Source organism: Rhodoferax sp., assembly GCF_018780565.1.
In the GTDB taxonomy this organism is placed as follows: domain Bacteria; phylum Pseudomonadota; class Gammaproteobacteria; order Burkholderiales; family Burkholderiaceae_C; genus Rhodoferax.
This window is the reverse complement of the sequence record NZ_JADMJN010000007.1, coordinates 113,807-171,477: the sequence shown is the minus strand read 5'-3', so window position 1 is coordinate 171,477 and position 57,671 is coordinate 113,807. Positions and strand designations below refer to the sequence as shown.

At 57.3% G+C, this 57,671-nt stretch carries 53 protein-coding genes and 1 pseudogene (2 of these 54 running past the window's edge); 26 read left to right on the top strand and 28 right to left on the bottom strand.

The genetic code is table 11. From position 1 onward, the window contains the following. The 12 genes from trbE to dndE all read left to right on the top strand — a co-directional run. Positions 1-2,169, top strand: the 3' portion of a protein-coding gene (gene trbE / locus IV109_RS11690; protein WP_296696521.1) for a conjugal transfer protein TrbE. Its footprint begins 294 nt before the window's first position; only the last 2,169 of its 2,463 coding nucleotides appear in the window; its start codon lies beyond the left edge, outside the window; the stop codon is at positions 2,167-2,169. Further along, on the top strand, positions 2,166-2,930 hold the full coding sequence (gene trbJ / locus IV109_RS11685; protein WP_296696518.1) for a P-type conjugative transfer protein TrbJ: 765 nt from the start codon (positions 2,166-2,168) through the stop codon (positions 2,928-2,930). The genes trbE and trbJ overlap by 4 nt, the downstream gene beginning before the upstream one ends. A 10-nt stretch (positions 2,931-2,940) precedes the next feature. Then, complete coding sequence (locus tag IV109_RS11680) at positions 2,941-3,228, top strand: EexN family lipoprotein (protein ID WP_296696515.1); 288 nt, start codon at positions 2,941-2,943, stop codon at positions 3,226-3,228. After that, a complete protein-coding gene (gene trbL, locus IV109_RS11675; protein ID WP_296696511.1) occupies positions 3,225-4,601 on the top strand; it encodes a P-type conjugative transfer protein TrbL in 1,377 nt (458 codons plus the stop codon). Before IV109_RS11680 ends, trbL begins: the two co-directional genes overlap by 4 nt. 10 nt (positions 4,602-4,611) lie before the next feature. After that, the gene (gene trbF / locus IV109_RS11670; RefSeq protein WP_296696508.1) at positions 4,612-5,316 is read left to right on the top strand and encodes a conjugal transfer protein TrbF; all 705 of its coding nucleotides are present in this window, start codon (positions 4,612-4,614) and stop codon (positions 5,314-5,316) included. Then, positions 5,313-6,326 (top strand): P-type conjugative transfer protein TrbG, encoded by a 1,014-nt coding sequence (gene trbG / locus IV109_RS11665; RefSeq protein WP_296696505.1) that lies wholly within the window; start codon positions 5,313-5,315, stop codon positions 6,324-6,326. Before trbF ends, trbG begins: the two co-directional genes overlap by 4 nt. Before the next feature lie 2 nt (positions 6,327-6,328). Then, positions 6,329-7,630 carry a TrbI/VirB10 family protein gene (locus IV109_RS11660; protein WP_296696501.1) on the top strand — a complete coding sequence of 434 codons (1,302 nt, stop codon included), beginning with the start codon at positions 6,329-6,331 and terminating at the stop codon, positions 7,628-7,630. After that, positions 7,627-7,881, top strand: coding sequence for a DUF2274 domain-containing protein (locus IV109_RS11655; RefSeq protein WP_296696495.1), 255 nt, complete (start codon positions 7,627-7,629; stop codon positions 7,879-7,881). Before IV109_RS11660 ends, IV109_RS11655 begins: the two co-directional genes overlap by 4 nt. Before the next feature lie 312 nt (positions 7,882-8,193). After that, positions 8,194-9,318, top strand: coding sequence for a DNA sulfur modification protein DndB (gene dndB / locus IV109_RS11650; protein ID WP_296696492.1), 1,125 nt, complete (start codon positions 8,194-8,196; stop codon positions 9,316-9,318). Continuing rightward, entirely contained in the window at positions 9,315-10,766 is a 1,452-nt protein-coding gene (dndC, locus tag IV109_RS11645; protein ID WP_296696488.1) for a DNA phosphorothioation system sulfurtransferase DndC, read from the top strand. The genes dndB and dndC overlap by 4 nt, the downstream gene beginning before the upstream one ends. Positions 10,767-10,769: 3 nt before the next feature. Further along, entirely contained in the window at positions 10,770-12,752 is a 1,983-nt protein-coding gene (gene dndD, locus IV109_RS11640; RefSeq protein WP_296696483.1) for a DNA sulfur modification protein DndD, read from the top strand. Beyond that, positions 12,752-13,132, top strand: coding sequence for a DNA sulfur modification protein DndE (dndE, locus tag IV109_RS11635; RefSeq protein WP_296696480.1), 381 nt, complete (start codon positions 12,752-12,754; stop codon positions 13,130-13,132). Before dndD ends, dndE begins: the two co-directional genes overlap by 1 nt. Before the next feature lie 62 nt (positions 13,133-13,194). Here dndE and IV109_RS11630 read toward each other — a convergent pair whose 3' ends face one another. The 5 genes from IV109_RS11630 to IV109_RS11610 all read right to left on the bottom strand — a co-directional run bounded on the left by IV109_RS11630 (position 13,195) and on the right by IV109_RS11610 (position 19,856). Next, on the bottom strand, positions 13,195-14,322 hold the full coding sequence (locus IV109_RS11630) for a DGQHR domain-containing protein (RefSeq protein ID WP_296696475.1): 1,128 nt from the start codon (positions 14,320-14,322) through the stop codon (positions 13,195-13,197). 5 nt (positions 14,323-14,327) lie between these two features. Further along, a complete protein-coding gene (locus IV109_RS11625) occupies positions 14,328-15,134 on the bottom strand; it encodes an HNH endonuclease (protein WP_296696472.1) in 807 nt (268 codons plus the stop codon). A gap of 19 nt (positions 15,135-15,153) precedes the next feature. Beyond that, positions 15,154-15,969, bottom strand: a complete 816-nt coding sequence (locus IV109_RS11620; protein ID WP_296696468.1) for a restriction endonuclease — start codon at positions 15,967-15,969, stop codon at positions 15,154-15,156. Between the two features lie 181 nt (positions 15,970-16,150). After that, a complete protein-coding gene (locus tag IV109_RS11615; protein WP_296696466.1) occupies positions 16,151-17,422 on the bottom strand; it encodes a hypothetical protein in 1,272 nt (423 codons plus the stop codon). Beyond that, positions 17,415-19,856: a DEAD/DEAH box helicase family protein gene (locus IV109_RS11610; RefSeq protein ID WP_296696463.1), complete on the bottom strand. Its 2,442-nt coding sequence runs from the start codon at positions 19,854-19,856 to the stop codon at positions 17,415-17,417. The genes IV109_RS11615 and IV109_RS11610 overlap by 8 nt, the downstream gene beginning before the upstream one ends. 168 nt (positions 19,857-20,024) lie before the next feature. Here IV109_RS11610 and IV109_RS11605 point away from each other — a divergent pair, with 168 nt between their 5' ends. The 3 genes from IV109_RS11605 to IV109_RS11595 all read left to right on the top strand — a co-directional run bounded on the left by IV109_RS11605 (position 20,025) and on the right by IV109_RS11595 (position 22,176). Continuing rightward, a complete protein-coding gene (locus IV109_RS11605) occupies positions 20,025-20,636 on the top strand; it encodes a hypothetical protein (RefSeq protein WP_296696460.1) in 612 nt (203 codons plus the stop codon). Then, positions 20,629-21,573, top strand: coding sequence for a nucleotidyl transferase AbiEii/AbiGii toxin family protein (locus IV109_RS11600; RefSeq protein WP_296696458.1), 945 nt, complete (start codon positions 20,629-20,631; stop codon positions 21,571-21,573). Before IV109_RS11605 ends, IV109_RS11600 begins: the two co-directional genes overlap by 8 nt. A 192-nt stretch (positions 21,574-21,765) precedes the next feature. Continuing rightward, on the top strand, positions 21,766-22,176 hold the full coding sequence (locus IV109_RS11595) for an AlpA family phage regulatory protein (RefSeq protein WP_296696456.1): 411 nt from the start codon (positions 21,766-21,768) through the stop codon (positions 22,174-22,176). On the opposite strand, the gene IV109_RS11590 is transcribed toward IV109_RS11595, so the two are convergent. The 4 genes from IV109_RS11590 to lysS form a co-directional block, all read right to left on the bottom strand. Next, on the bottom strand, positions 22,104-23,483 hold the full coding sequence (locus IV109_RS11590) for a site-specific integrase (protein WP_296696453.1): 1,380 nt from the start codon (positions 23,481-23,483) through the stop codon (positions 22,104-22,106). The genes IV109_RS11595 and IV109_RS11590 overlap by 73 nt on opposite strands. A 563-nt stretch (positions 23,484-24,046) precedes the next feature. Continuing rightward, positions 24,047-26,992 (bottom strand): PAS domain S-box protein, encoded by a 2,946-nt coding sequence (locus IV109_RS11585; RefSeq protein WP_296696452.1) that lies wholly within the window; start codon positions 26,990-26,992, stop codon positions 24,047-24,049. A 90-nt stretch (positions 26,993-27,082) separates the two neighbouring features. After that, positions 27,083-27,628 (bottom strand): YgjP-like metallopeptidase domain-containing protein, encoded by a 546-nt coding sequence (locus tag IV109_RS11580; protein ID WP_296696447.1) that lies wholly within the window; start codon positions 27,626-27,628, stop codon positions 27,083-27,085. A 43-nt stretch (positions 27,629-27,671) separates the two neighbouring features. Then, on the bottom strand, positions 27,672-29,225 hold the full coding sequence (gene lysS, locus IV109_RS11575) for a lysine--tRNA ligase (protein ID WP_296696444.1): 1,554 nt from the start codon (positions 29,223-29,225) through the stop codon (positions 27,672-27,674). Positions 29,226-29,350: 125 nt separating this feature from the next. Here lysS and IV109_RS11570 point away from each other — a divergent pair, with 125 nt between their 5' ends. Continuing rightward, positions 29,351-29,917 carry a YggT family protein gene (locus tag IV109_RS11570; protein WP_296696441.1) on the top strand — a complete coding sequence of 189 codons (567 nt, stop codon included), beginning with the start codon at positions 29,351-29,353 and terminating at the stop codon, positions 29,915-29,917. 12 nt (positions 29,918-29,929) lie between these two features. Here IV109_RS11570 and accD read toward each other — a convergent pair whose 3' ends face one another. From accD to IV109_RS11480, 18 genes are all read right to left on the bottom strand, one after another. Then, the gene (gene accD, locus IV109_RS11565; protein WP_296696438.1) at positions 29,930-30,802 is read right to left on the bottom strand and encodes an acetyl-CoA carboxylase, carboxyltransferase subunit beta; all 873 of its coding nucleotides are present in this window, start codon (positions 30,800-30,802) and stop codon (positions 29,930-29,932) included. A 34-nt stretch (positions 30,803-30,836) separates the two neighbouring features. After that, the gene (gene trpA / locus IV109_RS11560; protein ID WP_296696436.1) at positions 30,837-31,658 is read right to left on the bottom strand and encodes a tryptophan synthase subunit alpha; all 822 of its coding nucleotides are present in this window, start codon (positions 31,656-31,658) and stop codon (positions 30,837-30,839) included. Further along, positions 31,655-32,962, bottom strand: a complete 1,308-nt coding sequence (gene trpB, locus IV109_RS11555) for a tryptophan synthase subunit beta (protein WP_296696434.1) — start codon at positions 32,960-32,962, stop codon at positions 31,655-31,657. Before trpB ends, trpA begins: the two co-directional genes overlap by 4 nt. Beyond that, on the bottom strand, positions 32,940-33,674 hold the full coding sequence (locus IV109_RS11550; protein WP_296696430.1) for a phosphoribosylanthranilate isomerase: 735 nt from the start codon (positions 33,672-33,674) through the stop codon (positions 32,940-32,942). Before IV109_RS11550 ends, trpB begins: the two co-directional genes overlap by 23 nt. Continuing rightward, the gene (gene truA / locus IV109_RS11545; protein ID WP_296696427.1) at positions 33,671-34,453 is read right to left on the bottom strand and encodes a tRNA pseudouridine(38-40) synthase TruA; all 783 of its coding nucleotides are present in this window, start codon (positions 34,451-34,453) and stop codon (positions 33,671-33,673) included. Before truA ends, IV109_RS11550 begins: the two co-directional genes overlap by 4 nt. Before the next feature lie 46 nt (positions 34,454-34,499). After that, positions 34,500-37,091, bottom strand: a complete 2,592-nt coding sequence (locus tag IV109_RS11540) for a FimV/HubP family polar landmark protein (protein ID WP_366834237.1) — start codon at positions 37,089-37,091, stop codon at positions 34,500-34,502. Between the two features lie 247 nt (positions 37,092-37,338). Continuing rightward, positions 37,339-38,469 (bottom strand): aspartate-semialdehyde dehydrogenase, encoded by a 1,131-nt coding sequence (gene asd, locus IV109_RS11535; protein ID WP_296696553.1) that lies wholly within the window; start codon positions 38,467-38,469, stop codon positions 37,339-37,341. Positions 38,470-38,695: 226 nt separating this feature from the next. Continuing rightward, positions 38,696-39,766, bottom strand: a complete 1,071-nt coding sequence (gene leuB, locus IV109_RS11530; protein ID WP_296696424.1) for a 3-isopropylmalate dehydrogenase — start codon at positions 39,764-39,766, stop codon at positions 38,696-38,698. A 31-nt stretch (positions 39,767-39,797) separates the two neighbouring features. Further along, on the bottom strand, positions 39,798-40,448 hold the full coding sequence (leuD, locus tag IV109_RS11525) for a 3-isopropylmalate dehydratase small subunit (RefSeq protein ID WP_296696423.1): 651 nt from the start codon (positions 40,446-40,448) through the stop codon (positions 39,798-39,800). Between the two features lie 9 nt (positions 40,449-40,457). Next, positions 40,458-40,589, bottom strand: a complete 132-nt coding sequence (locus tag IV109_RS11520; protein WP_296696422.1) for an entericidin A/B family lipoprotein — start codon at positions 40,587-40,589, stop codon at positions 40,458-40,460. Between the two features lie 22 nt (positions 40,590-40,611). Beyond that, positions 40,612-42,060 (bottom strand): 3-isopropylmalate dehydratase large subunit, encoded by a 1,449-nt coding sequence (leuC, locus tag IV109_RS11515; RefSeq protein WP_296696419.1) that lies wholly within the window; start codon positions 42,058-42,060, stop codon positions 40,612-40,614. A 111-nt stretch (positions 42,061-42,171) separates the two neighbouring features. Next, positions 42,172-43,482, bottom strand: a complete 1,311-nt coding sequence (gene gltA, locus IV109_RS11510; RefSeq protein WP_296696415.1) for a citrate synthase — start codon at positions 43,480-43,482, stop codon at positions 42,172-42,174. A gap of 10 nt (positions 43,483-43,492) precedes the next feature. Then, on the bottom strand, positions 43,493-43,777 hold the full coding sequence (locus IV109_RS11505) for a succinate dehydrogenase assembly factor 2 (RefSeq protein WP_296696410.1): 285 nt from the start codon (positions 43,775-43,777) through the stop codon (positions 43,493-43,495). A 21-nt stretch (positions 43,778-43,798) separates the two neighbouring features. Beyond that, a complete protein-coding gene (locus IV109_RS11500; RefSeq protein ID WP_296696407.1) occupies positions 43,799-44,503 on the bottom strand; it encodes a succinate dehydrogenase iron-sulfur subunit in 705 nt (234 codons plus the stop codon). Positions 44,504-44,546: 43 nt separating this feature from the next. Further along, a complete protein-coding gene (sdhA, locus tag IV109_RS11495; RefSeq protein WP_296696405.1) occupies positions 44,547-46,343 on the bottom strand; it encodes a succinate dehydrogenase flavoprotein subunit in 1,797 nt (598 codons plus the stop codon). 69 nt (positions 46,344-46,412) lie between these two features. Next, positions 46,413-46,778: a succinate dehydrogenase, hydrophobic membrane anchor protein gene (gene sdhD / locus IV109_RS11490; RefSeq protein WP_296696402.1), complete on the bottom strand. Its 366-nt coding sequence runs from the start codon at positions 46,776-46,778 to the stop codon at positions 46,413-46,415. Between the two features lie 27 nt (positions 46,779-46,805). After that, on the bottom strand, positions 46,806-47,252 hold the full coding sequence (sdhC, locus tag IV109_RS11485; protein WP_296696401.1) for a succinate dehydrogenase, cytochrome b556 subunit: 447 nt from the start codon (positions 47,250-47,252) through the stop codon (positions 46,806-46,808). A gap of 140 nt (positions 47,253-47,392) precedes the next feature. After that, complete coding sequence (locus IV109_RS11480) at positions 47,393-48,196, bottom strand: GntR family transcriptional regulator (RefSeq protein WP_296696397.1); 804 nt, start codon at positions 48,194-48,196, stop codon at positions 47,393-47,395. Between the two features lie 178 nt (positions 48,197-48,374). On the opposite strand from IV109_RS11480, the gene IV109_RS11475 reads away from it, so the two are divergent. From IV109_RS11475 to IV109_RS11445, 7 genes and pseudogenes are all read left to right on the top strand, one after another. Beyond that, a complete protein-coding gene (locus IV109_RS11475; protein WP_296696395.1) occupies positions 48,375-49,361 on the top strand; it encodes a malate dehydrogenase in 987 nt (328 codons plus the stop codon). A 76-nt stretch (positions 49,362-49,437) separates the two neighbouring features. Beyond that, a complete protein-coding gene (locus IV109_RS11470) occupies positions 49,438-50,499 on the top strand; it encodes an aldolase/citrate lyase family protein (protein WP_296696392.1) in 1,062 nt (353 codons plus the stop codon). Between the two features lie 89 nt (positions 50,500-50,588). After that, a pseudogene (locus tag IV109_RS11465) lies at positions 50,589-50,957 on the top strand (hypothetical protein); the annotation flags it as partial. A 63-nt stretch (positions 50,958-51,020) separates the two neighbouring features. Then, positions 51,021-53,633, top strand: a complete 2,613-nt coding sequence (locus tag IV109_RS11460) for a bifunctional aconitate hydratase 2/2-methylisocitrate dehydratase (protein WP_296696390.1) — start codon at positions 51,021-51,023, stop codon at positions 53,631-53,633. 119 nt (positions 53,634-53,752) lie between these two features. Next, positions 53,753-54,121, top strand: coding sequence for a DMT family protein (locus tag IV109_RS11455; RefSeq protein WP_296696387.1), 369 nt, complete (start codon positions 53,753-53,755; stop codon positions 54,119-54,121). A gap of 92 nt (positions 54,122-54,213) precedes the next feature. Further along, positions 54,214-54,861 carry a DUF47 domain-containing protein gene (locus IV109_RS11450; protein ID WP_296696385.1) on the top strand — a complete coding sequence of 216 codons (648 nt, stop codon included), beginning with the start codon at positions 54,214-54,216 and terminating at the stop codon, positions 54,859-54,861. A 15-nt stretch (positions 54,862-54,876) separates the two neighbouring features. Then, positions 54,877-55,887 carry an inorganic phosphate transporter gene (locus IV109_RS11445; protein WP_296696382.1) on the top strand — a complete coding sequence of 337 codons (1,011 nt, stop codon included), beginning with the start codon at positions 54,877-54,879 and terminating at the stop codon, positions 55,885-55,887. Positions 55,888-55,906: 19 nt separating this feature from the next. Here the strand turns inward: IV109_RS11445 and IV109_RS11440 are convergent, their stop codons facing one another. After that, the gene (locus tag IV109_RS11440; RefSeq protein ID WP_296696380.1) at positions 55,907-56,353 is read right to left on the bottom strand and encodes an NINE protein; all 447 of its coding nucleotides are present in this window, start codon (positions 56,351-56,353) and stop codon (positions 55,907-55,909) included. Between the two features lie 207 nt (positions 56,354-56,560). On the opposite strand from IV109_RS11440, the gene rpsP reads away from it, so the two are divergent. The 3 genes in view from rpsP to trmD are tightly spaced (at most 10 nt apart) and all read left to right on the top strand, a layout consistent with a single transcriptional unit that may run on beyond the window. After that, a complete protein-coding gene (rpsP, locus tag IV109_RS11435; protein WP_296696378.1) occupies positions 56,561-56,812 on the top strand; it encodes a 30S ribosomal protein S16 in 252 nt (83 codons plus the stop codon). A gap of 10 nt (positions 56,813-56,822) precedes the next feature. Beyond that, on the top strand, positions 56,823-57,386 hold the full coding sequence (rimM, locus tag IV109_RS11430) for a ribosome maturation factor RimM (RefSeq protein WP_296696375.1): 564 nt from the start codon (positions 56,823-56,825) through the stop codon (positions 57,384-57,386). Positions 57,387-57,396: 10 nt separating this feature from the next. After that, positions 57,397-57,671 carry the start of a tRNA (guanosine(37)-N1)-methyltransferase TrmD gene (gene trmD, locus IV109_RS11425; protein WP_296696372.1) on the top strand. It continues 475 nt past the right edge of the window, so the window shows 275 of its 750 coding nt (coding positions 1-275); it begins with the start codon at positions 57,397-57,399; its stop codon lies beyond the right edge, outside the window.

Below are 57,671 nucleotides of genomic sequence, written 5' to 3'. Positions count from 1 at the left end.
CTGGTGGATGAAGAGCGCCGGGCGGCTTTTGAAGAGGTCGATAGCCACTTTGAGAGCGCTTACCACCTGACACTGCTGTACCTGCCACCTGAGGAGTCTCAGGCGCGTGCCGCCAAGCTGCTGTACGAGAACACCAAGGTCGAAGGCGTGGATTGGCGGGAGCGACTGGAAGGCTTCGTGTCGGAAACGGAACGCTTCTTTGGTCTGCTCGAAGGGATGATGCCAGAGATCACTTGGCTGGACGATGGCCAGACACTGACCTACCTGCATGGCTGTGTGTCCACGCGCCGGCATCCGGTGGCTGTGCCCCAGGTTCCGATGCATCTTGATGCGTTGTTGGCGGACGAGCCTTTGAGCGGCGGGCTTGCGCCCATCCTTGGGAATCAGCACCTGCGTGTGCTGTCGGTGCGCGGCTTTCCGACCTCGACCTGGCCCGGCCTTCTGGATGACTTGAACCGGCTGGGCTTTGCCTACCGTTGGAGCACGCGCTTCCTGTGTCTGGACAAGGCCGAAGCCGAACGCGAACTGGGCCGCTTGCGGCGTCAGTGGTTTGCCAAGCGCAAGAATATCGTGGCGTTGTTGCGCGAGACCGTCTTCCAACAGGAGAGCCCGCTGGTCGATTCCGACGCGTCGAACAAGGCGAGCGATGCCGATGCGGCCCTGCAGGAACTGGGGAGCGACCAGGTGTCGTTCGGCTACGTTACGGCGACGGTCACGGTACTGGACGCGCATGCTACCGCCGCCGACGAGAAGCTGCGTGCGTTGGAGCGCACCATCCAGAGCCGGGGTTTCGTGACGATCCCCGAGACTTTGAATGCAGTGGATGCCTGGCTGTCGTCGATTCCGGGACATGCCTATGCCAACGTGCGCCAGCCCATCGTCTCGACCTTGAACCTGGCACACATGATGCCGGTGTCCGCTGTGTGGGCTGGGCAGGAGCGCAATGCGCACCTGGACGGGCCGCCGCTGATCGTGACGCGCACCGACGGCGCGACACCGTTCCGGCTGGTCACGCACATCGGCGACGTGGGCAATACGCTGGTGGTGGGCCCCATTGGCATGGGCAAGTCGGTGCTGCTGGCGACTTTGGCCATGCAGTTCCGCCGCTATCCAGGTTCGCGCATTCTGGCCTTTGATATGGGGCGCTCGATTCGCGCGACTATCCTCGGACTGGGCGGGGAGCACTACGACCTGGGTAACGATGGTGGCGCAGAGGGTTCTATTGCCTTCCAGCCGCTGGCGCGTATCGACCAGGATGGCTACCGCGCCTGGGCGACGCAATGGATCGCAGGGCGTTTGATTCACGAAGGCGTCCCCGTCGGCCCGGCCGAGAAGGACGCAGTCTGGTCGGCTTTGAACAGTCTGGCCAGTGCGCCGGTCAACCAGCGCACCATGACTGGCCTGTCGGTACTGCTGCAGTCCAACGCCTTGCGCCAAGCCCTGCAGCCCTATGTGCTGGGTGGCGCCCACGGCAAGCTGCTGGATGCGGATTCAGACCGCCTGGGTTCCGCCGACGTCCAGGGCTTTGAGATGGAAGAGCTGATGCACAGCAAGGCAGCGATGCTGGCGGTTCTGGGTTACCTGTTTGCGCGTTTCGAAGAACGCTTCGACGGGGCGCCGACGCTGTTGATTCTGGATGAGGCCTGGTTGTTTCTGGACGACCCGGTGTTTGCATCCCGCATCCGCCAGTGGTTGAAGACCTTGCGCAAGAAGAATGTGTCGGTGATCTTTGCCACGCAATCGCTGGCGGACATCAAGGACTCGGCAATAGCCCCGGCCATCATCGAGAGTTGCGCGAGCCGCATCTTCCTGCCGAATTCGCAAGCAACCGAACCGCAGATCAGGGTCATCTACGAAGGCTTCGGACTCAACAGCCGGCAGATCGACATCGTCGCGCAGGCGCAGCCCAAACGGGATTACTACTACCAGTCACGGCTCGGAAACCGGGTCTTTGAATTGGGACTTGGACCGGTGTCCCTGGCGTTTGCCGCTGCTGCCAAGCCCGAGGACCAGCGCGCCATGGATGCTGTGTGCAATGCCGTAGCGGCCTCGGGGTCACCTGCGGACTTTGCCACCGCCTGGCTGCGCCATTGCGGCCTCGATTGGGCCGCGGACCTGATCCCGTCGTTTCCGTCCCCTTCCTCAACCACGCAGGAGAAATCGCCATGAACCGCACATCTTTCCTCAAACCCCGCATGGCTGCCCTGGCTGCCGCCGGCGCGCTCGCCCTCGGCATCGCACCGCCGGCACACGCGCTTTTTGGCGTTGGCGACATCGTGTTTGATCCGACGAACCTGGTGCAAAACATCATGACGGCCGCCCATACCCTGGAGCAGATCAACAACCAGATCCGGCAGTTGCAGAACGAGGCGCAGATGCTGATGAATCAGGCCAAGAACCTGACGGGCTTGAACTTCAGTGCGTTGGCCCAACTGCGTGCCGCCTTGGCCGCGACGAACCAGCTGATCGGGCAGGCTCAGGGCCTGGCTTTCAATGTGTCGCAGATGGAATCGGAATTTACCCGGCTCTACCCCAATGCATATTCCGCGTCCACCTCCGGCAGTCAGATGGCGCTGGACGCGCGCCAACGCTGGCGCAATTCGCTGGAAGCGCTGCGTACCGCCACCAAGGTGCAGTCACAGGCGGTGCAGAACTTTGCATCCGACGAGCAAACCCTGACGGACCTGGTGAACCGCAGCCAGTCCGCCGTCGGTGCTTTGCAGGCCATGCAGGCAACCAACCAGCTGCTGGCCCTGCAGTCGCGCCAAACCATCCAGGCGCAGCAGCTCCAGATCACGCAGGACCGTGCCACCGCCCTGGAGCAGGCGCGGCAGGTGGCGGTGCAGGAGCGCGCGCGAGAGGTGCGTCGGCGCTTCCAGGGGGAGGGCACGCCTTACACCCCGTACACGGTCAACTTTTACAGCAACTAAAAGGACCACCATGAAGCAGCTTCTGATCATTGCGCTTGCGTTGTCGGTATCGCTGATGGCGGCTTGTGGAAAATCGGCACCGACCGACACGGTTGAATCACTGGTTGCGAATCCTGAGCGCCTGAAAGCACTTCGAGCCCAATGCAAGGCCGACCATGCCAAGGTGGGGGATGCCGTCTGCGCTGCGGTGTCCGAGGCCACGCGGCGTCGCTTCATGGGCGGTGGCAAGTCGCCGTATGCAAGCGATCCCGTGCCGTCACCGACGCCACCGGCCAGAGCCAAGAGTGAACCGTCATGAACGATCTGTCGGTCATCGACCGTTTTCTGGACGTCTTCTCACGCTACATCGATTCCGGTTTTGGCCTGCTGCATGGCGAGGTGGCGTTTCTGACTGCCACGCTGGTCGGAATTGACATGACGCTCGCCGGTCTGTTCTGGGCTATGAGCCATGCCAGTGGGGGTGGCGACGACGTGATCGCCAAGCTGGTCAAGAAGGTGCTGTATGTCGGCGCCTTTGCTTTCATCATCGGCAACTTCAACAATCTGGCAGGCATCCTGTTCCGTTCCTTTGCAGGACTTGGACTGGTGGCGTCTGGTTCGTCGATGACCCAGGCGCAGTTGCTGCAGCCGGGACGGCTGGCGCAAGCCGGCGTGGATGCGGGACGGCCCATTATGGTGCAGATCAGCGACCTGACGGGTTTTCCAGAAGTGTTCGCCAACCTGGATGTCATCACCGTGCTGTTCCTGGCCTGGTTGGTGGTGATTGTGAGTTTCTTCGTGCTGGCGGTTCAGCTGTTTGTGACGCTGATCGAGTTCAAGCTGACGACGCTGGCGGGTTTTGTGCTAGTGCCTTTTGCCTTGTGGAACAAGACTGCGTTTCTGGCCGAGCGGGTGCTGGGCAACGTGGTGTCGTCGGGGATCAAGGTGCTGGTGCTGGCCGTGATCGTTGGCATCGGCTCGGGCTTGTTTGCGGAGTTCCAGACACCACCAGGAACGGAACCTTCGATTGACCATGCGTTGGTCATCATGCTGGCTTCACTCACGCTGCTGGGTTTGGGTATTTTTGGTCCTGGCATTGCGACCGGATTGGTATCGGGCGCGCCGCAGTTGGGCGCAGGTGCGGCGGCGGGAACCGCGCTCGGTGCCGCGGGTCTGGTCGTGGCAGGTGGTGCGGCGATTGCCTCAGGCGGTGCGGCCGTAGCCGCTGGTGCCCGCATGGTGCCGGGTGCGGCACGTGCTGCCATTGGCGGTGGCGCCAGTGCCACTCGCTCCGCAAGCACGATGGCCAGTGGTGCGAAGTCAGCCTACCAGGCAGGTGCCGCCGCATCAGGCGGCAGTGGTGTGCGCGCTGCGGGTGCGGGTCTGGCCAATGTGGCGAAGACGGGTGCGAGCGCCGTCGGCCAGCGCGTCGCGGCTGGGGCCAAGGCCGTCAAGGATCGCGTTGCATCGGCGGTAGCCGGGGAGGCTGAGCCAGTATCAGCCGCGGGTGCCAGCACTGCCGCGAATGCAACGACGCCAGACACGCCACCTCCCGCTCCGGCGTGGGCGAAACGCCTGCAACGCAACCAGCGGCTCTCACACGGGATATCTACCGCTGCCCACACCCTGCGCTCTGGTGACCACGGCGGGGGTGGTGCCAGTCCGAGCCTGCGCGACGACTCCAATCATTGAGGAGATCTAAATGCTATTCAAACGACCCCAGGTGCGCTACTCGGACACGCCCGAGCCCGTCACCCCGTATCAGGCTGCAGCGCAAGTCTGGGACAACCGCATCGGTAGCGCCCGCGTGCAGGCCAAGAATTGGCGGCTAATGGCTTTCGGTTGCTTGAGCCTGGCTTTGCTGATGGCCGGTGGACTGGTCTGGCGCTCCGCACAGTCCATCGTGACACCCTATGTTGTCGAGGTGGACAGCGCGGGGCAGGTGCGTGCAGTCGGCGAAGCGGCCACGCCGTACAAACCGAATGATGCGCAGATTGCCTATCACCTGGCGCGCTTTGTCACCGACGTGCGCTCGCTGTCGATCGATCCCATCGTGGTGCGACAGAACTGGCTCGAAGCCTATGAATACACCACGGACAAGGGTGCGGCGACGCTGAACGATTACGCGCGAGCCAATGATCCGTTTGCCCGCATCGGGCAGAACTCTGTCTCGGTGGAAGTGACCAGCGTGGTTCGGGCCAGTGATTCTTCGTTCCAGATGCGCTGGATCGAGCGCAGTTATGCGAATGGTGCGCCCTCGGGCACCGAGCGCTGGACAGCGGTGGTATCGGTGGTGCTGCAACCGCCCCGCACGGAAGAGCGCTTGCGCCGCAATCCACTAGGCATTTATGTCAACGGCCTGTCCTGGAGCCGTGAACTCGAAGCGACACAAGGAGTAAAACCATGAAGACACGAATTCGTATTTGCGCTTTGCCGTTGGTGATGGTCGTCACCTTGGCGACTATCACCGGCTGCGCCACGCACGGCAAGCCGCCGCCCGTCATCACGCTGGATGAGCCCGTTGCCGCGCAACTGCTGCCGGACGCACCCAAGCCTATCGAAGTGGTGACGCTGTCTGAACCGCTGGCGCTACCTGCACAGTTGAAGTCGCTCTCAATAGAAGCTGAGGCGAAGGTCGCACCGGAATCCATCGATGAAAAAGTCCGTGTCGCACGCGCCAATCTGGAAGCGCGCGTGGCACCCAGCCGGGAGGGCTACGTCAATGCCATCCAGGTGTGGCCCTACGCCGATGGCGCGCTGTACCAGGTCTACACAAGCCCGGGCCGGGTTACTGTCGTCGCGCTGCAGGAGGGCGAGGAACTCGTGACCGTTTCGGCTGGAGATACGGTGCGCTGGGTGGTTGGTGATACGGTCAGTGGCTCAGGGGCCAATTTGCGCGTGACCGTTCTCGTGAAACCCACGCGTACCGGTTTGAAGACCAATCTGGTCATCACTACGAACAGGCGCATGTACCTGCTGGAGCTGTCCTCAACGCCGCAGGCCTGGATGGCTTCAGTGTCCTGGGACTACCCGAAGGACCGGATGCTGGCCTTGCAGAAGCAGGCGCAGCAGGCTCAAGCGGCCACGTCGGTAGATTCCGGCCTGTCGCTGGAGCAGATCAAGTTTCGCTATGCCATCACGGGCGACAGTCCGCCGTGGAAGCCGCTGCGGGCCTTTGATGACGGGCAGCGGGTGTACATTCAGTTTCCCACTGGCATCGCGCAGGGCGAGTTGCCGCCACTGTTCGTGATTGGGTCGCAGGGTGATGGACAGTTGGTGAACTACCGTTTCCGTTCACCGTATTACGTGGTGGATCGGCTGTTTGGTGCTGCCGAACTGCGACTCGGCGCAGACAATGCTCAGATGGTGCGTATTGAGCGCACCGATGGGGTTGCCAGTGCGGCACGGAGGAACTGAGCATGAGTACGCCCGCCACACCGCAGGCTGACACGCCGGTGCCGCCGAAGGTTGATCCAGACACCATGACCTTGCGTGCGCCGCCGCGTCCAGTGGTCCGGTTGAACCGACGCATGCTGGCGCTTGGCGCGGGCATGCTGGCCGCCGCCGTGCTTGGAGGTACTTTGTGGTCGCTGCAGTCGCATAAGCGTGAACGCAACCCGGCAGCCGAGTTGTACAACGTGGACCGCGTCTCACGGGCCGAGAGTCTGGACCAGTTGCCCAAGGATTATTCGAAGATACCGGTGCCTGTCAAACCCGCCATACCTGTCTTGGGGGAACCGTTGCCGGGTGATCTGGGGCCGGCCATCCTCAGCGCAGAACGGCAGCGCCAGGCGAACGTATCGGCGGCGTACAACGATCCAGCACATGCGGATCGTTTGACGCAGCTGCGTGATGCGGAGGACGCGGCGCGCTCTACGGTGTTCTTCCGCAGCAGTGGGAATGGCGCGAAGGCGGCAACGGCTGTGACTTCAGCTGCGGCTGGCAGTCCGTCCGCATCGATGTCGGGCAATCAGCCGTTCAATCCGATGGGGTCGACGACTGCCACGACACAGCAGGCCGACCCGACTGCCGCGCAGAACCGGCAGGAGCAGAAGGCAGCCTTTGTTGCGAATGCGGGTGACACGGCTACGCGCAATCCGGCCAGCCTGCAGATGCCGGTCTCGCCTTACCAGGTGATGGCGGGCACGGTCATTCCAGCTGCGCTGGTGACGGGCATCAACTCTGACCTGCCGGGGCAGGTCATCGCCAATGTGACGGAGGCGGTCTACGACACGGCCACGGGGCGTTATCTGCTGATTCCGCAGGGGTCAAGATTGATTGGGCGTTATGACAGTCAGGTGTCATTCGGGCAGCGGCGGGTGTTGCTGGTGTGGACGCGGTTGATCCTGCCCGACACCTCGTCGATTGCGCTTGACCGCTTGCCGGGCATTGATCCGGCGGGTTATGCCGGGCTGGAGGATGGTGTTGATTGGCACTGGGACCGGATTCTTGCGGGCGCAGCGCTGTCGACGTTGCTTGGTGTCGGCGCTGAACTGGCGGCACCGGACCGCAGCGGAACTGATGGCAAGGTGGTCATTGCCGTGCGCCAGGGCGCGCAGGACACGGTGAATCAGGTTGGTCAGGAGATCACAAAACGGAATATGAGCATTCAGCCGACGCTGACGATTCGGCCTGGGTTTCCGATGCGGGTGATGGTGAGCAAGGATCTGATTTTGCGGCCTTATCAGCCGTTGTTCTTTGTGAGGGGGGCGTCGCAATGAACGCGCCTGTCGACAAATTGCGGCTGGGGCCACTGCCGAAGACCGAGACTGTAAAACTGACCATTGCGCTGACCACCACATTGAAGATTGATCTGGAGCGCTATGCTGCGCTGCATACACAGACCTACGGCGAACCGGTCGACGCCGTTGCGCTGATCCCGCATATGCTGGAGTTGTTCATCCTGCGGGATCGGGGCTTCAATGCGCTGAAAGCTAAGGCGTCGCGATTGCGCTCGGGGGCGGGCGGCTAAGCCTGAAGACAGCCGACTTGTCCAACCGTAACACTGGACTTACCAACCCTGGGAAGCAAGCTGTTGACGGTGCCAGTAATCAAAGTCGGATGGCCGCTACTCGGCGTGAGATGCGGGGCAACGCCCGCGAGCCGGGGGGGCGATGCATGGAAGTTATGGATATTGGTTGAGCTGGGGACCGAGATCGCTGAGAGTAATTTGCACGGTTTAAGAGGTGCTCTTGGTCACCTTCCGTGCGCAGTTGGATCATGTGCTGGTTGTGATAGCGTACGTTTGTGTATCACCATACAAACATGATAGACTTCCCTATCAATGTCTGAAACTTTTTCTTATGTATTTCCGGCGATTCGTGGGGTGCAAGCGGGGCGTGAATATTACGTCTCCATGTGCCCGCTTCGCCTGTTGCCGCGCCTGTTCTCCTTCGACGAAGAAGAACTGGTGCCGGAGTTGCGCGCCCAACGGACGTTGAACAAAGCGCGCGTCCCGGACATCGCTCGCTACATCATCGAAAACAAGGCCAGCTACACTTTCTCGGCCATTACCGTTTCCATAGATGGCACAATCAGCTTCGACCCTGTGGGTGCCGATGGTCCGGCTAATTTTCGCATGGGTGCGTTGACGGTGTCCATGGACGCGAAGTTCATTGTTAACGACGGACAGCACCGTCGGGCAGCGATCGTTCATGCGTTGGAGACAGCGCCTGAACTGGGTGAGGAAACGATAGCTGTCGTATTTTTCTTAGACCGTGGGTTGGAGCGCTGCCAGCAGATGTTTGCTGACCTCAATCGTTACGCTGTCAAGCCATCCGCCTCATTGGGCGTTCTCTATGACCATCGAAGTGCCGCCGCGAGTCTTGCGCGACATCTGAGCCTCACATCGTCAGTATTCAAGAATCTGATTGAAACAGAGCGTTCGTCGTTGTCCCCGCGTTCGCGCAAACTTTTCACTTTGAGTGCCGTCAATTTCGCAACGTCGGAGCTGTTGACCGAGAAGGAGCTGGAAGACTTCCAAGCCGCCAGTAAGAAATGTCTGGAGTTCTGGGAATCCGTCGGAGATCAAATTCCAGAATGGACTTACGTGCGTCAGTCGAAGATGACCTCGGGTGAGCTTCGAAGGGATTTCATTCATTCGCATGCCATCGTGCTCCAAGCTATGGGGCGTGCTGGACGCGCTTTGTATTTGTTGCCAGAGGCAGAACGTACGAAACGTCTCAAACGCCTTCGAAATGTGGATTGGTCGCGAAAGAACGCGGCCACATGGGAAGGTCGGGCCATGGTTGGCGGGGGCATGGCCAAGTCAGGCCAAAACATCACATTGACGTGCAACGAGATTAAGCGCGTCTTGGGTCTCAAACTAACGCCTGAAGAGAGTACAGCCGAAGCCGCTTGGGCGTCTGCACGTGGCCCTCGACGGAGCACTGAACGAAAACGAATATGAGCACCCCCTTTGAACAAATCGTGGATGAGATACGAGATCTGTATCTGTCCGACACAATCCCCTGGATCGTTGGTTACAGCGGTGGTAAAGATTCGACAGCGTCATTGCAATTGCTGTGGACAGCTATTGCATCGCTTTCCCCGGAGCAACGCGTCAAGCCCGTTCATGTAATCAGCACGGATACGCTGGTGGAGAATCCGGTCATTGCGGCATGGGTCGAGACATCCTTGCTGCGGATCGGCATTTCCGCGAAGCAGCAGGGGCTACCCATCACTGCGCACCGGCTCACGCCATCAGTAGAAAACCGGTTTTGGGTCAATTTAATCGGTAGGGGCTATCCGGCACCACGACCCAAGTTCCGGTGGTGCACTGATCGTCTAAAAATTAGCGCTTCGACGAAGTTTATCCAAGAGCTGTCCGAGAACAACGGCGAGGCGATCTTAGTGTTGGGCCAGCGTCGGGGCGAGAGCCAGGTGCGGGACAAAGTGATGGATCAGTACAAGGAAAGCACGCGCGCTCGTCTAAGTAAAAACAAGGACCCCCGTCTTTCTCGTGTCTGGGTCTATCCACCCATCGAAAGCTGGTCTAGCGACGATGTTTGGGAGTACCTGGTCACACAGGTCAACCCTTGGGGTATTGACAACCAAGAACTGTTCAGCATCTACCGTGGTGCGACACCTGATGCGGAATGCCCGATCGTTGTTGACACATCCACCCCAAGTTGCGGCGATAGTCGCTTCGGGTGCTACGTCTGTACCATGGTGTCGCAAGACAAGTCCATGCAAGCCATGATCCAGAACGACGAGCAGAAGCAGTGGATGCAGCCCATTCTGGACTTTCGCAACAAGCACTTGGCTATCGAGGATCGTTCGGTGCGGGATTTTCGTCGCATGAACGGCAAGCTAACCGTTTTTCATGGTGACCTTGTGCATGGTCCGTATACGCAGGAACATCGGGCCAAATTGCTCCGCGAACTTTTGTTGACACAACGGGTTGTTCGTAACGCTGACCAGAAGCAAGGGACGCAGTTGATAGAACTGATTTCCATTGAAGAGCTGGACGAGATTCGTCGTCTTTGGGTTGAAGATAAGGGCGAAATAGAAGATCTCGTACCGCGGATCTACACCGAAGTCTTTGACGTTAGCTACCCGGGCAAGGAACTTGAACAGGCGCCTCTTGACACCACGGATTTGAACCTATTGGAAAGTGTGGCCGAAGAGGTTGATCCCGAAGCTTCCAGCGAGCTTTACAAACTGACTAGAAGTCTTCTGGCTGTGCAATTTCAGACCATCGAATCACACAAACGATCCAAACACCTGGATCGACTGGAAGAAGTCCTTCACCGCTATGCATTCCGTAACGAGAGCGAAGCTCTCGAATTTGCGCTCTCCACTTCTTCCAAGGAGCCTGACGGAGACGCTTCGGACGCGAACGCATCAATTGCTTGATTCATGGCAAAAATAACAATATCAGATATCTCGATTGAGAACCTCGGCCCCTTTCGCGAGCGGCAAATCCTCAATCTGAACATAAGCGGTGCCCGCCCAGTCATTCTTGTCAAAGCGCTTAACGGTAGTGGCAAGACGACGCTGTTGACTGCTTTGCAGATTGGCTTGTACGGCCATAGAGCCCTCAGCGGTTCGCGTCGGTCCGAATATGAGCAGTTGCTGCTCGGTTTGCACCGTAAGGATGCCATCGGCAACGCGGTAGTTGAAATCGGCGTGACCGTTGAAATCGGGGGCTCGCGCCGCCAACTCATCGTGCGGCGCGAGTGGCACCGGAAAGTTGATGATTTGCGGGAAGAGCTGACGATCTACGAAGGCGGCAGCAAAGACCTGGAGTTCTCACAGTCGTGGGAGGAATTCATTGAATCCATCCTTCCTGCCGAACTGGTCCAGCTTTTTCTATTCGATGGCGAGAAAATTGAGGCCTTGGCGAACCCAGAGCGTCTGCCTGAATTGCTCAAGAGGGCAACGGAAGTATTTCTCGGCATTGGCGGTATCGAATCACTCGGGAATGATCTAAAAGCGCTTGAGCGTCGCGCTGCGCTGAAGAATAAGAATACTTCATCGGAGTTTGAGGAAGCACGTGCCAATGTGAGCTCCTGGGAAGCGCAAGTCAAGGAGCTGGAAGACAAGCTCCAGATGCTGACCCAGGAACAGGCCGCCGCAAAAAACGTCGCCGAGCATGCGCAAGTGATACTTGATAAGTTCACTGCTGATGCACAGCGCCGGGGACTTGCTGCTTACGAACAGGCGGCGAGCATTCGCAATATCGTCGTAGCAAGCAAACGCGACGCGGAAGCGGCGCGTGTCAGCCTGGCCGAAGCAATGTCTGATCCAGTACTTCCAATCGCATGGCTCCCCAAGCTTTGGCTGCAGTACCGTAGCGCCTGGGATCAGGATCAACACGTGCGCAACTCGAAACTTCTGGGTCTGGAGTTAAAAAAACGGGATCAGCGTGTAGTTTCAGCGCTGAATGCTTCGGTCTCGAAATCAGCAATAGAGGTCGTTCGTAAGGCGCTTTCCGACGATTTGCGGGCCTACAACGCCGTTCGGCCTGCAGGGAGTGCTCCGCTGCAAGATGCAGCACCAAAGGACATCGAGCGGCAACTGCAGGACGGCAAGCTGCGCTTGCGCAATGAACTCGACGTGTTGCAGAAGACGCAGGCCGAGCTGGATCGGGCGGAGCAGCACATCGGGCAGATTCCGGCGGAAGAACAGATCGGGGGAATCCTCAAGGCTTTGCAGGACCGTTCGAAATCAGCATCCTCCTCTGAGTCCCTTTTGGCCAGTATTACCCAGCGTGTAGAAGAGGTGCAGAGCCACCTCACTCATGTGCGCGTGAGATTGAACGCCGCGCAGGAGCGGCTGGGCACAGAGTTCCGAGATCATTCATTGGAGTCAAAGAGCTTAGATGCGTCGAGTCGCGCGAGAAGAACTTTAATGGTATTCAAGGATCGATTGTTGGCATCCAAGGCCCAGTGGCTGTCAGAAATGATTACCACCGAGTTTCGAAATCTTCTACGCAAACGCAACCTGGTAGCGAAGGTGCTGGTTGATCCAATTACTTACCGGGTTTCCATAGAGGATGGCAAACACCAGGAACTCCCGATGGACCGACTGTCTGCCGGTGAGCGGCAATTGCTTGCGATCGCTGTGCTCAGCGCATTGATCAAGGAGCGGAAAGGTCGCTTTCCAGTGGTTGTCGATACCCCCCTGGCGCGCCTTGATCAGCAACATCGGTCTGCACTTATCAAACGATTTTTTGCGACCGTGTCGCATCAGGTCGTGGTCCTGTCAACGGATCAGGAAGTCGATGGCCTGGCGTATGAGGCGCTCAAGCCATTTACGAATGCTGAATACACACTCGACTTTGACGACGCGACTGGGCGCACGTCGATCCATACTTTATTACCGAGTGAGGTGGCATGATGGAACGTATAAAACTAAACGCAGCCGCTCGGAACCAGTTGGCCACCCTCAAACGCAGAACGGGTATTGAGCACAATAATGCGATCTGTCGCCACGCCTTGTGCATCTCTCTTGCGAACCCATCGGTTCCTCCCGAGGAAAATTTCAGCTTTGGAGGTGGTATCGAAATCGACTGGCGCACGTTGACGGGCGGCCAGGACGCGCTGTATCACAATCTTCTGGTTGTTCGTCTGCTTTCTGAAGGAAAACGGGTCACCGAAGAGGCTGTACGGCTGACCTTTGTGCTGCACGTGCACAGAGGGCTGTCGTACCTTGTGAGCAGGCGTGAAAACGACTTACTTGTTGAAATGGCGGAATCCCTCGGAGTTGCCAGCAACTAATATGCTATGTGATCGCGCACGAGTAGGTTGATGGTTAGTGCACGGCTGAACCAGCGCTTCGTCTAAATGCCTCCCCCTTTTGATTTGACGAGGCGGACCTCGCTGGACCAAGACTCCTTGTCGCGCATGTTTTGTTGGATACTTTTCAATGCGCTTTCGATCTCGTCTCGGACACCCTTAGTGTCGGAGATTGCCATTGTCCATTCGCATAACCAGAAGTCAGCGCTTTGCAATGAAAGAATACGCTCCACGGCTTTGGATACGTCGTCTGCGTTGGAAATATTAACTTGCTGATCACTGTATGTAGCAAGAAAATCAATAGCGTCAGTGACGTAACGTGTCATTGTTGCCAAACCAACTTTACTTAGCAGTTTGCTATCCTTCGAAAACGCATTCGGCCATGACGATTTTATGGTAGACCATATGGCCATGAAAAATTCGTAAGAGGACTCATCGTCCGCAAGCTGACGAAACTTCTTAGATTGAATATACGCGATGCCGGATTCAATTGCAGCCGGTACAACTACTCTAATTTCAGCGGCTGGTTTGCCCGGGAGGGCAACCATCCCCATAAATGGGCTATCAGCGGTTTCATCTGCCAATCCGACGTACCCCACGTTGCGGCTCAATGACAATCGGGCGGATCTTAGTCTATTTTCTAGATCCTGATTGCCGCCGGGGTCGGTGAAATTGATTGAAAGCGCTCGAATATGGTCAGTCGCAACCTTTGAAACCTTATTGTTAATGACAATAAATTGAAACGCCTTTTCCTCGTTCGTTGCATCCAGGATTGCAACGATGGGTACGGCGGTGGCTGCGTTAAACAAATTCAAACCATAAAGTCGATGCTGTCCGTCCACCACAAATGCGGAAGCCTTGTTGGCAGGATCGAGAATGATCTTGCCCGCACCCGTTGACCCCGCAGGGATATCCAATTGATAGGCTCCTGCCGCGAGAGTAATTACTATTGCCGTCGGAATGGTGTTTCTCGCATCCTCCTGTAGAAACTTGAAGATAGACTTGACTTTGAAATCATTTTTTGCTCTCTGTACCCCGCCAGAATCTTCAGGGGAGAGCGTTGGGATTGTTGTCCAGCTTTGAATTTCTCCGGCAGGAGCTTGAAAAATGCAAAATTTGGGTGCTGTTGCGTCATTGGGACGCTGTGAGAATGCTATGCAGGGGTATTCCATTGAGATCACCTAAATTCAAAGTTTTGAAAATCTATCGCATCAGTCGGGTCAATCGCGTAGATTGCACTCATATCCGCAGGGCCGACAATAGTGGAGGCGGTCTTTAGGGATATCCGATCCTCACATGCCTTGTCAAATATCCTCCGCAGATGATTCGCAATCTTCTCCCTTCTAGAGATCGATTTAAGCTCCTCCTGCGAGGGATCTGGTTTAAGGACGAATGAAAATAGATGTCCCGTGTGCCATAGAAGCATGTCGTCTTTTGCCTTGTTACATGCCCAGCAAGCAGGCAATAAGTTATCTATGACACTATTGCCACCGAAACTGGAGGGCCAGATATGTTCGTACTCGAGCCCCTCTTTTTCATCGTCAGCATTGCGTTGACACATTCCACCGCAGAGGTAACAGGGCAGCTCATTCAGACCGTTCCGTATCGTCTTCTTTACGGAGTCCTTGATGGGTCGCTTCGAGTCAGCTGCCGCTTGCAACGATAGTCTGGCGAGTTGATCAATTACATCATCTCCCTGTCTGGCCATTCCGAGTGATTGCTGAATATAGGAGACCATGAGAGGGTGGCGATAAGCTTCGTCTTCCATGCTTCGTACCCGCTCTGACTTCTTGATACACCGCGTTAGAGTGTTCATTGCGCTGATACCAAGAAAGTATTCAGCGAAGAAGTCTGTACGCCCCCCAATTGCCAAAATACTCAAGCTTTGAATTTCGATCAAACTGCGCGTTTGATAAAGTTCTCGTAAAATAAATTGGAACAGCAACTCCCCAGTTGTGATCGGTTGAAATTTCAGTAGTTTCATATTTATCTACGGTGCGAATTCAAAGTGCGAAGGCGGGAATTTCCATTACATTGGATTCAACGCGAAATTTTCGTTCAACCATAAGATTCACGATGGCATTTCCATCGATGAGGATGATTGGTATTGCTCCTCGCTGTATAGACGCAGCAATGGCACCCTCAGAGAACGACGTCGTCGTAAAGAAAATTCCCTGTTCGTATGCGCCTTGACTAGCTCCGCGAAATTTATCTATCTCCGGGCGTTGGATGTTTCCTTTGCCCCATTTTTTACATTGAAATGCGACGTTCAGATGCGCAAGGCCGACTTTGAGCTTCCCGTGCCCATCAATTCCGCCATCGCGCGAAACTCTGGTTACACGAGTATCTTCAAAGCCGTATGCGGCTAGCAGGTCGCGGGAGAACTCTTCAAAGCCGGATGGAGTGAGTTTTTTTAACTCACTCAGCATGTGTTTCCGGAATATGTCCAAGTACTGGCTATGGAGTATCCATAGACCCTTCTCGACACTGGTTAGAGAGTTTACGGGTTCGACTTCTGCTTCGACCGTGGTCGCCACTTTGGAGCCCGATCTGTTTCGTGTCACTCGCTTTGTACGGCATTCTACGGGTAACGGAAAGAAGCGATTATCGCCATTGAGCTCGAAGTGCTTCGTGGACGACGCACTTGGAAAATCGATGCCGAAACAATGTCGGCGAATCTGCATTAACACGACATGCTGCGGATCCTTTGCGTGAAAGACATACAGCGACTTTGCGACAATCGCAGCATAGGCCTCGCGTGCAGTGAGAGGCTGCTTCGCCTCAAGCATTACTGTCTTGATCGCTTCGATGATTGTCATATTGACTGTGCTCTCTTGTGATGACATGTCGGTTTGATCGGAGGCCGTTGAGTGCCGCTCGTCGGGTTATACCCATCCGTGAAGCGCGTACCACTGAGCAGCATGCCGCTTACTTTCTTTCAACTTCGGTGCAATAGTCGAATCTTGCAAATATGTATTCCGTCGGATATGGTATTTTCAGTTACTCCGCAACCGCTTTCATCATTCGTTGATACCTGCCGATTAGTTGCGAAGCTGAATCAAGAATTGGCGCCAGATGCTCCTGTTGGGAGATAAGTGTGTCGACCTTGAGTTCATGCAGCGCTTTCAGAAGTGAAGTCAGAACATCAATTGGTGTGCGCTGAGTTTTGTGCTGCAAGAATTCGGCCTCGGTCACTCGGATTGGTCGAGCTGTCTCAGGGGCCTCGACGTCCAGTTGCTTGGCAAAGTTGGTTTGGGACTTAGCGTCGTACCTCGCCATGTCATTCCAGAGGCGGAGACTTTCGGCTTTGTAGAAGATGTTCTCGTTGTCATCGCCCTTGCCATTTCGCGGCTTTGCAAATGACCAATTGAATAAGACTTCCTCAGACTCTTTGGGAAGGCGTAAGGAGTCTTGCTTGACTTTGAACTGATCTCGCAGAAAAGGCTTTTCGAAGATGATCTCGAAGAAGTAGTGATCTTCTTTGGTTAACGGCTCCCCTTCGGGAACACGGTCATCGAAATCACGTTTGAAGTGCGTGAAGGCGGAAGCGGCTTGGATATTTCTCCGGGTTTGTGGTATCCGAAGGGATACCATTGATGCGACGTGGTTAACCAAGTCATCTTCAAGACGAAGAGCTACTTTCTTGCCGTGCCGATCCCGGAATAGACGCTCGTAGAGGGAAAGAATATAGAGGTTGGTTGCGTAAGGCTTCCATTCCTGTGCATGACTGATGTGGCGAACGCCGAGTAAACGAGGCAAGACCGATTGCAGTTCCTCAACTGACTTTGCAGCAACAGGGAACACCCGCAACATATCGGTCTGTTTTGTAATTTCCTCAAGTCTGTCTACTGTTTCTTGCTGTACACGCAAATCTTCTTCGAACCCCGAAGGGGACTTCTTCAACTTTTCGAGCTTCTTGCGTTCGCGCTCCATTCGCTCGCCACGAAGTGAGCGCAGTGCGACTGTCCGGGTATTTCCCTCCACGACAACGTAGTGCCCCGGCCTCTTGGGGTGTTCCCAAACAATGATCGAGTCGATGGGAACCCAGCCGTGCGCGAGAATGGACTCTTCCAGGTCCGCGACGTTGTAGACGGCACGGACTCGTGCCTCAAGCGCACCTTGAAGGTCGTCGGTGAATAGCAGGTCCGGCTCGTTGTAGCCGGGAGGATTCTCCGGTGCTATGCGTGGATTGTTTGGGTCCAGATGGATTTTGTCGAAAGAGACGTTGGTTGCGTCGCTGAGTTCGCTGATTGGGGTCATTTTTTTAATCATGGGTGACTTCTTTCGGTTCGTGAATCATTGGTTCAAGCAGAGTCAGGACTCGCTGTGCTCGATCAGCGGTACCCACCAGAAACTCTGTTCGTAATAGCAGCCGCATTGGTAAGGCCCGATATGGCGCTCCTGCCATGAAGGCGGCGAGAGCACCAAACTGATCTTGTGGCGCTACTTCGGTCAGTTTCGTTCGCAATAACGAGGTTGCTATGTCCAATTCGACCTTCCCTGCATCGTCGAGCAAAAATGCCTCCGAACCGCCGAGGGGTAACGGCACCTTTACGACCGCTGCATGGTCTGCCGGTCGCGTAAGGTATAGCGCTTCAATTTGAGCGGCGTTGTGGCAATCGCCGAGGAATGCTGAGAGAGCGGCTGGCACGGCCGGTCGGAAGGTGAGTGATACGTACTTCAGCCATGTCGTGGCACCATTCGGACGGTACGGGCGACTCTCCGTAGTATCGATTGACGCCGGGCCATGCACTTCACGCTTAGCGAAGTAGCTTGCTGTGAGGAGCCCCATCATCTCTAGCCACTGGCTTCCAGTAGCTACATTTCTCGCGACGCCATGCGTGGCACCATGACGTACAAGGTAGTCGGATGGATCGGATAGGTCCGCACCGAGTGCACAGAAGCCATTGAAGAGGGTGCGCAACATCATCGATGTTTCAGGTGTTTCGAGCGTGGCACCCCATCGTGCGTCACGATCAAAACTGTCTTTGGCTCCGAAATAGGGGAGACCATAGAGGAACAAGCGGCATGTTTCGCCGGGCGCGATCGCATCGAGGCGATAGAGTAGGCGTTGAATGACGCCCGTATCGACGTTGTGATCGTGCATCAGAGCGGTCACGGCTTCTTTAAGGATGACAGCGCTGCCGTACTCAATGTCTTTTAGTTGAGGACGAAGAAAGTCGTCGATCTCCTGATATAGCCATCGCTGATCGAAGTGATATGCGAGGCTGTCATTCCGTGCTTGCACCACATATGCCGCTCGCTTGTCTGGTGCGTAGCGAACGCAGCGGCCCGCTGCTTGCATGAGGCGGATTACGCTGGTCGACGGATAGGTCAACACCACAGTGTTGATGCCGGGATCGTCGAATCCTTCAAGCAGGAGTTGTGCTGAGACGAGTATGGCACGTGGTTTGTTGCTGAAGCGAGCAAGAAAATCCTCGTTGCCAACGCTCAAGGAATTACCTGTGCCGTGCACGTAGCCGAGGTCTTCGACCTCCAATGGATGATCGTCTGGCAAGCGATCCATAAGCGCGCGGTAGAACTCTTCCACACGGTCGACACGAGGTGCGAGTACCAGCACCTTGGTGAATTCTGAGGTGGTGCGATCAATGATGTAGTCAGCCAGGTCATCGACCGCTTCAGACGACCAATCAAAATTCTCGACAGGCAGGTCAAGGAATTTTGGTGTAAGTACTGCTCGTCGTTCGGCCAGTTCACGATAGGTGATGGTAAAAGCGATTTCGTCGATGCCGATTGGCAGACTGTCACTGCGGTTTGGCGTAGCAGTCAGCAGTAGAACTGGGGCGCTCCATGGATTTGCAAACACAGGCCCGTATGAAGGGGCCGCAGCGTGATGGGCCTCATCGACTACGATTAACGTAGGTTTGACGGCAGCCCCTTCAAGCAGGGGTGTCAGATTTCCAACCATCACGAACTTGATTCGATTGGCGAGTTCGGTTAGTCGTTCAGCGGTGATTTGTTCATGTCCTTCCGCGATGAGTTTCTGCAGTTCTCGGTAGGCCTGCTCGCGTAGGTTGCGCCGGTGAGTGACCCAGTAAACCGGGGCTTTCGGATCGCGGGACTTCTCAAGCATTGTCAACACGATGCGCAATGCAGTTCGTGTTTTGCCTGCGCCGGTTGGCAGAATCAACCCAATTCGACCGTTGGGTCGCTTGCCAAAAGCTTCTATACAGCGGGCTACGGCCGTGTCTTGGTAGCTCCAGTCAGGCGGCAGTTGCCGGTGATCCGGAATTTCTTCGGCTGACATAGCTGTCGAGCCACGGAGGGGCGGTGTTTCAGTGTTGCCAGGCAGCAGTCTTATTGCCACGGCGGCTGGGAGGCCCATACGTTCCCCTGCTTCATTTCCTGTGGCACCAGCGAACAAATGCAACCGAGAAGCCTCGCGTTGCAAATCCTCCATTGCTTTGGAGGCGCGCTTCAGGATTGATCCATCTTGGGTCAGCGCAAACTCTGCGGCTTGTTCTGTCAGCTCGATGGTGGCATCGTTTACTCCCCTCGACAAGTCGTTGGACAGCAGGGTGTGGAGACGATTGGGATGTAGTGTGCCCGCAATACCAGCGGTTTGAAGCGCGGCATTGAGCGCCTTGGTCAAGGCAGCAATGCTTCCGTAGGCAAAGAAGAGCGGAACCACGCGCTCGTCGATGAGGCGTTGTACGCGTTCGCTTTGTACGTTTAGTCTGGCCAAGGTGTGTGCTCCGGGGTGGTTTAGCTGAATTCTATCAAAATGGAATTAAAAAAGTCAATGCCGAAATTATGGAATATTTAAATATTGCCTGGGTTTCTTGGGTTTTAGGTGCATTGTGTTTCAGTCTCAATCCGTTAGAATGCATGAAATTTCAATTAAAAAACTGTCATGACTGATGCGGCCGTATTCTCTGCTGAACCTGATCGAGGCGCTAAGGCGCAACTCGCGGGAGCACTGCGCGCCGGGCGTGTTTATAGGCGTGAAGATCTGCTGCCATTCTCAAAAGCCGTAGACCGCCACCTTCGGGAGTTGGTTGATGGGGGGCAATTGACCAAGTTGGCACCGGGGCTGTACTACGCGCCGCGCAATTCGACTTTCGGGGCCTTGCCGCCGGACGACGGTGAGCTTGTCGCGGCATTTTTGCGCGACAAGGACTTCTTGGTGTTCTCGCCTTCGGCGTACAACTCGGCGGGCCTCGGTACCACGCAGCTCTACAACCGCACCTTGGTTTACAACCACAAGCGGCACGGTGTGTTCAAGCTCGGCAATCGGCAGTTCGACTTTCGCATGAAGCCACGCTTCCCGAAGAAGCTCACGCCTGAGTTCCTGTTCGTCGATGCACTGAACAACGTCGGGGAGTTGGCGGAAGACAAGGCCGAAGTTCTGGCTCGTGGCAGGGGTAGGGCAGCGTCGTTTGATCGCCAGCGACTGCAACGCGCTGTCGAAAGCTACGGCACGGTGGCGACGAAAAAGCGCTTGGCAGGTTGGCTAGATGCCTGACTTCCTGCACGACCGCAGGGACTTCGGTCAACTTATCGCCGTGGTCGCAGACCAGCGGGGCATTGATCCTGTGCTTGTCGAAAAGGATTACTGGATCATGCACTGTCTGTGGGGCTTGCAGGCGCAAGGCTTCCGCTTTGAGTTGAAGGGTGGCACGTCACTCTCGAAAGGCTTTGGCGTCATCCACCGGTTTTCCGAGGACATCGATATCAGGATCGAGCCACCCGAGGGGATGCCGGTCAAGACAGGTCGCAACCATGACAAGCCAGCACATGTGGAGTCACGGCGGGTGTTCTACGACTGGCTTGCGGAAGAAATCAAGATTCCAGGCATCAAAAGCAGCGAGAGAGACACCGCGTTCGACGACGAAAAACTGCGCAGCGCAGGCATCAGCCTGAGCTATCCGACCGTCAACAAGGCGTTGGGCGGAGTCAAAACCGGAATCCTGCTGGAGCTGGGCTTCGATGACACCGCACCGAATCAAGCGGTGACAATCTCGTCATGGGCCTATGACGCAGCGATTGGGAGTGGGGTCAAGATCGTCGACAACCGGGCGCTGAATGTCGCGTGCTACGCACCCACGCACACCTTCGTGGAAAAGCTGCAGACCATTTCCACGAAGTACCGGCGCTTGACGGAGTCCGATACCTTCCCAAAGAACTTCCTTCGCCACTACTATGACGTTTTCTGCCTTCTCGATATGCCCGAGGTGCAGGCGTTTCTCGGACAGCCAGGGTACGAGGAGCGGAAAAAGCAACGGTTCCGTTCCGGTGATGAACTTGCGATTGCGCGCAACGCCGCTTTTCGTTTGGAGGATGCCGAAAAGCGCCAACTGTTTGCAGCCGAATACGCAAAGACTGCGGCTCTTTACTATCAAGGACAGCCGCCGTTTGAGGACCTGCTGCGGCGAATTCACGAGCACATCTTGGTAATGTGATGCCAAATTTGGGAACACCACAGTCCTGGCGCCGCCAAGTCGCATGCCGCCTGGTTCGCCCACTCCTGCGACGGATTCTTTCTACGCGGGCCTTCTGATGACATGGCGTTGCGCTGAAATACGCCAGGACAGGTGGTGATCCAAAGTGCGCCATGGCAAGCTGCAGGCTTGATGTTCTCAGGAGGGCTCTGCATGTCTACCAACGATTCCGGAGGGGGCGAGAGGTCCGGCATTGACGCCGCAAAGGCCATGACCGCCGCGCCTGCGTTCTTCCGCATTGCCGACGTAATGCGCATCACGGCTTTGAGCCGGGCGACCGTGTACCGTCGCATTGCCGACGGTATTTTTCCGGCGCCCGTGCACTTGGGGGGACGGGCCTGCGGCTGGACGCCGAAGGCGCTCCAAGCCTGGATTGACGACCCTGGTGGATACCGGGCACCTGATCGATCCGATGACAAGATTGCTGGAACCAAGACGCAGCCGTCCAAATTGGCTGCGAGGGCAGGGCTCGCACGACTTGGCGGTGGTAATCAGGTCTCGGCCAGAAGCGCATTGATGCGCTCACCCAGTTTGCCCCAAGCGTCGCGCTTCTCCTCAGCGTAGTCGTGGTGCATGTAATGCCGACGGACTTTGCTGCCGGGCATCACGTGGTTCTGGCATCGGTCGATGACGTCCAGGCTCACGCCCAGCGCCTGCATCATCGTGGCTGCCGTGCGGCGCAGATCGTGCGGCGTCCATTCGCCGTTCCCCCCATTGGAAAGAACCAGTGTGTCGTCATTGCGTCGGTTCTTGAGCGGCTTGCGATTCTTGAACCGCATTTGTCGGTCGCCGACCTGCTTGGACACGGTCTTCACGTTAATGTGCCCTTTTTGGTGGCGGGCGGGGAAGCACCATTCACCTTTGTCGTCGCCTGTGCCGGTAATCTCGTGCAGGGCCTTGAAATGGCGCAGCGCGAAGTCCGACAGGTAGACCTGCCAATCCACGCGTGTTTTGGTGTTCTCACGTGGCACGAACCAGGTGCCCGCGTCGAGGTCGACGTGTTCCCAGCGAGCCATCATCAGTTCGCCGATGCGGCATGCGGTGCCTAGGCATAGCCAGAGAGCCAGTTGCGTTTCGCGTTGCAGCGGGCGGTCGGCGCTGCGTCGGTTGTCAGCTGCATCGTATTGCTCCTGCATTGCGGCAAAGATGCTACGCAGTTCGCGAATTTCGGCGGGCTGCAAGATGCGCTCGCGGATGACGGGCTCGTACCCCGTGGGAACCACCTGCTTGGTCTCTACCAGTTCGGCCGGATTCCCTTCCGTTAGCAGCGCCTTCCAAGGTTGCCGTTTGATGGCCCAGCGGTACATCTGTCGCACTTCGATCAGCATGCGCTCCGCCGTGCGGCCGCGTTTGCGAAGTCGACCAACCTTGCGCAACGCGTCACGCAGTTCGGTGTCGGTGATGCTGCGTACAGGCTGCTTGCCGAGTTTTGGCAGGATGTCTTTTTCGAAGGTACGGCGCAATTCCGCGTTGTCATCGGCGCGTTGCACCCCGTTGGAAATCCAGGCGTCGAACATGTCCTGCAGTGTGGCAGCTTCCCGCTTGCGCAGGGTCTCCGCCGCAATGAGGGCTTCGCGCTGTGCAGTCTGCTCTGCCTCGCGCTCCATGAGGGCGACGCGGGGATCAGCGCCAGCAGCAATGCGGGCGCGCTCCTGGGCAGCGGTATCCCGTACAACTGCGAGCGACACGTCCGTTGCGCTGCCAAGGGCGAGCTTGCTGCGCTTTCCATCAAAGCTGTACACCAGCAGCCACGACTTGAAGCCGGTGGGGAGTACGCGAAGGAACAGACCGCCGCCATCGGCGATCAGTCGTTCCTTGTCCGTTGGTTTGGCGGTCTTGACTGCTCGATCGGTCAACTGGTGCAGTGCCATTTCAGGCCTCCTGGCGAAGATTGTTCGAAGGGGGCTTGGGTGGGCACTGTTCCCATGGGTTTGGCTAACCCGCTACCCCCGGCGTAATGGGAACAGAATACCCCAAAAAACGCTTCCGTGGGAACAGCGTGGGAACACTTTGCATGCGCTTGAAAAAAACAGACTTAGATCATTTGAGACGCTATTTGATAAATAAGTCTTTATAAATCAATTATTTGAAGATTATTGTTGAGTTTCACAGCGTCTCAAATGGTTGCACTAAGTCGGTGCATTTTTGATAATTTACTGTCTGTCACGCCGGGGGTCGCGGGTTCGAGTCCCGTCCACTCCGCCAAGTATTGAAGCCCTTGTAAGTCAATGATTTACAAGGGCTTTTTGCTTTTCGAGATTCTTTTCAAGAAGAATGTCCGCCGATCCTGTCGACACACTAAGCAACATGGCTTTTGGGGCGTGGGTGAGTGGATTTTTGGCGGACAGCTAATTTTGCAGTCTGCTGCAGAGGACCAAAGTGCCAATGTGAGCCGTGAAAAACCGCCATTTCTCTCAAACGACGCTTCGCAATCTCATTTCCGGGCCAGGTTCTCGCCTGATTCGCGAGTCAGCGTCCATTCTTCGGGTGGTGCCCAAGTCGCACACCAGTTGAGGATTTGATTTTCTGGCATAGGCCGGGCTATCTCGTACCCCTGAGCCAGGTGGCATCCCAGCTCGAGGAGTTTTTTCCCATGGGCGACCGTTTCCACGCCTTCTGCAATCACCTCCCTTTGAAATGCGGTTGCCAAACCAATGACGCCCTTGACGATTGACAGGTCGTTTTGGTCGCTCAGCATGTCCCGGATGAAACTTTGATCAATTTTCAAGGTTTCCACGGGGAGGTGTCTAAGGTAGGTCAATGACGAGTATCCGGTTCCAAAATCGTCAATCGCGAAGCGCACGCCGAGGCGGTGGCATTCCTGCATGATGGTTGAGGTCGAGCCGATATCGTTCAGCGCGCTGGTCTCAAGGATTTCCAGTTCAAGGCAATGGGCATCGACGGTGGGAAAGTTCGACAGCAGTTCCGACAAATGTCGTGCGAAGCTTTCCTGCTGCAGTTGTCGGGCTGCAATATTGACGCTCACCGACAGCACCAGTCCTTGCGATTTCCAGGTGCTCATCTGTTTGAGCGCAGTCTCCAGAACCCAGGATCCCAATACCTCGATCAAGGGATGCTTTTCAATAGCAGGCAAAAATGCGCCTGGTGCCAGGAGTCCCCTGTCGGGGTGCTGCCACCTAATGAGGGCCTCCACACCTACGACGGCCCCTGTGCGCATGTTGACCTTGGGCTGGTAGTGCAAAACGAACTCCTGGCGGGAGAGTCCCTGCGCAATGAGGTCCTGCTGCATGCTGCGATTCTTGACTTCTGCATCCTGCGCCGAATCGAATATATGGAATTTATTCTTCCCGCTCTGTTTCGCTTCGTACATGGCCTGATCTGCGTGACGCATCAGTTGGTCCGCTTCAGCATTGTCCTGGGGGTACATGGTGATGCCAATGCTCGCGGTCACCTTCAAATCATTGCCCTGGATGCGCACGGGTTCAGCGCAGGCGGTCAAAACCCTCGTGGCCAAATGGGTGCAGGCTTGAATACTGCCAACGTCGGCCAATACCGCGACAAACTCATCCCCGCCAATGCGCGCCAAAGTGTCGACATCCCGCAGGGCAAGTTTCATGCGTTTGGATACCGCAATCAACAATTCGTCCCCCACTTCATGGCCAAACTGGTCATTGATGGCCTTGAAGCCATCCAGATCCAGATAGAGCACGGCCAGACTTTGATGGTGTCGCTGACACATTGTCATGGACTGGTTCAAACGGTCGGACAGGAGGAGCCTGTTGGGCAAATCGGTGAGGGGGTCAAAATGTGCACCATGCTCAAGCTCTTCCTGCTGCTGCTTCAGCACCGTGACATCAGAAAAAAGGGCCACATAATTTCGAACCCGTCCAGAGCTGCCGTTCACCCGGCTGACCGTGAGCCAGGCCGAGTAGGCCTCGCCATTTTTTCGGCGGCTCCACAGTTCACCCTTCCAGCCGCCAGATTTCAACAAGGATTTTCGAATGGACTGGAGCACTTCTGGTCCTTGCCGGCTGGAGCGAAACATGCGAGGGTTTTGTCCGGTAACCTCGTCCCTGCTATACCCCGTAATCCGGGAAAACGCTTCATTGACTTCCACGATGGTCCCGGTCCGGTCTGTAATCAGAATGCCTTCACTGGTGTTGGTAAAAACGCTGGCCGTGAGCCGAAGTTGCCTGATGGCGAATTTCTGAGCGCTGATGTCGCGGGCTATCTTGGAGGCGCCCACCAGCTCACCAGCCATGTTTCTGATCGGAGAGATCGTCACTGAGACATCGATGGCCCGCCCATCCTTGCATATTCTGATGGTTTCAAAGTGATCAACGATGCTCCCGCTTTTGATCTTCTCCAGAATGATCGACTCCTCGCCTTCCCGATCACTAGGAAGCAGGCGAAGAATGGGTTGCCCGATCATCTCCGCCTCAGCATAGCCAAACATGCGTTCCGCGCCGCGGTTCCAGCTTGTAATGATCCCTTTCAGGGATTTCCCGATGATGGCATCGTCAGTGGATTGGACAATGGCTTCGAACTCACGCGAGGCTATTTCCAGTTGTTGCCGCCGGGTGATGTCGCGGGCAATTTTGGAGGCGCCGATGATTCGCCCACTGACGTCGCGGATGGGGGAAATAGTGACGGAGACATTGATATGCTGCCCATCCTTTCGAACCCGGGTAGTTTCAAAATGGTCAACCTTTTCGCCCTCCATAATCTTCTCGAGAATAAAGCGCTCCTCGTCGCTTTTGTCGGGCGGAAAAAGCATCAACATGGGCTTGCCCAGCATCTCCGGCTCGGAATAGCCAAAGACCGCCTGAGCGCCCGGGTTCCAACTGGTGACGATGCCATCCAGTGTCTTGCTGATGATGGCATCGTCCGAAGACTCAACAATCGCTCGGAAATGTTCCACCGCCGTCACAGCGCCCAGTGTGTTGCTAACCTGCAGTTCCCGAACCCTGACTTGTTCCAGCAGCATTTCAAGCTTTTGAATTTTTTCACGAATTCGGGTTACCTCCGTCACATCCTGTGCCACCGAGACAACGGACGTGACGTTTCCTTCTCGTGAGAATTCTGCTGTGAGACGGGAAACAAAATGCCTGGGTCCGTCTGGCGAGGGGAAATCAAATTCCAGCTCTGCCGGCTTTCCGGATTCGAAAACGTCACTCAACTTGCGGTGCCACAGCGCAACCAGTTCAGCGGGCATGCCCATTTCCTGGTTTGTTTTGCCAATAAACTCCTGAGCTGATCGTCCGGTTGCCTGTTCCACCGCCATGTTGACGAATGTGTACCGGAATTGGGGATCAAAGCGAGCGACCAGGTCCTTGAGCAGTCCATCGACTGGACGGTTGTCCAATGAATGATGCGGTTCAGTCGTGGCCACGGATTTTTCGACGGATGATTTGCTCACCTGAAAACCCCTTCAGTACGAGTATCCGGTGAATACTACAGGAATAAGATTTCTCTGCAGTTGTAGGTGTTTGCTGGCGCAAGCTGTTGGCTAGACCGCATCCGGTCCTGGCTGTCCCCAGAGACGCGTACCGGACGTCTCAATGTGGGTCAGGTACATGCGCACCTCAAACTCCAATTGGTGGTAGTCGGGTTCCATGTAGGTGCAGAGCTTGTAGAAGGGCTTGTCGTGGGCCCGCTCCTTGATGTGGGCCAACTCATGCACCGTGATCATTCTCAGAAACTCGGGTGGAACTTCCTTGAACAGGGTGGCAATACGGATTTCGCGCTTTGATTTGAGCTTGTTGCCCTGCACGCGTGAGATGGTGGTGTGCGTGCCCAGAGCGTGCTGGACCACGTGCAGCTTGCTGTCAAAGGCGACTTTGCTCAGTGGATCGGCGCCGCGCAAATAGGATTGTCTGAGCTCCTGCACATAGTCGTACAAAGCCTTGTCGGTGCGAACACTGTGGCTGCTGGGGTATTTGTCCAGTAACCACTCGCCCAGGCGATCACTGGCAACAAGCTTCTCTACCTGCGCCAGTGTGTCAGGTGCGTAGCCCTGCAAGTACTTCAATGGTTTGGATGCTATTGAATTCATAGCTTACTATGAATCAGATACGCAGGCTGGAGGCCAATTTTTTTTAAATTTCCCGACGCAGGGCCGGAAACAGGATCACGTCGCGAATGCTGCTGCTGTCGGTCAGCAGCATCATCAGCCGGTCCAGACCCACGCCGCAGCCACCGGTGGGCGGCATGCCGTATTCCAGGGCGCGAATGAAGTCGTGGTCGTAGTACATGGCTTCGTCGTCGCCCTCGTCTTTGGCGGCCACTTGGGCGTGAAAGCGCGCGGCCTGTTCTTCGGCATCGTTCAGTTCGCTGAAGCCATTGCCGAACTCGCGGCCGGTGATGTACAGCTCAAAGCGCTCGGTCACGCCCGGCTTGTGGTCACTGGCCCGGGCCAGGGGCGAGATTTCAACCGGGTGCTCACAGATGAAAGTGGGTTGCCACAGTTGCTCTTCCACGGTCTCTTCAAAGTACATAACCTGCAGACTGGCCAGCGAGCGGGTGGACAGCTTGTTCTTGCCTTCTGACAGGCCAAGCTTGCGCAGGGCGTTGATGAGCCAGGCGCCGTCGTCCACTTTCAGGCCTGCGCCATTGTCCAGGGGCTGGCCGGCTTCGGTGTATTTGCAGATGGCTTCATGGATCGTCAGGCGCTCAAAGGGCTGTGTCAGGTCGACTGCCTTGCCGCCGTAGGTCAGCTCCAGTGTGCCGACCGCCTTCATGGCTGCATCGCGAATCAGGGCTTCGGTGAAGGTCATCAGGTCCTGGTAGTCCCAGTACGCTGCGTAGAACTCCATCATGGTGAACTCGGGGTTGTGACGCACTGAAATGCCCTCGTTGCGGAAGCTGCGGTTGATTTCGAACACGCGATCAAAGCCACCCACAATCAGACGCTTGAGGTACAACTCCGGCGCAATGCGCAGGAACATTTGCTGATCCAGCGCGTTGTGGTGTGTTGTGAACGGTTTGGCATTGGCGCCACCGGGAATCGGGTGCAACATGGGCGTTTCGACTTCAAGGAAGTTGTGCGCCACCATGAATTCACGGATGCCGCTGACGGCCCTGCTGCGCGCCGTGAAGCGTTTGCGGGCGTCTTCGTCGGTCATCAGGTCGACGTAGCGCTGGCGGTACTTCACTTCCTGGTCGTTCATGCCGTGGAACTTGTCGGGCATCGGGCGCAGGCTTTTGGTCAGCAGGCGCACGCGGGTGGCATGGATGGAGAGTTCGCCGGTCTTGGTCTTGAAGACCTTGCCTTCGGCGGCAACGATGTCGCCCAAATCCCAGTGCTTGAAGCTGGCGTACAACTCTTCGCCGATGTCCTCACCCTTGATGTAGATCTGGATGCGCCCGGTGCTGTCCTGCAGGGTGGCAAAGCTGGCCTTGCCCATAACGCGCTTGAGCATCATGCGACCAGCAACCTTGGCCACACTGCCTTGTTCGATCAAGCCTTCGGGTGTCTGGCCGGCATGGGCAGCAAACAGGTCGACCGCATGGTCGGCGGGTTTGAAATCGTTGGGGAATGCAACGCCCTTGCCCTCGGCTTGTTGTTGGCGAATGGCCTTGAGTTTTTCGCGCCGCTCAAGAATCAGCTGGTTTTCGTCCTGGGGAGCGGGAGATGTGGTGTGTTCAGACATGGGATGCGCAGTAATAAGAGCAGCGAAGGGGAGGGCAGAGGACAGCCATTTTGGGGCTGAAAGGGTAGATTTTAAGTGGCCCGGGCCCACTCGCTATGATGCGGTGAGATTTACGCCCCAATCCTATGCTCTACCAAATCATTTCCCTTTTGCTTGAGGTCCTTGCCGGTGTGCTTGGCGGGGCCTGCCTGTTGCGGCTTTACATGCAGTACCAGCGGATTCCGATGTCCTCCCGCTCGGGTAATCCCCTGGGGCGTTTTGTCTTTGCCCTGACCGACTGGCTGGTGTTGCCGCTGCGTCGCGTGGTGCCGGCTCTGGGGCGATGGGATATGGCCAGCCTGATCGCTGCCTATTTGTTGCAACTGGCTCAATTCGGATTGTTGTGGCTGCTTGCAGGCGCCGACGGCGGCCTGTTTGCTGTGCCGATTCTGGCTGCGTTTGGCTTGGTGCGGCTGGCTATCTCGGGGCTCACGGGTCTCGTGATCGTTTATGCCGTGCTGTCCTGGGTACAGACCCACTCCGTCATGTCGGATGTGATCGGGCGCTTGTGCGCGCCACCCCTGACGCCGATCCGTCGCCTCATCCCACTGGTGGGCGGTGTTGATTTGTCGCCGCTGGTGTTGCTGGTGCTGCTGCAGATCGCGTCCATCGCATTGGGTCACCTGCAGGGACTGGCCCTGCTGGTGACCTGAACTGAATCGGGTTCAGTTCACGGCGTCGGCAGGTTGGCGTTGCAGCATCGCCAGGCTATTGGCGATGGTTTTGCGCAGTTCCCGGCGGTCGCAAATGAAGTCGATGGCGCCTTTGGTTTGCAGGAACTCGGCACGCTGGAAGCCTTCGGGCAAGGTCACGCGCACCGTTGACTCGATCACGCGTGGGCCGGCAAAGCCAATCAGGGCCTTGGGCTCGGCAATCACCACGTCGCCCAAAAATGCGAATCCCGCACTGACGCCTCCCATGGTGGGGTCGGTGAGTACGCTGATGTAGGGCAGACCTTTTTTCGCCAGGCGGGTGAGGGATGCATTGGTCTTGGCCATCTGCATCAGGCTGAGCAGGCCTTCCTGCATGCGCGCGCCGCCGGTGGAAGTGAAGCAGACAAACGGCACTTTTTGTTCAATGGCGGTGTGCACCCCGCGCACGAAGCGCTCGCCCACCACTGAGCCCATGCTGCCACCCATGAATTCGAATTCAAAGCACGCGGCTACCACGCCGATGCCGTGCACGGCGCCACCCATAACGACCAGCGCGTCAGTCTCGCCGGTGTTTTCCAGGGCTTCCTTCAGGCGCTCGGGGTACTTGCGGCTGTCTTTGAACTTGAGCGCATCCACGGGCAGCACTTCCTGCCCGATCTCGAACCGGCCTTCGTTGTCCAGAAACACGTTCAGCCGGGCACGTGCGCCAATGCGATGGTGGTGGCTGCAGGTGGGGCAGACGTTCTGGTTTTGCTCCAGGTCGGTTTTATACAGCACCGCCTCGCAACTGGGGCATTTGATCCACAGACCTTCCGGCACGCTGCGCCGGTCAGCCGGGTTGGTTTGCTGAATTTTGGGGGGGAGCAGTTTTTCGAGCCAACTCATAGGTTCACCTTGGTATGTGGAGGGCAGGACTGGATTATGAATCCAGTGCCGTGCGGATTTCGCGTAGGAAATTTTCGGCCACCGGGGCCACCTGGTCGCGGGGTTGTTCATCAATCAGCTGAATGATTTTGCTGCCAATGACCACTGCATCGGCCACATTGCCGATAGCGCGGGCGGTGGCGGCGTCACGAATGCCGAAACCTACGCCCACCGGCACGCTCACATGCCGGCGAATGCGTGGCAGCATGGCCTCGACCGCCGCGGTGTTCAGCGTACCCGCGCCGGTCACGCCCTTGAGCGAGACATAGTAGACATAACCACTGGCCACGCGAGCCACTTGTTGCATGCGTTCATCGGTGCTGGTGGGGGCCAGCAAGAAGATCAGGTCCAGGCCGTGGCTTTTCAGTTCGGCGGCAAAGTCCTCGCATTCTTCGGGCGGGTAGTCGACGATCAGCACGCCATCGACGCCAGCTGCAGCGGCATCCGCCACGAAAGCGCTTTGGCCATCGTTGCGCTTGTGCTTCTGGTCGTAGCGTTCCACCGGGTTGGCATAGCCCATCAGCACCACCGGGGTGGTCGCGTCCTGGGTGCGAAAGCTGCGCACCATGTCCAGCACCTGCATCATGCCAACGCCCTGGGCCAGAGCTTTGTCGCCGGCTTTTTGAATCACAGGACCGTCTGCGCTGGGGTCGGAAAAGGGAACACCCAGCTCGATCACGTCGGCACCGCCCGCCACCATCGCGTGCATCAGGGCAGGGGTGATGTCGGCAAACGGGAAACCAGCGGTCACATAGGGAATAAGCGCCTTGCGACCCTGCGTTTTCAGCTTGGCAAAAGTGCTTGCAATGCGGCTCATTTGACCACCTGCACGATCTGTTCCACGGCGCCCAGGGAGGAGGTGTCTCCTCCTTTCACGGATTGGCCTTTGCAACTGGGGCGGCAGTAAAAATCTGCATGGCTCAAATCGGCGACTGTGCCGATGTCCTTGTCGCCGCGACCCGACAGATTGACCAGGATCGACTGATCCGGGCGCATGGTTTTTGCCAGCTTCATTGCATAGGCGACGGCGTGGCTGGATTCCAGCGCGGGAATGATGCCTTCAGTGCGGCACAGGTAGTGAAAGGCTGCCAGTGCTTCCTTGTCCGTAATGCCTACGTATTCAGCCCGGCCGATGTCATGCAGGAATGCATGCTCGGGGCCAACGCCGGGGTAGTCCAGCCCGGCACTGATGCTGTGGGTCTCCGTGACCTGGCCGTTGTCGTCCTGTAGCACATAGGTGCGGTTGCCGTGCAAAACGCCGGGGCTGCCGAGCTGGATGGAGGCGGAATGCCTGCCGGTGTCCATGCCTTCGCCCGCCGCCTCCACGCCAATCAGGCGCGTGTTTTCATGCGGAATGTAGGGGTGAAAAATACCCATGGCGTTGCTACCACCACCGACACAGGCCACCACCGCATCGGGCTGTGTGCTTTTGCAACCCTGGCGCTGCAGCATTTCAGGCATCTGCACCAGGCACTCTGTGCCGATAACGCTCTGAAAATCACGCACCATCATGGGGTAGGGGTGTGGTCCCGCCACCGTGCCGATGATGTAGAACGTGTTGTCCACATTGGCCACCCAATCGCGCATGGCTTCGTTGAGTGCGTCCTTCAGTGTCCTGCTGCCGCTTTCGACCGGCACCACCGTGGCACCGAGCAGATGCATACGGTACACGTTGGGGCTTTGACGTTTGACGTCTTCGCTGCCCATGTACACCACGCATTCCAGTCCGTAACGCGCGCAGATGGTGGCCGTGGCCACCCCGTGCTGGCCGGCGCCGGTCTCGGCAATCACGCGTGGTTTGCCCATGCGCTTGGCCAGCATGGCCTGTCCGATGGTGTTGTTGATCTTGTGCGCGCCGGTGTGGTTCAGGTCTTCGCGTTTGAGGAAAATCTGTGCACCACCCTGTTCGCGGCTCATGCGATCTGCGTGGTAAATCGGCGAGGGGCGACCCACGAAGTGAGCCAGTTCGTAGTTGAACTCCGCGATGAATGCCGGGTCATGCTGGTACTTGGCGTAGGCAGCCTTGAGTTCGTTGATGGCGTGCGTCAGCGTCTCCGAGACGAAACTTCCGCCATAAATCCCGAAGTGGCCTGTCGGGTCAGGTTGTTGATATTGGAACATGGGACATTTCTACAAGTTGTTTGTCTGCAGCGCGCACCGCGGCGACAAACCTGTTGATCTTTTCGGGGTCCTTGATGCCCTTGTTTCCTGGACCGGACATCTCCACCCCCGAGCTCACATCAACGGCCAGGGTTTTACACCGCGGCCGTACCTGCAAGATGCCATCTGTCACGTTGGCAGCGTTCAGTCCACCACTCAAGACGAGGTGAGCGTTGACGTTTGGAGGCAGAAGTGACCAATTGAATGTTTGCCCGCCACCACCATACCCGTCGACATGCGCGTCGAGCAAAATGGCCTGGGCCTGTGAAAAATCTTGAGCGTATTTTACGAGATCGAACTGAGCACCGGCTTCGCCCATCGGAATGCGCGCTGCGCGCAGAAAAGGACGCGCACCCTGTTGTGTTGCGTTCAGACATTGCGCTGGTGTTTCTTCACCATGAAATTGGACGGTAGCCCCCGCAATACCTTCGCAAGCAGCTATTATTTTGGTAGCATCCTCGTTGACGAACAGGAGCACGGGCGTGACAAATGGCGGCAGTCGCCGCGCCAGTTCGGCCGCCCGTTGGGGTGACACATAGCGCGGGCTCTTGTCATAAAGCACAAAACCGATGGCATCAGCCCCGGCGGCTACCGCGGCGTCAACGTCTGCCTCACGGGTAAGGCCGCAGATCTTGATGCGGGTGCGCAGGGCAAACAGGCGGTCAGAGTTCATGGCAAGCCATCATACGCAGGTGTTCGATCGGGCAAGCCCCAGTGCGAGGCGTAGCGCGGACCCAGAAAATACAGGCCGTCGGGGGAAAACGTCGGTGCAGCGGCGTCCCGATTCCGGGCCAGCAGTACGTCCTTGATCCAGTCTGGTGGCTGTTTCCCTTGCCCCACCGCAATCAGGCAGCCCATGATGTTGCGGATCATGTGGTGCAGGAAAGCGCTGGCCTCAAATTCGAATCGCCAGTAGGCGCCGCGGCGCGAAATTTCAATGCGTTGTAGCGTTTTGACCGGTGACAAGGCTTGGCAGGCAGAAGCACGAAATGAGGTGAAATCGTGTTCTCCGAGCAAATGCGCGGCTGCCTGCTGTATCTGATCCATGTCCAGTGGACGAAATGCCCAGCCTACGCGGCCAGCATCGATACTGGGGCGCACGGCTGACTCCAGCAATATGTAAGCATAACGGCGCGACAGGGCGCTGGCGCGGCAATGGAATTCGTCTGGTACGGACTGCGCCCATTCCACTGCAATGTCACGCGGCAAAAATGAATTGGGCCCCCGTACCCAGGAAGAAAGGGTACGCTCCAGGGGGGTATCAAAATGGACAACCTGCATCAGGCCGTGAACGCCGGCATCGGTCCGGCCGGCACACAGGGTTGATACCTTGTGTGCCGTGAACTTGCCCAAGGCGGCTTCCAGGCGGTCTTGAACCGTCTGACCGGATAACTGGCTCTGCCAGCCCTGGTAAGCCTGCCCGTTGTAGCTGATTCCGAGTGCCAACCTCACGGCAAGTTCATACCACTGTCATTGCCGCCGTCGGGCAGCGAGCCGATCAAAGATTGCTCAGGGCGCGTTGCGCCTTGATTTTCATATCACCCGTTGCTTCCGAGATGACTTCTTCAATCAGGGCGCGTGCGCCGTCATCGTCACCAATTGCACTGAATTCCTCGGCCAGGGCCAGCTTGGTGGCAAGAGGGTCTTCATTGGCACTGGGTCCGGAAGTGGAGTCAGCCTCTGGGGGCTCCTCCAGATCAAGCGACAGGGAACCCAGGTCAAACTCCAGCATGCCCAGATCTGGACCTGCGGGGGTTTCATCAGGTTTGGAGTCGGTCAAAGGTGCCGGGCTGGTGGCGCCAAAGCTGGTGGCCGCCTGCTGCTTGAAATCATCGTTGTCGGACGATGGCAGACTCAGGTCACTGCTTGGGATTTCCAGATCGGGCAAGGTGAATTCGACGGAATTGGCAGCCACAGCCGGTGCTTCAAAGGCTTCCGTGGTGCTTCCAAAGTCGAGATCCAGATCCGTTGCCGTCGGTGCTGCAGCTTGCAGGCTCACCGTGGGTTCATTGCTGCTGGCGCTTGCCTCGCTGATAACGCTTGCGGGCTCTTCGTCCAGTGAGAAGTCCAGATCCAAGTCAAGATCCGTAGACGCCCCAGCCGACACGGCAGCGGCTTGCGGCGTTTCCGGCGATTCTGCGCCAGTGGACAGTGTGCTGAGATAGTCAAGGGGCGCCGGACGCGACGGTGTGTCATCAGCCTGACTCGGTTGTCCACCGGGCTGGTACAAAGGGTTGGTTGGATCAATGCTCAGGCCCAACTCGGACATGCGCTGCCACTCAGGACCGTCGCCACCTGTGATTTTGAAGGCTTGTGCGGCAACCCGTTCAAAGGATTTGGCATCGCGTCGCTTGCCAAAAATGTCCAACAGCTTTTGATAGATAGCGACACGTCCGGGGTTGGTGCGCAGGGCTTCATTCAGAATTTCTTCGGCCTGCATATCGCGGCCATAGGCCAGGTAAACGTCGGCTTCGGCCACGGGGTCTACATCGTCCGCAGCGTCGAGTTGGCTGGGTGAATAGACCATGGAAGAGCCAGTGGCACCATTGCTGTCAGTGGTGTCGACACTCTGTCCACCGCTGGCACCAAAAAAGGAGTCAGGCTGCAAGCGGCTTTCCAGGAATGAGCTGTCTACCTGGGTGGCGTTCTTGCGCTGGCGCATCCGGTAAAACCCAAAGCCTGCCAGAAGTGCAACCAGACCAACGGCACCGGCGGGTACGAGGGGGTTGTCGATCAACTCATCGACCATGCTGGGTTCAGGTGTTACCACAGGAACCACGACTGGACGTTTGGCTGGCGCTGATGCGGCAGGCTTTGGCGCGGGCGCAGCCGCACTGGCTGTAGCGGCTGGTGCCACGCTGGCCGTAACGGGCGGCGCCACGGGGGCCGAGGCAGCTGGGGTTGCCGCAGTGACTGGCACTGACGGTGTTGCAGGGACTGGCGTGGCAGTCGCTGGCGCAACCGCACTAGAGGCCGCGCCGAGTTTGCTGAGGTCGCTGATGTTTTTGGAAATCTCGGCGGTCCGGGTGCTTGCGTCCTTGGCACTGCGTTCCTTGGCGAGCTGATCCTCGGCAGGTTTTCCTTGAACAGCCCCTTTGGACAATGTGAGCTTGTCGGGCGCGGTGGTCGTCGGCTTTTTGTCCTCAACGTTGGCCTGCACACTGCCACTGGCTCTGCGGTCGGTTGCTGTCACCTGAGCGCTGGGCGCACTTCCCGCAAGCTTTCTGCGGAAATCGTTGAAGTCCTTGCTTTGCGCAACAATGATCTGGGTGGCTTCCGCAGCGGGTGTTGCCCCGGCTTGTTCCGCCGTTGGCACGTTCATCACAGCACCGGCCCTGACGCGGTTGATGTTCCCGGCCACAAAGGCATCCGGGTTGGCGCGCAGCAAGGCCACCAGCATCTGGTCGAGGGATACGCTGGATGGCTTGTTGGCCGCTGCAATTTTGCTGGCGGTGTCACCAGACTTTACGGTGACTTGTTCGGCCCCTGTGGCTACAGAGGTCTTGGCCACGGCTGGGCTGACGGTCGCTTTGGCGGGTGCTCTGCGCGGCTCGGCAACGGGGGCGGCTTTTGACGCAGGCCCTGGCGTTGCGGCCGACACGGCTTTGCTGCTGACTGCTGACGTAGAGGGAATCTGCGCGCTGGTGGGAGCAGCCGGTGCTGGTTGACGCAAACTGGGTGGGTCAAACAGCATGGTGTAGTCACGCACAATGCGACCGGAAGACCAGCTGGCTTCAATGATCATGTCTACAAAGGGATCATTGATGGCCCGGTCGCTGCTCAAACGTATATAGGCACGGCCATCGGGACGTCTTTGCAGGGTCGCTTGCAGACCCGACATGGCTGCGTTGTATTCCAGGCCTGCTGCCTTGAAGGCTTCTGGCAAAGCGACTGCTGCCTTCAGTGAGTTGGCCTCTTCGGCATTGATATCTGGAACGTCAATTTCTGCTCGCAATGGTTCGCCCAGAGCGGATTGCACAGTGATGCGGCCAAGAGAAAGTGCTGCAGCATTCGTTCCCCATAGGCCGAAAACCGCCGCGGCGGCAGCCGCCATGGCGGTTTTTTGCCAGCGATGTGATTTAGCAATCAATTTGTGGACTCCGATGTTCGGGCTGCTTTTGAAAAGTGTCTCATTATGCGAGCAAATGCCTTGATACTCAAAACGTAAAAAGTACCTTAACATCAATGTGTTAGGCTGACAAGCTAAGAAAGCTTTTAACTTTGTAACGGGCTGGAACAAGACTTGTTAGAGCAGTTTCTTTGTTGTCAAACGACAACGACCGACCAAGCGTCGCGATATCGCAACTCTGGGTCGGTCGATTGGTTTGAGAGCTGGTTCAGGCTGCCAATAAAACGCGCAACATGCGTCGCAGGGGCTCGGCAGCTCCCCATAAGAGCTGGTCGCCAATCGTGAAAGCACCCACGTATTCCGGGCCCATGGCGAGCTTTCGGATCCGGCCCACAGGGATGCCCAATGTGCCCGTCACGGCCACCGGGGTCAGGTCATGGATGCTGGCTTCGCGGGTATTGGGCACCACTTTGACCCATGCGTTATCCGCAGCGATCATGGCTTCGATGTCGGCAGTGGGAACATCTTTTTTGAGTTTGAAGGTCAGCGCCTGGCTATGGCAGCGCATGGCGCCAATGCGCACGCAAAAGCCGTCGACAGGGGTTTCTGCTGTTCCGAAGGCTGCGCCTTGACCTAGAATTTTGTTGGTTTCTGCGCCGCCCTTCCATTCTTCGCGGGACATGCCGTTGCCCAGGTCCTTGTCGATCCAGGGGATCAGGCTACCGCCCAAGGGGACGCCGAAATTGGCGGTTTCTGCACTGCTAAGGGATTGTTGCTTCAGCAAAACCTTGCGGTCGATCTCCAGGATGGCTGACTTGGGATCGTCCAGCAGGCCCTTGACCTCGGCATTGAGCGTCCCGTACTGGGTCAGCAATTCGCGCATGTGCTGCGCGCCGCCACCCGACGCCGCCTGGTAGGTCATGCTGGTCATCCATTCGACCAATCCGGCCTTATACAGTGCGCCGACGCCCATCAGCATGCAACTGACGGTGCAATTGCCGCCAATCCAGTTGTTCCCACCCTTGGCCAATGCATTCTTGATCACTGGCATGTTGACAGGGTCCAGAATGATGACGGCATCGTCATTCATCCTCAGTGTGGAAGCCGCATCAATCCAGTGACCGGTCCAGCCAGCGCTGCGTAGTTTCGGGAAGACTTCGGTGGTGTAGTCGCCACCTTGTGCGCTGATGATGATGTCGCACTTCTTGAGGGCGTCAATGTCAAAAGCATCCTTGAGGCTTGTCTCGTTCTTTGCCTGCGCAGGGGCTTTGCCGCCTGCATTGGAGGTGGAGAAGAAGACCGGTTCGATCAGGTCAAAGTCGCCTTCGGACTGCATACGATCCATCAACACGGAACCCACCATGCCGCGCCAGCCCACCAGACCTACCAGATTGCCAATTTTCATCATATTGCCCTTTCAGATATTCGAAATACAAGGATTTCATCTGCCCGGCTCGTCTGGCCGGTGGGCGCGACGAACCGGGCTGTGTCAGCCTTTAATGGTTGTCGTTTTGGTACTTGCAGCGAAGATCGACACGCTCCCACCCGGAACCGCGCTCATTGAAAGCGTGATTTCCCGATGGTGACTGAGCGGGTAGCGTTGCATCTTTTAATTGTAAGCGAAACTATTTCAGGGCCTTGAGAACCGCCGCGCCCATTTCGGCCGTGCTGACGCGGGTCGTGCCTTCGCTGAAGATATCGGCCGTACGCAGCCCCTGCGCCAGGACGGCCTTCACCGCGTCTTCAATGCGCTGGGCCGCCGCTTCCTGGTTCAAGCTGAAGCGCAGCATCATGGCCGCGCTCAGGATCGTCGCCAGGGGATTGGCGATGCCTTTGCCCGCGATGTCCGGTGCGCTGCCGTGGCTGGGCTCGTAAAGCCCCTGGTTGCTGGAATTCAGGGACGCTGATGGCAGCATGCCAATGGAGCCGGTCAACATGGCCGCCTCATCGCTCAGGATGTCGCCAAACATATTGCCTGTGACAACAACGTCAAACTTCTTGGGCGCACGAACCAGCTGCATGGCGGCGTTGTCCACATACATATGGTCGAGTTCGACATCGGGGTATTGCTGGCCGACTTCGGTCACCACATCTTTCCAAAACTGGAAAGTCTCGAGCACGTTGGCTTTGTCCACGCTGGTCACTCGCTTGCTGCGTTTGCGGGCGGCCTGGAAAGCCACATGGGCAATACGCTCAATCTCGGGGCGCGAATAGCGCATGGTGTCAAAGGCTTCCTCGGCTCCGGGGAAGTGTCCATCGGTGGCGATGCGACGACCGCGTGGCTGGCCGAAATAGATGTCACCTGTCAGTTCACGAATGATCAGGATATCCAGCCCCGCGATCAGTTCGGGCTTCAGGCTGGATGCGCCTACCAGTTGCTCGTAGCAGATGGCTGGACGGAAGTTTGCAAACAGCCCCAGATTCTTGCGCAAACCCAGAATGGCCTGCTCGGGACGAAGCGGGCGCTCAAGCTTGTCGTATTTCCAGTCGCCCACGGCGCCAAACAACACGGCATCGGCTTCTTGAGCCAGCTTGAGGGTCGCCTCTGGAAGCGGGTGCCCGTAGGCTTCGTAGGCGGCACCGCCAACCAGCGCGGTTTCCATCTCGAACTTCAAGTCGAGAGCGTTGAGCACCTTGACGGCCTCGGCCACGATCTCCGTACCAATGCCATCGCCTGGCAATACTGCAATTTTCATGATGAGCTTTTGCTATTGAATGTAGAGCTGCTTAAGCAAGCAACGTGTGGGCAAGCCACGGTTTTTGTGCAAGCCGTTGGGCTTCGAAAGCCTTGATCTTGTCAGCGTGACGCAGCGTCAGGCCGATGTCGTCCAGACCGTTGAGCAGGCAGTACTTGCGAAAAGCCTGAACCTCAAAGGGCAACTCGGTGCCATCGGGCTTGACGACGACTTGTCGTTCCAGGTCGATGGTCAATGAATAGCCGGGGAATGCCGCTGCTTCATTGAACAGCTGACTCACCTGGGCCTCCGTCAACACGATGGGCAACAAGCCATTCTTGAAGCTGTTGTTGAAGAAGATATCAGCATAGCTTGGGGCAAGAATGGCCCGGAATCCGTACTGGTCCAGCGCCCACGGCGCGTGTTCGCGTGACGAACCGCAGCCAAAGTTCTTGCGTGCCAACAGGATAGACGCACCCTGGTAACGTGGCTGGTTCAGCACAAAGTCCGGATTGGGCTTGCGGCTGGTGGGGTCCTGACCAGGGAAGCCGGCGTCCAGGTAGCGCCATTCGTCAAACAGATTCTGGCCAAAACCGGTTTTGCGGATCGATTTCAGGAATTGCTTGGGAATGATCGCATCGGTGTCGACGTTCTCACGGTCCATCGGGGCCACAAGCCCCTTGTGCAGGGTAAATTTTTGCATGGTGCGTGATTACTTCTTTTTGGCCACGTCTTCAATCTTTTCGCCAGCTTTTTGCAGGTCCTGGCCCACGCCCTTGACCGTGTTGCAGCCGGACAAGACAAAAACGAGTGACATGGCGATCAGTGCGGCAAATGTTTTCATGGTTTATTCCTTGATAACCGGTTCAGACAAATTTCCTGACGTCCACAAAGTGGCCGTGAATGGCTGCGGCTGCGGCCATGGCTGGGCTGACCAAGTGCGTGCGTCCGCCGGCGCCCTGGCGTCCTTCAAAATTGCGATTGCTGGTGGAAGCGCAACGCTCGCCCGGTTCCAGACGGTCGGCGTTCATGGCCAGGCACATCGAGCATCCGGGCTCGCGCCATTCGAAGCCAGCAGCCTTGAAAATCTCGTGCAATCCTTCGCGTTCGGCCTGCTCCTTGACCAGACCTGAGCCGGGCACCACCATGGCCAACTTGACGCTCTTGGCCACTTTTTGACCCAGCTTCTTCACCAGCGCCGCCGCTTCACGCATGTCTTCGATGCGGCTGTTGGTGCAGGAGCCGATGAAGATTTTGTCGACATACAGATCGTTGAGCGCCTTGCCAGGCTCCAGACCCATGTAGACCAGTGCACGTTCGATGGCACTGCGTTTGTTGGGATCTTTTTCCTTGTCGGGATCGGGCACGCGGCTGTCAATGCCCAAAACCATTTCCGGGGAGGTGCCCCAAGTGACTTGCGGCACGATCTGGCTGGCATCGAGTTCCACCACCGCATCGAAGTGGGCATCGGCATCGGAGTGCAGAGTTTTCCAATAAGCGACGGCGTGATCCCATTCAACCGCGGCTGCATCACCGCTGATTGCGCTATGGCCTGGTGCCAAGGGCCGCCCTTTGACATAGTCAATGGTTTTTTCGTCCACCGCGACCAAACCGGCCCGGGCACCGGCTTCAATCGCCATGTTGCAGACGGTCATGCGACCTTCCATGCTCAAGGCACGAATGGCGGTGCCGCCAAATTCAATGGTGTAGCCTGTGCCGCCAGCGGTGCCGATCCTGCCGATGATGGCCAGAACGATGTCCTTGCCACTGCATCCGCGCGACAGGGTGCCATTTACCCGAACCAGCATGTTTTTTGCTTTTTTGGCCAGCAGGGTTTGCGTGGCCATGACATGTTCCACCTCGCTCGTGCCAATACCATGCGCCAGGGCGCCAAATGCGCCATGGGTAGAGGTATGTGAGTCACCGCATACCACCGTCATGCCGGGCAGCGTCGCGCCATTCTCCGGTCCGATGACGTGCACGATACCCTGGCGCTTTGAGAGAAATGGGAAGTATGCAGCGGAACCAAATTCCCGCATATTGGTGTCAAGGGTGACGACCTGTTCTTTGCTGGTGGGGTCGGTGATGCCGTCGTAGCCCAGTTCCCAGCCGGTGGTGGGCGTATTGTGGTCGGCGGTGGCAACGATGGAGCTGATGCGCCATACCTTGCGATTGGCCTGGCGCAGCCCTTCAAACGCCTGCGGACTGGTGACCTCGTGCACCAGATGGCGGTCGATGTACAGGATGGCTGTGCCGTCTTCTTCCGTGTGGACGACGTGTTCGTCCCAGAGCTTGTCGTAGAGGGTGCGTCCCATGTGGTTTTTCCTTGGCAATCCGTGATTTTATGCGGCCTGACGAAACGGGGTCTTTCCAAACAAAACGCCCGCCGGTGTTGCCATCCGGCGGGCGCTTCAGTGAAAGCTATTTCAGCGTTTGGAAATCGGCTGAACCTCGCGGCGCACCGAACCGGTGAACAACTGACGCGGACGGCCAATCTTGTACTCGGGATCGCCAATCATTTCATTGAGTTGGGCAATCCAGCCCACAGTGCGGGCCAGCGCAAAAATCGCCGTGAACAGGCTGACCGGAATGCCGATGGCGCGCTGCACGATGCCAGAGTAGAAGTCGACGTTGGGGTAGAGCTTGCGCGACACAAAGTACTCGTCTTCCAGCGCAATTTTTTCCAGGGCCATTGCCAGCTTGAACAAGGGGTCGTTTTCCAGGCCCAGTGCGGTGAGGACCTCTTTGCAGGTTTCCTGCATGAGCTTGGCGCGCGGGTCGTAGTTTTTGTAAACGCGGTGTCCAAAACCCATCAGCTTGACGCTGGAATTCTTGTCCTTGACCTGCTCCATGAACTGACCGACTTTGGAGATGCCGCCCATTCTCTGGATGTCTTCGAGCATGTTCAGGCAGGCCTCATTGGCGCCACCGTGTGCGGGGCCCCACAGGCAGGCCACACCGGCTGCAATGGCTGCAAACGGGTTGGTGCCGGAACTGCCGCACAGGCGCACGGTGGAGGTGGATGCGTTTTGTTCGTGATCCGCGTGCAACACAAAGATGCGGTCCAGGGCGCGTTCGATCACGGGGTTGACCACATACTCTTCGCATGGGGTGGCGAACATCATGTGCATGAAGTTGCCGGCGTAGCTCAGGTTGTTCTTGGGGTACATGAAGGGCTGGCCGACACTGTACTTGTAGGCCATGGCGACCAGGGTGGGCATCTTGGCAATCAGGCGGATCGCAGCGATTTCACGGTGCTCCGGGTTGTTGATGTCAGTGCTGTCGTGATAGAAGGCAGACAGGGCACCCACCAGGCCGGTCATGATGGCCATGGGATGCGCGTCGCGGCGGAAACCACGCAGGAAGAACTGCATCTGCTCGTTCACCATGGTGTGATTGCTCACGCGCTTGGTGAAGGCCGCCTTGGCTGCCACATCGGGCAGGTTGCCGTACAGCAACAGGTGGCAGGTTTCCATGAAGTCACAGTTGGTTGCCAACTGCTCGATCGGATAGCCGCGGTACAACAACTCGCCTTTGTCGCCATCGATATAGGTGATGGCCGATTGGCACGACGCCGTAGACAAAAAGCCCGGATCGTAGGTAAACATGCCAGTTTGGGCATACAGCTTGCGGATGTCTACGACGTCCGGGCCGACATTGCCATGATAGACCGGCAAGTCGACGCTGGGGCTGCCGTTACTGAACGACAGGGTGGCTTTGTTGTCAGCTAATTTCATTTTTTACCTTTCAGCGGGTTTCTCTCAACATACTCAAAACTTCGTGCACGCCATCGTGATCCAGACTGGCGTCAACTTGGGCAAGCGACTTTCGTGCCAAATGCAGATCCAGCAGGTCGTTGTCGCTCAACTCCATCAGGGCAGCCAGGTTGTGCGACTGCCGGACGGTCAGGCTTGATTCAAAACGTTTGAAGAACCGTTCGATGAAAATATCGTTCTCAAGCAGTCCGCGGCGACAGCGCCACTTCAGTCGGCTCAAGCTTCGCTCGTCAATCAGTTCTTCGGCATTTTCCACAGGGCGTGTTCCGGTAACTGGCTAGACCGTGCGCAGGACCATCATTTCCTTGATCTTGCCAATCGCCTTGGTTGGATTCAAGCCTTTCGGGCATACATCAACGCAGTTCATGATGGTGTGGCAGCGGAACAGGCGGTAGGGGTCTTCCAGATTGTCCAGGCGCTCGCCGGTGGCTTCGTCGCGGCTGTCGGCCAGGAAGCGGTATGCCTGCAGCAGACCGGCAGGGCCGACGAACTTGTCAGGATTCCACCAGAAGCTGGGGCAGGAAGTCGAGCAGCTCGCGCACAAAATACATTCATACAAGCCGTTGAGCTCATCGCGCTCCTCGGGGCTTTGCAGACGCTCCTTCTCGGGCGGAACGTTGTCGTTGATCAGGTAGGGCTTGATCGAGTTGTACTGCTTGAAGAACTGCGTCATGTCAACGATCAGGTCGCGCACCACGGGCAGGCCCGGCAGGGGCTTCAACACAATGGTGCCTGGCAGGGTACGCATGTTGGTCAGGCATGCCAGACCATTCTTGCCGTTGATGTTCATGGCATCCGAGCCGCATACACCCTCGCGGCACGAGCGGCGAAAGGAAATGGTTGGATCGACGGCCTTGAGCTTCATCAGTGCGTCCAGCAGCATGCGCTCGGTACCGTCGAGTTCAACCTCGATGGTCTGCATGTAAGGCTTGGCGTCGGTATCGGGGTCGTAACGGTAAATCTGGAATGTGCGTTTTGACATGGGGTGTTCTCGCTGGTCTTGTTCGCTTGGCAATAACAATGATTTAGAAGCTGCGCACGGTAAGCGGCACAGAGTCCACTGTCAGTGGCTTCATTTGCACTGGCTTGTAGGACAGGCGGTTGCCTTCGCGGTGCCACAGCGTGTGCTTGTGCCATTCGTTGTCGTTACGGCCGTTCGGGTACTGGGGGCTGTCGGCGTAATCATTGACTGTATGCGCGCCGCGACTTTCATGGCGGGCAGCTGCGGACACGATGGTCGCCTGGGCAGCTTCGATCAGGTTTTCCACTTCCAGCGCTTCAATACGGGCGGTATTGAAGATCTTGGATTTGTCCTTCAGGTTGATCGACTTGACGCGTTCACGCAGGGCTGCGATTTTTTGCACGCCTTCATCCATGCTGGCCTGGGTCCGGAACACACCCGCATGCTGTTGCATGGTTTTGCGGATGTCATCGGCCACGTCCTGGGCATACTCGCCGCTGGTGGCGTTGTCCAGGCGGGCAATGCGCGCCAGCGTTGCATCAGCGGCGTCGGCCGGCAAGGGCTTGTGCACGGCATTGACCTTGTTGAATTCGACGATGTGGTTGCCAGCGGCGCGACCGAACACCAGCAGGTCGAGCAGCGAGTTGGTGCCCAGGCGGTTGGCACCGTGCACGCTGACGCAGGAGCACTCGCCCACAGCGTACAGGCCGTTGACGACCTCGCTCTTGTTGTCGGCGTTCTGCGTCACCACCTGACCATGGATATTGGTTGGAATTCCGCCCATCTGGTAGTGGATGGTGGGCACGACAGGGATCGGCTCTTTGGTGATGTCAACGTTGGCGAAGTTGTGCCCGATTTCGAACACCGAGGGCAGACGTTTCATGATGGTGTCGGCGCCCAGGTGGGTCATGTCGAGATTGATGTAGTCCTTGTTGGGACCGCAGCCGCGACCTTCCTTGATTTCCTGGTCCATACAGCGCGACACATAGTCACGTGGAGCCAGATCCTTGTACGCCGGAGCGTACCGCTCCATGAAGCGCTCGCCATTGCAGTTGCGCAGAATCGCGCCTTCGCCACGGCAACCTTCGGTCAGCAGCACGCCAGCGCCGTGCACGCCGGTGGGGTGGAATTGCCAGAATTCCATGTCTTCCAGCGGAATGCCCGCGCGCGCAGCCATGCCCAAACCGTCACCGGTGTTGATAAACGCATTGGTCGATGCGGCAAAGATGCGACCGGCTCCGCCTGTAGCCAGCAGGGTAGTTTTGGCTTCAAAGATATGCACGTCACCGGTTTCCATTTCCAGTGCCGTCACGCCCACCACATCGCCATCGGCGTCACGGATCAGGTCCATTGCCAGCCATTCGACGAAAAAGCTGGTTTTTTCCTTGACGTTTTGCTGGTACAGCGTGTGCAACATGGCGTGGCCAGTACGGTCGGCCGCAGCGCAAGCGCGTTGCACTGGTTTTTCGCCGTAGTTGGCGGTATGGCCACCGAAGGGCCGCTGGTAAATCGTGCCGTCCGGGTTGCGGTCAAACGGCATGCCCATGTGCTCCAGGTCGTACACGACCTTGGGCGCTTCACGGCACATGTACTCAATCGCGTCCTGGTCGCCGAGCCAGTCGGAACCCTTGACGGTGTCATAGAAGTGATAGTGCCAGTTGTCTTCCGACATGTTGCCCAGGGAGGCACCAATGCCGCCTTGCGCTGCAACGGTGTGGGAGCGGGTCGGGAACACTTTGGAAAGCACAGCCACGTTCAGGCCGGCGCGGGCCAGTTGCAGTGAAGCGCGCATGCCGGAGCCACCGGCACCGACGATAACAACGTCAAATTTGCGCTTGGGGAGTTTGGATGTTGCGGTCATGATTATTTGGGTGTGTCGGTAGCCGTAGTGGACTGAAATTGGCTTGAAAAAGTCTTGTTGGATGGTGCTTTAGATGCGCCACAGAACTTGAATGGCCCAACCAGCGCAGGCGACCAGCCAGACCAGGGTGAATGACTGCAGGCAAAGGCGCATCCATGCGGCCGGGATGTAGTCCATCCAGATTTCCCGCATGCCAACCCACACGTGGTACAGCAGGGCAACGATGACCGCGAAGGTCAGGGCCTTCATCCACTGGGGGGAAAAAATGCCGGCCCACTGGTCGTAGCCGACGGGGCCCTTGCTGAAAATGACTTGTGCCAGCACCAGCACCGTAAAGAGAGCCATCAGCGTGGCGGTGACGCGCTGGCCGAGCCAGTCACGCAGACCGTAATGTGCACCTACAACAAGGCGCTTGGAACCGTAGTTGACAGACATGATTTGTTTCCTGGTCCGAAAGAATGATTAATAAAGGCCAAACAGCTTGGCGCCCAGAATGATCGTCAGGCCGATGCTCAAAACGAGCGTCACCACTGCTGATGACTTGCCGAACTCTTTGCTGACGGCATGGTGATGGGTGTCCATCCACAGGTGGCGGATACCTGCAATGAAATGGTGCAGGTAGGCCCAGATCAAGGCCAGAGCGACCAGTTTCCAGATCGCACCGGGCAGTCCCAGCATGCCCACGTTGAACGCAGCCTTGAATTTTCCAAAGGAAATTTCTGAAGAGAGTGAGCTATCAAACATCCAGATGATGAAGGGCAGCAAGAGAAACATGATCAGGCCGCTGGCGCGGTGCATGCCGGACACCAGGGCCGCAAGCGGCCAGCGGTAGCCGGGCAGATCTTTGAAGGCGTTGATGTTGCGAAACTCAGGCCGCTTTTTTCGGGAGGGGGTAACAAGCTCGGTCATGGGTAGGCTTTCGTGGATGTAACTGCTTTGTAATTTTGCAAGGCTGCCAGGGCAAAATTCTATTGCACTGCAGCAAGTTGACACAAAAGATTCAAAATTAAATCAACTTCTTGGTTTTGCGTCCGGTGGGTGGATGGGTTTTAGCTTAACTCGTTTCGGTAGTAATGGGTGTCGGTCAAGTAAAGGCCGCGACGCAACTCCATGGGCGCATCGTTGTAGGTGTAAGCAATACGCTCGACGCTTAAAAGCGGTGTATTTTGCTCTATTTTTAATAGCGAACTTTGCACTGGATCCGGAAGCAGGGCCCGAATTTTCTCCTCAGCCCGGACCATGCGGACACCGAATTCGGTTTCAAACAGGGCATACATGGGGCCGTGGTAGTTGCTCAGGCGCTCGGCAGTCAGGCCTTTGAACGGACCGCCCGGCAACCAGAGGTCTTCCAGAATGGTGGGTTTGTCGGCAAAGGACAGGACGCGGCGGACCTGTAACACGGGGTCGCCGGTTCGCAGCGCCAGTGCGCGCGCCACATCGGCCGAGGCGCGCAGGCGTTTGCAGTCAATGATCTGGCGCTGAGCCGGACCTTCGCTGTTGATGTCGCCGTTGTCGGGAATCAGCTTCAGAAAGCGGTACTGCACATGCTGCTCGGCATGGGTGGCTACAAAAGTCCCTTTGCCCTGGCGGCGCACCAGCAGGTTTTCGGCGGCCAGCTCGTCAATGGCCTTGCGCACCGTGCCCTGGCTAACGCGAAAACGTGCGGCAAGCTCCATCTCGCTGGGGATGGCCTCACCCGGCTTCCATTCGCCCAGACGCAGGCTGTTCAGCATCAGGCCCTTGATCTGCTGGTACAGGGGGCTGAACGCAGGCGTCGTGGGCGCCGCAGCAAAAGAACCGGCGTCGGTGCTTGCAGAGGCGTTTTCGGCTGAAGAAAATGGTAGTTGCTGCATGAGTGCTCGATCCCACACAAGTGTTGGGGCCATGCGCAATCATATCTTATATAAGACATAAGACAAATTGACGACTCAGGGTTTTCCAGAGTAAACTCGGCGCGCATTCTGTGGGGCTCAGGCAACCCGTTTGGGCATCCACCAGTACTCGTTTCACAACACTTCTGGAGTTCTTACCATGAGCAAAAAGCCTGTCCGCGTTGCCGTTACTGGCGCAGCTGGTCAAATTGGATATGCCATTCTGTTTCGCATCGCCTCTGGCGAAATGTTGGGCAAAGATCAGCCTGTGGTGCTGAGCCTGCTGGAAGTACCCGTTGAAAAGGCCCAGCAAGCCCTGCAAGGCGTGATCATGGAATTGCAGGATTGCGCCTTCCCCCTGCTGGTGGGCATTGAAGCGCACAGCGACCCCTTGACTGCATTCAAGGACGTGGACTACGCCTTGTTGATCGGTTCGCGTCCCCGTGGCCCCGGCATGGAACGTGCCGAGTTGTTGGCGGTTAATGCCGAGATCTTTACTGCGCAGGGCAAGGCGCTCAACGCCGTGGCCAGCCGCAATGTCAAGGTGCTGGTGGTCGGCAACCCTGCCAACACCAATGCCTACATCGCCATGAAGAGCGCGCCTGATCTGCCACGCAAGAATTTCACCGCCATGCTGCGCCTGGACCACAACCGCGCCTTGAGCCAGTTGGCCGACAAGACCGGCAAGGCCGTGGCGGACATCGAAAAAATGACCGTGTGGGGCAACCACTCGCCCACCATGTACGCTGACTACCGCTTCGCCACCATCAAGGGCCAAAGCGTCAAGGACATGATCAATGACCAGGACTGGAACGCCAACGTGTTCCTGCCCACCGTCGGCAAACGTGGCGCAGCCATCATCGCTGCCCGTGGCGTGTCGTCCGCTGCATCCGCGGCCAACGCCGCTATCGACCACATGCGCGACTGGGCCCTGGGCACCAACGGCAAGTGGGTCACCATGGGTATCCCCTCGGATGGCCAGTACGGTATCCCCAAGGACACCATGTTCGGTTTTGCCGTGACCTGCGAAGGCGGCGAATACAAGGTGGTTCAGGATCTGCCGATCGATGCGTTCAGCCAGGAATGCATCAACAAGACCTTGAAGGAATTGCAGGACGAGCAAGCCGGCGTCGCCCATCTGCTGTAAGTCAAGCCAAGTCGTGCGCAGCGCTGGGTCGTCCCAAGCAGGCACAGCCTCTTCGGCTGGCGGCGTAGCGCATGCCATGGCAAACGCGGGGGGGCAACACCCCCGCGATGTTCTCCTGGGCGCACAGGCGGCATCGGCTTTTTTGCCGGTGTGTGATCATTACAGCGGCGTGGAGGCCCGGATGATCAAGAGTCTGGCTCTGCAGGCAGAAATGTCGCAGGAGTTTGGCGCCTGCGTGTTCGATGTCACGCTGGACTGCGAGGATGGCGCGCCCGTTGGCGGTGAGTTTGACCATGCAAATATGGTGGTGGCCCTCGCCAATCAAGCGCATGCTGCTATTCATAATGTAGCATCCGGTGTTGTGTCCCGGGTTGCGGCGCGGGTCCATGCCGTGGATCACCCGGCGTTCGAGCAGGATCTGGACATCATTGTGGGTGGTGCGGCAGCTGCACTGTGCCATGTGATGATTCCCAAGGTGGAAACGGTTGCCGACGTTGAGCGCGCGGTGCATCTGGTGGATCAGGCGGCTGCCAGGTCCGGGCGAAAGGATGCCTTGCCCCTGCATGTGCTGATCGAGTCGCCCGCGGCGGTGCACCGTGCTTTTGACATTGCGGCGCATCCCAGGGTGCAGTCCTTGAGCTTCGGCTTGATGGATTTCGTTTCGAGCCATGGTGGTGCGATTCCTTCCAGTGCGATGGGCATGCATGCAGGTCAGGATGCCGATCGACCGGATCAGTTCAGCCACCCGCTTGTCGTTCGTGCCAAGCTGGAGATTGCCTCGGCATGCCATGCACACGGCAAGGTGCCTGCCCACTGTGTGGTGACTGAGATCAGTGATGCGATTGCCGTGCAACAGGCTGCCACGCGGGCTTCGCGCAGCTTGGGCTATACCCGCATGTGGAGCATTCACCCGGCCCAGATCAGGCCGATTCTGGAGGCTTTCGCACCGGCAGCTTCTGAAATTGACCTGGCAGCGAATATCATGGTGCGGGCGGGGCAGGCCGATTGGGCCCCCATCTCTTATGATGGAAAATTGCACGATCGCGCCAGTTACCGCTACTTTTGGCATGTGCTGGAGCGGGCGCATCAAACCGGACGACGTCTTCCTGACGAGGTCCGGGCCTATTTTTCGGCGTGATTCTTGACCCAATCCACTCACTAAGGATGCGAACGATGAAAAAGCTGCTGGTATCTGTTTTCTTTTCTGCCGTGTCTTTCAGCTTGCTGGCGCAGACGCCGGCCGAGCTTGCCATTGCCCAGCGCGTGCACCAGGGACGGTTGCCCTGCGAACTGGGTGCCTTTGTGACTGTGAAAGCAGACGCCAAAGCACCGGGTCATTTCGATGTTCATATCGCCAATCAAAAATACCGCATGGTTCCGGTTGAAACCACAACTGGCGCTATCCGTCTGGAAGATCGTCAGGCCGGCGCAGTCTGGCTGCAGCTTGCCAACAAGTCCATGCTGATGAACCAGAAGCTGGGCAAGCGCCTGGCTGATGCCTGCGTGAGCCCGGATCAGGCCATCACCGCGTTGGCGTTGAGCAGGAATCCGCCACCCAGCGTGCTTGATGCACCTACTGAGGTCGCTATTAAATAGATAGCTAATTAAGTCCTTTTGACGAGGGCTGAAACCATTTTGTTGATTAAGAAGGAGTTGACCATGTTACAAACCTACCGTGCCCACGTCGCCGAGCGCGCCGCTCTTGGCATCCCCCCCTTGCCTTTGTCTGCCAAGCAGACGGGTGAGTTGATCGAACTGCTGAAGAATCCACCCCAAGGGGAAGAGGCGACGCTGGTCGACTTGATCACCCACCGCGTTCCGGCGGGCGTGGACGATGCGGCCAAGGTCAAGGCGTCTTATCTGGCTGCTGTGGCCCATGGCACCGAAAAATGCTCGCTGATCTCGCGTGAGAAGGCAACAGAGTTGCTTGGCACCATGCTGGGTGGTTACAACATCAGCCCCCTGGTTGATTTGCTTGACGCTGACGGCCCGGTTGCGCAGGTCGCAGCCAACGGACTCAAAAAGACCCTGCTGATGTTCGATCAGTTTCATGATGTCCAGGAAAAGGCCGAAAAAGGCAACGCGCAAGCCAAAGCCGTGCTGCAAAGCTGGGCCGACGCCGAGTGGTTTACCTCGCGTCCCGAAGTGCCGAAGTCGATCACACTCACTGTTTTCAAAGTGGAAGGCGAGATCAACACGGATGACCTGTCACCCGCGCCTGACGCTTTCAGCCGTCCTGATATCCCGATGCACGCATTGGCCATGCACAAGAATGCACGTCCTGGCGTCGTTCCTGAAGAAGATGGCAAGCGTGGTCCTGTGAAATTCCTCGAAGGTCTGCGGGCCAAGGGCAATCTGGTGGCCTACGTCGGTGACGTGGTCGGTACCGGTTCTTCGCGCAAGTCAGCCACCAACTCGGTGCTGTGGTTCACGGGCGAGGACATTCCGTTTGTGCCCAACAAGCGCTTTGGCGGTGTATGCCTGGGTGGCAAGATCGCTCCGATCTTCTACAACACCATGGAAGACTCCGGCGCCCTGCCCATCGAACTGGACGTGAGCAAGATGAACATGGGCGACGTGGTGGAACTGCGTCCCTATGAAGGCAAAGCATTGAAAGACGGCCAGACCATTGCCGAGTTCAAAGTCAAGAGCGATGTGCTGTTTGATGAGGTGCGTGCGGGTGGCCGTATTCCCTTGATTATTGGCCGCGGTTTGACCGCCAAGGCGCGCGAAGCGCTGGGTCTGCCCGTGAGCACGTTGTTCCGTTTGCCGCAGAATCCTGTGGATACGAAAAAAGGTTTCACACTGGCGCAAAAAATGGTGGGTCGCGCATGTGGTTTGCCATTGGTTGCCGGCAACCAGCAGGGCGTTCGCCCCGGTACGTATTGCGAACCCAAGATGACCAGCGTGGGTTCTCAAGACACCACCGGCCCGATGACCCGCGACGAACTGAAGGATCTGGCGTGCCTGGGTTTTAGTGCCGACCTGGTGATGCAGTCGTTCTGTCACACAGCGGCCTATCCGAAGCCGGTGGACGTGAAAATGCACCACGAGCTGCCTGACTTCATCAGCACGCGCGGCGGCATTCCCTTGCGTCCGGGTGACGGCATCATTCACAGCTGGTTGAACCGCATGCTGCTGCCTGACACCGTGGGTACGGGCGGCGACAGCCATACGCGCTTCCCCATCGGTATCAGTTTCCCCGCAGGTTCCGGTCTGGTCGCTTTTGGTGCGGCGACGGGTGTCATGCCTTTGGACATGCCTGAGAGCGTGTTGGTGCGTTTCAAAGGCAAGATGCAGCCTGGTATCACCTTGCGCGATCTGGTCAATGCCATTCCGCTGTACGCCATCAAGGCCGGTCTGCTGACTGTGGCCAAGCAGGGCAAGAAGAACATTTTCTCCGGCCGCATTCTGGAAATTGAAGGATTGCCAGACCTGAAGGTTGAGCAGGCCTTTGAGTTGAGCGACGCTTCTGCCGAGCGCAGTGCCGGTGGTTGCACCGTGCATCTGAACAAAGAGCCGATTCAGGAGTACATCAACAGCAACATCACGATGCTGAAGTGGATGATTGCCGAGGGTTACTCGGATGTGCGCACCATCAACCGCCGTATCAAGGCCATGGAAGCCTGGCTGGCCGATCCCCAGTTGCTCAAGGGCGATGCGGACGCTGAATACGCGGCTGTGATCGAGATTGACCTGGCCGACATCCATGAGCCGATTGTGGCCTGCCCGAACGACCCGGACGATGTGAAAACACTGGCCGACGTGGCCGGTGCCAAGATCGACGAAGTGTTCATTGGTTCCTGCATGACCAACATTGGCCACTTCCGCGCAGCGTCCAAGCTGCTGGAAAACAAGCGCGATATCCCGGTGAAACTGTGGATGGCGCCGCCGACCAAGATGGATGCCAAGCAGTTGACCGAAGAAGGTCACTATGGCGTTTTGGGCTCTGCCGGTGCGCGCATGGAAATGCCCGGTTGCAGCTTGTGCATGGGCAACCAGGCGCAGGTGAAAGAGGGCGCAACCGTGTTCTCCACATCCACCCGGAACTTCCCGAACCGTCTGGGCAAGAACAGCAATGTGTACTTGGGTAGCGCCGAACTGGCTGCCATCTGCTCCAAGCTGGGGCGTATCCCCAGCAAGGCAGAGTACATGGCGGACATGGGCGTGCTGACGGCCGCCAGCGACAAAATTTACCAGTACCTGAACTTTGACAAGGTGAAGGACTACACGGATGCCGCAGCGCGTGTCAAGCAAGGCGAAGCCGCCTAGCAGGCCAGCGCGCGAGGCCCGGTCTTGGCTGGGCCCGCTGTGAGTCAAGAACCCCGCGATTCCGGTTGCGGGGTTTTTTTTAGCCAGCTTGAAATCAACGATGCCGGAGAAACGGCTGCATGAACATGCTCCAATCCATCCCCCTGTCACTGCAAACGGTCCTGTTGCTGATTTGCAGCAACGTCTTCATGACGATGGCCTGGTATGGCCATTTGAAGAATTTGGCCACGGCGCCCTGGTACCTTGCAGCGCTTGTGAGTTGGGGCATTGCCTTGTTCGAATATGGGCTGCAGGTGCCCGCCAATCGCATTGGTTATCAGCAAGCCGGATTCAGTGTGGGACAGCTCAAAATCATGCAGGAGGTCATCACGCTTGCCGTGTTCGTTCCATTCGCCATGTTCTATTTGAAGGAACCCTTCAAGCTGGATTATTTGTGGGCGGCCTTGTGCATGGTGGGTGCGGTCTATTTTATTTTTCGCGGTGCCTGAATTCGCTGGCCTTTGTCTGTGGGGCGGGCGGTTAAACTGCCGGCAGTCCCGATGCCGTCATTTATTTGACATGTTCTCTTGAGGAGTCGACCATGTTTTTTGGAAAACTGTTGCCGCGCGAAAGCAACTATTTTGAAATGTTCAACCAACACGCGGACCGTATCGTCGAAGCGGCACAAGCGTTTTCCAAACTGGTTGCCAACTACAGCGATCCCGTTCTGCGTCAAAAATACAATGAAGATGTGGACAGCGCCGAGCGCGCAGCTGATCGGGTGACACATGAAGTCAACAAGTCGATTCACCTGACCTTCATCACGCCGATCGATCGCGAACAAATTCACTCGCTGATCAACACCATGGACGATATTGCGGACCTGATCCAGGATTCGGCTGAGACCATGGCCCTGTACGACGTGCATCACATGACGGAAGACATTACCCGCCTGACGGATTTGAGCGTGAAGTGTTGCGAGCGGGTCCGCGATGCGGTGGGCATGCTGGCGAAGATTGCCGATCCTGCGACGGCGGCGGCAGCCCTTAAAACCTGTGAAGAGATCGATCAGCTTGAGTCCGACGCTGATCGCGTGATGCGCAGCGCCATGAGCAAGCTGTTTCGGGAGGAGCCCGATGTGCGGGAGGTCATCAAGCTCAAGGCGATTTACGAGTTGTTGGAGACCATCACCGACAAGTGTGAAGACGTCGCCAACGTCATCGAGGGCATCATCCTCGAGAATTCCTGATTCGGAGCCTGCACGATGGAAACCGTACAAACGGCCCTGTGGGTGGTGGTGTTGTTAGTCGTACTCGCCATTCTGTTCGACTTCATGAACGGGTTTCATGACGCCGCCAACTCAATTGCGACGGTGGTGTCTACGGGTGTTCTCAAGCCGGGACAGGCCGTTCTTTTTGCGGCGTTCTTCAATGTCATCGCGATCCTGGTGTTCAACTACACAGTGGCTGCCACCGTGGGCAAGGGGATCGTACAGCCCGGCATCGTGGATACCCATGTGGTGTTTGGTGCGCTGATCGGCGCAATTACCTGGAATTTCATTACCTGGTACTACGGCATACCCAGCAGTTCGTCCCATGCCTTGATCGGCGGTATCGTGGGGGCGGTCATTGCCAAGGCTGGTGCTGGCGTACTGTTGTCGGCAGGGATTCTCAAAACGGTGGCCTTCATTTTCATTTCACCGTTGTTGGGTTTTCTGCTCGGCTCAGTGATGATGGTGCTGGTGGCCTGGGTTTTTCGTCGCAGTCGCCCCATGCGCGTGGACAAATGGTTTCGCCGTTTGCAATTGGTCTCAGCGGGCGCCTATAGTCTAGGCCACGGTGGCAACGATGCTCAAAAAACCATCGGCATTATTTGGATGCTTCTGATTGCCACGGGCTATGCCTCAACCGGCGACAAAGCGCCTCCCACTTGGGCCGTCGTCAGTTGTTACATGGCCATTGGTGCTGGCACTATGTTTGGTGGCTGGCGCATTGTTCGCACCATGGGGCAAAAGATTACCAAGCTCAAACCAGTAGGCGGGTTTTGTGCTGAAACCGGCGGGGCGATCACCTTGTTCACGGCTACAGCACTCGGTATTCCCGTGTCGACAACCCATACCATCACGGGTGCCATCGTCGGCGTGGGGTCGGTGAAACGCGCCAGCGCAGTGCGTTGGGGCGTGGCGGGCAATATCGTCTGGGCCTGGGTCTTCACGATTCCAGCCAGTGCATTCGTGGCAGCGATTTCCTATTGGGTGAGTTTGCAGATTTTCTGATGCGACCAAGCAAGTGGCTTCATTGGGAAATCTTGCGCGCCTCTTCAATCTGGTACTCGAAGTAGCGCTGGAAGCTGAACACAATGCTGCTCATCAACACCGTGGTGCCCAGCAGCAGTGCCAATACGATGGCCCCGATGGTGGCCCAGTTCGTGCGACCCGGTGCCGCATCCGTTGGTATTGATGGATTGAAGCGGGCATTCCATTTTTCGGGTGTCATCAGGCCGTAGACAATCGCATTCAACGCACAGCCGGCCATGGTAAAGCCAAGCAACGGAATCAGTATCCAGCTCCATTGATCGTCCACCCCATTTTGTTGCACCCGTTCAATGCCGTACAAGCCAAGCGCAGTGGGCAGCGGCAGGAGCCAGCCCAACATGTCACCCATGCCGCACAGATAGAAGCGATGCAGTCCCAGGGGACCGCCAAGAAAGGCCAGCCAGGCGGCGACAGTTTTATTTTTCATAGGTGTCCATTATTGCCCGCTCGCGCAGGTGCGCTGGAGGACAAAAAGCACCGATCCCTGAAAAGTGGCAGGTTCGGAAGCAGGAAACGGTATAATGGAGAGCTATTTAGTGTGTCGCTGGCCGGGTGGCCAGTTGCGTGTCTCAAACGCTGAATTAAGTGCTGATCAAAAGGCAGAAATAAAATTCTGCCGCCCAAAGGATAAATCATGGTCGTCATTCGACTCGCCCGTGGCGGTGCAAAAGCACGCCCGTTTTTCAATATTGTTGTTGCTGACAAGCGTACCCGCCGCGACGGTCGCTTCATTGAGCGCATCGGTTTTTACAATCCGATCGCAACTGCCAATGAAGAAAGCATCCGCATTGCGCAGGATCGCCTGACTTACTGGAAAAGCGTGGGTGCGCAAGCTTCCCCCACCGTGGAACGCCTGATCAATCAAGCTGCCAAAAAAGCGGCCTGATGTCACTGTGATGTTGCCCGGCCTCGAAGCCGCCGAATTGCCGGCGGATGCTATCGAAGTTGGGCGCATCGCTGATGCCTGGGGCATCAAGGGTTGGTTCAAAGTCCTGCCCTACAGCGCCGATCCCGAGGCGCTTTTTTCTTCGAGGCGCTGGTTCTTGCTGCCAGCTGAAAAGGGTGCAAAGACCTTTTCCGGGGTGGCCAAGCTGGCCATCACCGAAGCCAAAGACCATTCCGGGACGGTTGTGGCCAGTGCACGCGATGTCAATGATCGCAATGCGGCAGAAGCCTTGCGTGGGGCTCGCATTTTCGTTTCCCGTTCCAGTTTTCCAACAGCCGAGAAAGACGAGTACTACTGGGTCGACTTGATCGGTCTGGATGTTGTCAATCGCGAAGGCGTGGCGCTGGGCAAGGTCAAGGAATTGCTATCGACCGGCGCGCAAACCGTGCTGGTGATGGACTGCGAGCAGGATGGCAAGACGCTGGAGCGCATGATTCCTTTTGTATCGGTCTACATCGATGACGTTGATTTGACGGCCCGGCGCATTCTGGTGGACTGGCAACCCGATTTTTGAGCGCGACCTTATGCGCTTTGATGTTGTCACGCTTTTTCCCGAGTTGTTTGCGCCGCTGCTGAGCAGTGGCATCACCCGGCGTGCCTATGAGTCGGGACAGGTCGATGTCCACTTGTCCAATCCACGTGATTTTGCCGAGGGCAATTACAAGCGGGTCGATGATCGCCCCTTCGGTGGTGGCCCCGGCATGGTCATGTTGGCCGATCCTCTGAGTCATTGCCTGCAAAGCATTCAGTCGCAGCGCGCAGACGCCGCACCGGTGGTTCTCTTTTCGCCTGCAGGAAA

Bases quoted from the DNA above. Each gene is read 5' to 3' on its own strand.
- trpA (WP_296696436.1), bottom strand. From the start codon at position 31,658: ATGAGCCGCATTGCAAGCACTTTTGCCAAGCTGAAAACGCAGGGTCGC.
- lysS (WP_296696444.1), bottom strand. From the start codon at position 29,225: ATGTCTGAACACACCACATCTCCCGCTCCCCAGGACGAAAACCAGCTG.
- gltA (WP_296696415.1), bottom strand. From the start codon at position 43,482: ATGAAATTAGCTGACAACAAAGCCACCCTGTCGTTCAGTAACGGCAGC.
- IV109_RS11520 (WP_296696422.1), bottom strand. From the start codon at position 40,589: ATGAAAACATTTGCCGCACTGATCGCCATGTCACTCGTTTTTGTCTTG.
- IV109_RS11615 (WP_296696466.1), bottom strand. From the start codon at position 17,422: ATGATTAAAAAAATGACCCCAATCAGCGAACTCAGCGACGCAACCAAC.
- trpB (WP_296696434.1), bottom strand. From the start codon at position 32,962: ATGTTCCAATATCAACAACCTGACCCGACAGGCCACTTCGGGATTTAT.
- leuC (WP_296696419.1), bottom strand. From the start codon at position 42,060: ATGGGACGCACCCTCTACGACAAGCTCTGGGACGAACACGTCGTCCAC.
- trbJ (WP_296696518.1), top strand. From the start codon at position 2,166: ATGAACCGCACATCTTTCCTCAAACCCCGCATGGCTGCCCTGGCTGCC.
- trbG (WP_296696505.1), top strand. From the start codon at position 5,313: ATGAAGACACGAATTCGTATTTGCGCTTTGCCGTTGGTGATGGTCGTC.
- IV109_RS11605 (WP_296696460.1), top strand. From the start codon at position 20,025: ATGACTGATGCGGCCGTATTCTCTGCTGAACCTGATCGAGGCGCTAAG.
- IV109_RS11460 (WP_296696390.1), top strand. From the start codon at position 51,021: ATGTTACAAACCTACCGTGCCCACGTCGCCGAGCGCGCCGCTCTTGGC.
- IV109_RS11440 (WP_296696380.1), bottom strand. From the start codon at position 56,353: ATGAAAAATAAAACTGTCGCCGCCTGGCTGGCCTTTCTTGGCGGTCCC.
- IV109_RS11630 (WP_296696475.1), bottom strand. From the start codon at position 14,322: ATGGAATACCCCTGCATAGCATTCTCACAGCGTCCCAATGACGCAACA.
- IV109_RS11455 (WP_296696387.1), top strand. From the start codon at position 53,753: ATGAACATGCTCCAATCCATCCCCCTGTCACTGCAAACGGTCCTGTTG.
- IV109_RS11655 (WP_296696495.1), top strand. From the start codon at position 7,627: ATGAACGCGCCTGTCGACAAATTGCGGCTGGGGCCACTGCCGAAGACC.
- dndC (WP_296696488.1), top strand. From the start codon at position 9,315: ATGAGCACCCCCTTTGAACAAATCGTGGATGAGATACGAGATCTGTAT.
- IV109_RS11480 (WP_296696397.1), bottom strand. From the start codon at position 48,196: ATGCAGCAACTACCATTTTCTTCAGCCGAAAACGCCTCTGCAAGCACC.
- IV109_RS11590 (WP_296696453.1), bottom strand. From the start codon at position 23,483: ATGGCACTGCACCAGTTGACCGATCGAGCAGTCAAGACCGCCAAACCA.
- IV109_RS11660 (WP_296696501.1), top strand. From the start codon at position 6,329: ATGAGTACGCCCGCCACACCGCAGGCTGACACGCCGGTGCCGCCGAAG.
- IV109_RS11595 (WP_296696456.1), top strand. From the start codon at position 21,766: ATGTCTACCAACGATTCCGGAGGGGGCGAGAGGTCCGGCATTGACGCC.
- IV109_RS11445 (WP_296696382.1), top strand. From the start codon at position 54,877: ATGGAAACCGTACAAACGGCCCTGTGGGTGGTGGTGTTGTTAGTCGTA.
- IV109_RS11470 (WP_296696392.1), top strand. From the start codon at position 49,438: ATGGCAAACGCGGGGGGGCAACACCCCCGCGATGTTCTCCTGGGCGCA.
- IV109_RS11500 (WP_296696407.1), bottom strand. From the start codon at position 44,503: ATGTCAAAACGCACATTCCAGATTTACCGTTACGACCCCGATACCGAC.
- rpsP (WP_296696378.1), top strand. From the start codon at position 56,561: ATGGTCGTCATTCGACTCGCCCGTGGCGGTGCAAAAGCACGCCCGTTT.
- IV109_RS11550 (WP_296696430.1), bottom strand. From the start codon at position 33,674: ATGAACTCTGACCGCCTGTTTGCCCTGCGCACCCGCATCAAGATCTGC.
- sdhD (WP_296696402.1), bottom strand. From the start codon at position 46,778: ATGTCTGTCAACTACGGTTCCAAGCGCCTTGTTGTAGGTGCACATTAC.
- accD (WP_296696438.1), bottom strand. From the start codon at position 30,802: ATGAGTTGGCTCGAAAAACTGCTCCCCCCCAAAATTCAGCAAACCAAC.
- trbL (WP_296696511.1), top strand. From the start codon at position 3,225: ATGAACGATCTGTCGGTCATCGACCGTTTTCTGGACGTCTTCTCACGC.
- IV109_RS11580 (WP_296696447.1), bottom strand. From the start codon at position 27,628: ATGAATTCAATAGCATCCAAACCATTGAAGTACTTGCAGGGCTACGCA.
- dndB (WP_296696492.1), top strand. From the start codon at position 8,194: ATGTCTGAAACTTTTTCTTATGTATTTCCGGCGATTCGTGGGGTGCAA.
- rimM (WP_296696375.1), top strand. From the start codon at position 56,823: ATGTTGCCCGGCCTCGAAGCCGCCGAATTGCCGGCGGATGCTATCGAA.
- sdhA (WP_296696405.1), bottom strand. From the start codon at position 46,343: ATGACCGCAACATCCAAACTCCCCAAGCGCAAATTTGACGTTGTTATC.
- leuD (WP_296696423.1), bottom strand. From the start codon at position 40,448: ATGCAAAAATTTACCCTGCACAAGGGGCTTGTGGCCCCGATGGACCGT.
- IV109_RS11600 (WP_296696458.1), top strand. From the start codon at position 20,629: ATGCCTGACTTCCTGCACGACCGCAGGGACTTCGGTCAACTTATCGCC.
- dndE (WP_296696480.1), top strand. From the start codon at position 12,752: ATGGAACGTATAAAACTAAACGCAGCCGCTCGGAACCAGTTGGCCACC.
- IV109_RS11475 (WP_296696395.1), top strand. From the start codon at position 48,375: ATGAGCAAAAAGCCTGTCCGCGTTGCCGTTACTGGCGCAGCTGGTCAA.
- IV109_RS11620 (WP_296696468.1), bottom strand. From the start codon at position 15,969: ATGACAATCATCGAAGCGATCAAGACAGTAATGCTTGAGGCGAAGCAG.
- IV109_RS11450 (WP_296696385.1), top strand. From the start codon at position 54,214: ATGTTTTTTGGAAAACTGTTGCCGCGCGAAAGCAACTATTTTGAAATG.
- leuB (WP_296696424.1), bottom strand. From the start codon at position 39,766: ATGAAAATTGCAGTATTGCCAGGCGATGGCATTGGTACGGAGATCGTG.
- IV109_RS11570 (WP_296696441.1), top strand. From the start codon at position 29,351: ATGCTCTACCAAATCATTTCCCTTTTGCTTGAGGTCCTTGCCGGTGTG.
- trbF (WP_296696508.1), top strand. From the start codon at position 4,612: ATGCTATTCAAACGACCCCAGGTGCGCTACTCGGACACGCCCGAGCCC.
- IV109_RS11625 (WP_296696472.1), bottom strand. From the start codon at position 15,134: ATGAAACTACTGAAATTTCAACCGATCACAACTGGGGAGTTGCTGTTC.
- dndD (WP_296696483.1), top strand. From the start codon at position 10,770: ATGGCAAAAATAACAATATCAGATATCTCGATTGAGAACCTCGGCCCC.
- sdhC (WP_296696401.1), bottom strand. From the start codon at position 47,252: ATGACCGAGCTTGTTACCCCCTCCCGAAAAAAGCGGCCTGAGTTTCGC.
- IV109_RS11680 (WP_296696515.1), top strand. From the start codon at position 2,941: ATGAAGCAGCTTCTGATCATTGCGCTTGCGTTGTCGGTATCGCTGATG.